The following is a 43,628-nucleotide window of genomic DNA, read 5'->3' as shown; positions in this document are numbered from 1 at the left end:
TTCCGGCCGTTGTTGTTGCCACCCTGATCGTTACGGCCGTTGTCGTTCCGGCCGTTGTTGTTGCCACCCTGATCGTTACGGCCGTTGTCATTGCGGCCGTTGTTGTTACCGCCCTGGTCCTGGCCGTTCCCGTTGTTGTTCCCGTTGCCGTTCTGGTCCTGACCGAAGCCGTTCGCGTTCGCGTTCCCGTTCCCGTTGACGTTCGCGTTCCCGTTCGCGTCGACCTCGTCCCCCGCCCGCTTGCCACTCGGGCCGTAGTACCCTCCGCGGTCGGCGCTGAGGTTGGCGGCGGGAAAGGCGTTGGACGACACCGTGCCACCGCGGTGGCAGCCGTCGACCAGGATGGTCAGGGTCGAGCCCTGGTGGACCTCGGACGGGGAGAGACGGACGTTGGCCGGACCGTTGCCGCCTCCGGTGGCGGTGGCGGCGACCACGGGAGAAGTGGCGCCCATGGCCGCACACGCGGTGATCGCCACCGCGACAGCGCGTGAAGCACGCATGGTTGAACCTCCATCGGAGGTGCGCCCCGGAACGGTGCTCCGGAGATTTCGACGAGAACGCCCTCCATGACGAAACCCTCACCGGCTTGCACATCCGTCGCATTTCGGGACTCGTCCACCCCGGTGATCGACACGCCGGGGCGAGCAGCCCGGATCTGACGGAGCCGCAGGTCACGGACCGTCAGAGAATTTGCCCGACTGTCTACTCGTATGGGTCACCCCGACCGGCCGTACCACCCGTTCGCCCCTCTCAGGTCGCGGCCTCTCCCTCATGTGCTTAGCGTGCGGGCAGACGATGAGATGGGAGAACCATGCGCCGGCAGGAGTTCACGGGGTCGGATTCGAGGAGACGCTCCCCTTGGGGCGTACTGGCCCTTGTCATGCTCACAGGACTCGCACTGGTGCGGAACGGCGTCGACGTCGGCATGGGGCCGCCCCAGCCCGCCGTGGCGGCTTCGCTGGACGACGTACGCGCCAACCAGGACTCCATTCCACTGCCAGGCACCGTCGAGCCGCTGCCGTACGCCCCGGCCTCGCGGATCGCCATCCGATCCGTCGGCGTCGACGCGCCCATCATCGACGTGGGGCTCGACACCAACGGCTGGATCGAAGCCCCGCCGGCACAGGACACCAACCTCGCCGGCTGGTACCAGAACGGCATCGCTCCCGGCCAGCAGGGCACCGCCGTGGTCGTCGGCCATGTCGACAACGCCGGCGGGCCCGCCGTGTTCTACGGGCTCGGTTCGATGCAGAAGGGCCAGCACGTCGAGGTGACCCGCTACGACGGCCGGGTCGCGGTCTTCGAGGTGTACGGCGTCGAGGTGTTCTCCAAGAACAACTTCCCGGGCGCCCGGGTCTACGGGGACACCGGCACCCCTGAACTGCGGGTGATCACCTGCGGCGGCGGCTACTCGCGAAGCACCGGATACGACGGGAACGTCGTCGTCTTCGCCCGTATGGTCACCACGCGCTGAGGCCGCTCCCCCGCCGGACGGCCGCCCGTGGGCGGTCCGTCCGGCGGGGGAGCACGGTCCGGGCGGCAGCGGCGACGCGGCCCCGGCGACGGCAGGGCGGCGCGACCGCGCGTCCTCCGTTCAGTGCCTGCGCACCAGGGGGAACGGCAGCGTCTCGCGGATGGTCAGCCCCGTCAGGAACATCACCAGCCGGTCCACACCGATGCCGAGCCCTCCGGTCGGGGGCATCGCGTACTCCAGGGCGTCGAGGAAGTCCTCGTCGAGCTCCATGGCCTCGGGGTCGCCGCCGGCCGCGAGCAGCGACTGGGCGGTGAGGCGCCGCCGCTGCTCGACCGGGTCGGTCAGCTCCGAGTACGCCGTGCCGAGTTCGGTGCCGAAGGCGACCAGGTCCCACCGTTCCGCGAGACGTGGGTCACGACGATGCTGACGGGTCAGCGGGGACACGTCGGTCGGGAAGTCCTTGTAGAAGGTGGGCAGCTGGGTCTTCTCCTCGACCAGCCGCTCGTACATCTCCAGGACGACGTCGCCGCGCGTGTCCTCGGGGCCCTGCGGCACTCCCGCGAGGTCACAGAGCCGTCGCAGCCGCTCCTCGTCGGTGTCGGCGTCCACCTGTTCGCCGAGCGCCTCGGACACTGCTCCGTACAGGGTCTTGACGGGCCAGTCGCCGGAGATGTCGTGGACGACGAGCTTGCCGTCGGGGCCCCTCTTGTGGGCGACCGGAGCGCCGAACGCGGCGGTGGCGGCGCCCTGGATGAGCTCGCGGGTCAGGTCGAGCATCACGTCGTAGTCGGCGAACGCCTCGTACGCCTCCAGCATCGTGAACTCGGGGTTGTGCTTGTACGAGACGCCCTCGTTGCGGAAGGTGCGGCCCATCTCGAAGACCTTCTCCATGCCGCCCACACACAGCCTCTTGAGGAACAGCTCGGGGGCGATCCGCAGGTACAGGTCCATGTCGTAGGCGTTGATGTGGGTGGTGAACGGGCGGGCGTTGGCGCCGCCGTGGATCTGCTGGAGCATCGGGGTCTCGACCTCGAGGTAGCCGCGGTCGAGCAACCCCTGCCGCAGAGCCTGCACCGCCGTGGAGCGGGCCCGGACGACGCTGCGGGCGTCGGGGCTGGTGAAAAGGTCGAGATAGCGGCGGCGTACCCGTGCCTCCGGATCGGCCAGTCCCCGGCGTTTGTCGGGCAGCGGACGCAGGCACTTGGCGGTGAGCTGCCAGGTGTCGGCGAAGACGGTGAGCTCGCCGCCGTCGCTGGCACCGACCTCGCCGGTGGCCGTGACGTGGTCGCCGAGGTCGACGTCGGCGGAGAAGGCGGCGAGCACACCGGGACCTGAACCGTCGCGGGTCAGGGCGATCTGGAGGTCGCCGGACCAGTCGCGCAGCACGGCGAAGAGAACTCCGCCGAAGTCGCGTACGGCCATGACCCGCCCGGCGACCGTGGCCCGTTCCCTGGTACGGGCCCCGGGCGGCACGTCAGGATGGGCTGCGCGTACGGCGGCGAGCGGGTCGGTCCGTGCGGCGACCCCCACGGGGTACGGGTCGACGCCCCGCTCGCGCAGCCGTTCGAGCTTGCGGTGGCGGATGCGTACCTGTTCGGGCAGCCGGCGCTCCCCCATGGGCCGTACGGTGTCGGGTCCGGCGAGTTCCAGCGCGTCGAGCGGCGGGAGGTCCCTGGTGCCGGCGACCGGCCCGGCGACGACGCCGCGCGGCCGCCCGTTGCCCCAGCGCTTGCGCAGCCGGGGCACGGAGACGAAGCCCTCGGCGATCGCCGAGGCGAGGCCGATACGGGCGAGGGCCCCGGCATCCCCGTAGCAGAGGAAGCGCGGGTACCAGGCCGGCTGGTACTTGACGTTGGAACGGTACAGCGCCTCCAGCTGCCACCACCTGGAGAAGAACAGCAGCAGCCTGCGCCAGAGCCGGAGGACGGGTCCCGCGCCGATCCTGGCGCCTTCCTCGAAGACGGAGCGGAAGACGGCGAAGTTGAGGGAGATCCGGCGCACACCGAGCTGCGGGGCCTCCGCGCACAGCTCGGCGACCATGAACTCCATGATCCCGTTGGGTGCGTGGTCGCGGTCCCGTCGCATCACGTCGAGGGAGATCCCGTCGCGTCCCCAGGGGACGAAGGAGAGCAGGGCGATGAGGTCCCCGTCGGCGTCGAGTGCCTCGACGAGCAGGCAGTCGCCGTCCTCGGGGTCGCCAAGCCGGTCGAGGGCCATGGAGAAGCCGCGCTCGGTCTCGGTGTCGCGCCAGGCGTCGGCGCGGTCGATGATCTGCTTCATCTCGTCGGCGCCGAGGGCGGAGTGCCGGCGGATGCGGGTGGTGGCCCCGAGTCTGCGGACCCGGCCGACGGCCTGCCGGGTGACGCGCATGTCCCGGCCGTTCAGGTCGAAGCGGTCGACGTGCAGGATCGCCTCGTCCCCGAGCTGGATGGCGCCGAGCCCCGAGCGGGCGTAGGCACGCGCGCCGTCCTCGGACGCCCCCATCACGGCCGGCGCCCAGGCGTAGCGGCGGGCGACGTCGAGCCAGGCCTCGACGGCGGGGGTCCATGCCTCCGTGTCGCCGACGGGGTCCCCGCTGGCGAGGGCCACGCCGGCCTCGACGCGGTAGGTGACGGCGGCTTTGCCGTTGGGCGCGAAGACGACGGCCTTGTCCCGGCGGGTGGCGAAGTAGCCGAGCGAGTCCTGGGAGCCGTAGGCGCCCAGCAGGGCGCGGATACGGGGTTCCTCGTCGCCGTGCAGCGCGGCCTCCATCCGCTGGGAGCGGAACAGGGTGCGGGCGGAGTTGAGCAGCGCGAGCGCGCCGAAGAGGCCGAGGAGGAAGAACAGGGCGCGGGGCGGAGTGCCGTCGAACTGGGCGTTGGAGACGAGCCCGCCGAGCACCCGGTTGGCGGCCCACGGCAGCCGCTGCGCCTGCGGGAGGTCGTTGGGGAAGAGCTCCACGAGCCCCCAGCCGACGAGCACGGCCAGCACGAGCCCGAGGACGAGCACGAGAAGGGCGTGCCGCAGGGCCCCGCGGCGGGTCAGGGCGTAGAACTCGCCGCGCGCGGCGAACAGCACGCCGAGGGCGATCAGGCACAGGACCAGATTGGGGATCCACGACCAGCCCCGCAGCAGGGCCAGGGTGAGGACGTCGGTGAGGACGAGCAGGGCGAGATAGGCGACGACGAGCCACCAGGCGGCCTTCTTGCGGGCGCCGATGGCCGCCGCCAGCAGGAGCAGGAAGACGGCGTAGGCCAGGTTGGCGCTGACGGGTACGGCCACCAGGTCGAGGAACGCGGAGACCGGGCTCAGCAGCCTGCGCAGCGGGGCGATCAGCGCGATCACCGCGCAGTACACGCCGAGCAGGGCGAAGAACATCGCGAAGGCGCCCGGCACCCTGGCCGTCAGGCCGCTCCGGGCGGCGGTCGCACGCTCCGCCACGCTGATGCTCATGTTCCGCACTCTAGGGAGACGGCCGCCGGGCCGCCTGTCGGGCGGGCGGGGAGTCCCCCCGCGGGGACGCGCCCTGCAGGATCCGCGGGGCACCGTCCAGCCTCGTTGCCGTGAGTGGGCAGCCCCGGGTTTTCGAGCGCGGTACGGACGGTCCGAAGGTGATCGTCGCGGGTGTGGACGGTTCGGAGTCGTCGCTGCGGGCGGCGCCGTACGCCGGCGGTCTGGCGCGGCGGCAGAACGCGCTCCTCGCGCTCGTGTACGTGCAGCCGCTGATGAGGCGGGCGCCGCCCTCGGCGCGCGGACACCACCGGGGAGATGGCGGAGGGGCTGGTCGCGGAGATCCGCGAGGCGGCCGAGCGGGTGCGGGGCATCTGGGACGTGCGCTGGGAGTTCCACACCTTCCGCGGCGATCCGTACAACGGGCTGGTGGCGGCCGCCGACGAGCTCAAGGCGGACGCCGTGGTGGTGGGCGCGTCGGAGTCGGCGGGACACCGGATCGTCGGCTCGGTGGCCGTACGGCTGGTGAAGGCCGGGCGCTGGCCCGTGACGGTGGTTCCGTAGCCTCCCGGAACCCTCGCCTCGGCGCGACCGCATGTCGTCTTCCACCACTGCCCCGCCTCGGCCATCATGAGCCGCCATCGGCCGACTGCAGTCCGCGAAGAGGTGTCTCATGGCAGGGCTCCGCGTGGGGCAGGGCGTATTGCGCCGCAAGCCCATCGCACAGATCCGGGAGGGCGCTCCGAGCGAGCAGCTGACCAGAACGCTCGGCCTCTGGCAGCTCACCGCGATCGGCGTCGGCGGCATCATCGGCGCCGGCATCTTCGCCCTGGCGGGAGCGGTGGCCCACGACAGGGCCGGACCCGCGGTGGTGGTGTCGTTCCTGATCGCCGGTGTGGCGAGTGCCGCCGCGGCCTTTTCGTACGCGGAGTTCGCCGGCCTGATCCCGAAGGCGGGTTCGGCTTACACGTACGGGTACGCGGTGCTCGGCGAGTTGGCGGGCTGGTTCATCGGCTGGGACCTGCTGCTGGAGTACACGGCGATCGTCGCGGTGGTCGCCATCGGGATCTCCGGCTACTTCGGGTTCCTCCTGGCCCAGCTGGGGCTCGATCTGCCCGCGTGGATGCTGGGCGCGCCGGGCACGGGTCCCGGGCACAAGGTCGACCTCTTCGCGATGGTCCTGTGTCTGTTCATCGCCTATCTGCTGACGCTGGGCATCAAGAACGCGGCCCGTTTCGAGACGGTCGTGGTGGTGCTGAAGGTACTGGTCGTGCTGCTGGTGATCGCGGTCGGCTTCTTCCACATCGACACGGCGAACTACGACCCCTTCTTCCCGTTCGGGGTCGGCGGGGCCGTCACGGGGGCGGCGACCGTCTTCTTCGCGGTGTTCGGCTACGACGCCATGTCCACGGCCGCCGAGGAGTCCAAGGACGCACAGCGGCACATGCCCAGGGCGATCATCTACTCGCTGGCGATCTCGATGGTGCTCTATGTGCTGGCCTGTCTGGTGCTGACGGGTATGCAGAACTACAAGGAGATCGATCCGGAGAGCGGCTTCTCGACGGCCTTCAAGGCGGTGGGATTGGAGAGCCTGGCCAACGTCATCGCGATCGGCGCCATCATCGGGATCCTCACCGTGATGTTCACGTTCATGCTGGGCGTGACGCGCGTGTGGTTCTCGATGAGCCGCGACGGACTGCTGCCGCGCTGGTTCGCGAAGACGCACCCCACGCGGCACGTGCCCCTGCGGGTGACGTGGATCGTCGGTGCCGGCTCCGCGCTGATCGCCGGCTTCCTGCCGATCGGCGAGGCCGCCCAGCTGACGAACATCGGCATCCTGCTGGCCTTCGTGGTGGTGTGCGTCGCGGTGATCGTGCTGCGCTACCGGCAGCCTGAGCTGCCGCGGACGTTCCGCTGCCCGGGCATGCCGTTCGTTCCGGCGATCGGCGTGGTGTTCTCCCTCTGGCTGATCACGTTCCTGGACCGGCAGACCTGGGTCCGGTTCGTGGTGTGGCTCGTGGTCGGGCTGATCATCTACTTCGCCTACTCGTACCGGCACTCGAACCTCGCGAGGGAGGAATCCGCCGGGCCGGCGGAACCGGACGGGTGACCGTGGACTGTCGCGCGGCCTGACGTACTCGCGACGGCCCCGCCCCGTCCGGCGCCGTCCCACCGGATGCGCGGCCGTCGCGAGTGCGTCCGGCCGACCGTTCGGCGCACCACTCGCCGCACTGTGCGACCGCTCGTCGCACACCCGTGCTCGGCGCCTGTCCCTCCGCTCGCCGATGCGCTCGTATACGCCACGAAGCACACGTAGCACCGAACCCCCGGAAGATCCTGCGGAAAGGGAGCCGACGATGACGACGGCGACGGCGACGGCCGACGAGCGGGCCCTGGCGAAGCTGCAGCGCGAACACGGTCCCGCCCTGCTGAGCTTTCTCGTCGGCCTGACGTACGGCGACCGGCAGCGTGCGGAGGACCTGCTGCAGGAGACCCTGCTCAGGGCCTGGCAGCACCCCGAGGCGTTCGACGCGCCCTACGAGTCGATGCGGCCGTGGCTCTTCACCGTCGGACGGCGCCTCGCGATCGACGCGCGCCGCTCGCGGCTCGCGCGGCCGGCGGAGATCGGGGACGGCGTTCTGGCCGCGACGCCGGACCCCTCCGACGTGACGGACCGGGCGGTCGCCGCGCTCGACGTGCGGGCCGCGGTCAGGTCGCTGAGTCCCGAGCACCGTGCCGTGCTGGTGCAGATCTACTTCCGGGGCCGCAGCGTGGCCGAGGCCGCCCGGGCGCTCGGCATCCCGCAGGGCACGGTCAAGTCCCGTTCGCACCACGCGTTGCGCGCCATGGCCCGCGGTCTGCCGGGCTACAACAGGCGGTCGCTCTCCTCGGCGGCGTGAGCCGGCCGCCCTCCGTGCGCCCAAGGGACGGCGCCGCCGGCGGCCGCCCGTCCCCGGGGAGCGCGGAACGACCGCCCGCCCGTTCGTCGCGGGCCGCTCCGGGTGCGGCACGCGCCGGTGCGAGCACCACCGGACAAGGGCCGGTCACTTCCGACCCCGGATTCCCACGGGGCACCTGCTCTCCCTGGTGCCACGGTCACAGGCGACCGGATTCGAAACCACCCGCTCGAGTTGAGTAAAGAGGAACCGTGACACGTGTCTTCAGGTGGAGGCTCGTCGTCGAGACCCGTGCCCGAACACGTCCCGGGAGAAGGTGGAGAGAGTGCGGCCCGAGAGTACGAACGGCACCAGCGGAGGCGGTCTGGCAGTCCCCATGGCATGGCTGTGCGCCGAGTACCTCGCCGACGAGGTGCTGCGCACCGGCGGTCTGGTGGAGCCGGGTTCGCTGGAGTACAGAGCCGGCCGGGCGACGCTGGCGCTGACGGTCCACCTGTGCGGCGCCGAGGACGGCCCGGCCGGAGTCCCCACCGCGTCACGGCTGGACGAATGGCTGTCCGTCACGGCCTACGGCCAACCGTGGCAGGAGTGGGTGCGCGACCGCATGGCCGAACGGGAGTCGTTCGACCGGGGCGTCCCCGGCACGGACCCCGATCTCGCCCTGGCCCGCGACACCTGGGGATGGCTGGAGCGGACCGAGCTCCTCGCCGCCGATCTGGGCGACACCGACCCGTGGCACCCGGCCCTTCCGGTGGACCCGGCAGCCGGCGAGAACGCCCAGGTCTGGACGCCGGCCTGGCGTATCGGTCTCCCGCTGGGCCATCTGGCCGTCCATCTGTACTGAGCTCGTCGAGGTACTGAGCTCGTCCTTGAGGTACCGACGCCGTCCTTGAGCGCGTCCGCCGTCGGCCTCCGCCCTCACCTCTGCCGCTCCCCCGGTGCGGCCGGGCCCGCACCGCACCGCACCGCACCGCACCGGCTCAGGCTGCGCCCGCGTTCTTGTGCACGCCCGCGCGGTACTTGGGGACACGCACGGTGATCTTCGTTCCCGCCCCGACCCCCGTCTCGATGACCAGTCCGTGGGCGTCCCCGTACACCTGACGCAGCCGCTGGTCGACGTTGGAGAGACCGATGCCGGAGGGACGGTCGGCCTCCCGTGCGAGGATCCGGCGCAGTTCGGCCGGGTCCATTCCGATGCCGTCGTCCTCGATCGTCACCACCGCCTCCGAGCCCGCGTCCTGGGCGGAGAGGGAGATCCGGCAGGTCCGACCGGTGTCCTCGAGACCGTGCTTCACCGCGTTCTCGACGAGTGGCTGGAGGCAGAGGAACGGCAGTGCTACCGGGAGGACTTCGGGCGCGATCTGGAGTGTCACCTTCAGCCGGTCGCCGAAGCGGGCCCCGGCGAGGGCGAGGTACTGCTCGATGCAGCGCAACTCGTCGGCGAGATGGGTGAAGTCGCCGTGCCGGCGGAAGGAGTAGCGGGTGAAGTCGGCGAACTCGAGCAGGAGTTCCCGCGCCCGTTCCGGGTCGGTGCGGACGAAGGAGGCGATGGCAGCGAGCGAGTTGAAGATGAAGTGCGGGGAGATCTGGGCGCGCAGGGCACGGATCTCGGCCTCGATGAGCCGGGTGCGGGAGCGGTCGAGCTCGGCCAGTTCCAACTGGACGGAGACCCAGCGGGCGACCTCGGTGGCGGCCCGTACGAGGACCGCCGACTCCCCCGTGCCGTAGGCGACGAGCGTGCCGAGCACGCCCTCCTCCCCGGTCAGCGGGGCGATCACGGCCCAGCGGAGCGGGCATTCCACGTCGTCGCAGCGGGTACGGACGCTCTGGCTGCGACCGGATTCGAGGACGTCGCCGACGCGGTGCATCACGCGCTCCCGGTGATGGTCCGCGCCGATTCCGTCCCAGGCGAGGACGGTCTCCCGGTCGGTGAGGCACAGCGCCTGCGTGCCGAGCAGTGAGCGCAGCCGGCGGGCGGCCCTGCGCGCGGTGTCCTCGGTGAGCCCGGCACGCAGCGGCGGCGCGGCGAGGGAGGCGGTGTGCAGGGTGTGGAAGGTGGCCCGCTCGACCGGCGTACCGAGGTCGGGCCCGTTGCCGGCCCCGCGGCGGGCCGTGACCCGGCCGAGGGCGAAACCGGCGGCGAGCAGTACGGCCGCGGCCGCGCCGAGTGCCGCCAGCGCCGTCCCGGTCATCGCTGTGCTCCTTCGTGCTGCGGTCGGCCGACGAGGTCCTCCGGCAGATGGAGGCGGGTGAGGATGGCGGCGGCGCCGGGAGGTACGTGGCGGGGCGTCGCCAGCGACACCAGGATCATGGTGAGGAAGCCGAGCGGCACGGACCAGACGGCCGGCCAGGCCATGAGTGTGTGCGGCCACCCCTCGGGGGCGAGTCCGGCCCGGGTGGCCATCACGGCGGTCAGTGCGGCTCCGCCGCCGGTGACCAGTCCGGCCGCGGCGCCCGGCGGGGTCAGTCCGCGCCACCAGATGCCGAGGACGAGCAGCGGGCAGAAGGACGACGCGGAGACGGCGAAGGCCAGCCCGACGGCGTCGGCGACCGGCACGTTGGTGGCGACGACGCTGACGGCGAGCGGCACCGCCATGGCGAGGACGGTCGCGAGCCGGAAGTGGCGTACGCCGCGCGAGGGCAGGACGTCCTGGCTGAGGACCCCGGCGACGGACATGGTGAGCCCGGACGCGGTGGACAGGAAGGCGGCGAACGCGCCGGCCGCGAGGAGGGCGCCGAGCAGATCGCCCGCGAGTCCGCCGACCATCCGTTCCGGCAGGACGAGCACGGCGGCGTCGGCGTCGCCGGTCAGGGCGAGTTCCGGGGCATAGATCCGGCCGAGGGCCCCGTACACGGGAGGCAGCAGGTAGAAGGCACCGATCAGGCCCAGGACCACGAGGGTGGTGCGGCGCGCCGCGCGGCCGTTGGGGCTCGTGTAGAAGCGGACGGCGACGTGCGGCAGGCCCATGGTGCCGAGGAAGGTGGCGAGTATCAGGCCGTACGTGGCGTACAGCTGGTAGCCGTCGCGCCCGCCCGCGAGGGGCTGGGACCAGCCGGCGGGGTCGGCGCCGGTGGACGCCCGTTCGGGTATGTCCGCCCCCGGGGGGAAGGTGAGCGTGGTGCCCGACTCCACATGGTGGGTGCCCTCGTCGAGGATGGTCCGGCCCCCCTCGTGGCGGGTGCCGTCGATCGTGCCGGTCACCCCGACGGACAGCGGTGCTTCCAGTTCGATCCGTACGGTGGCGTCGAGCCGGACCTCGGTGTGCTCGCGCAGGACGGCGGGCGCGTCGAAGCGTGCCCGGGGCGCGTCGTCCCCGGCCCAGGCGGCGACGAGGAACAGGGCGGGCACCAGCAGCGCCGTGAGCTTCAGCCAGTACTGGAACGCCTGTACGAAGGTGATGGAGCGCATGCCGCCCGCGGCGACGGCGCCCGTGACGACGACGGCGACGAGGAGCCCGCCGAACCAGTCGGGGGCGCCGGTGAGGATCTCCAGGGTCAGTCCCGCGCCCTGGAGCTGCGGCAGCAGATAGAGCCAGGCGATACCGACGACGAACAGGCTGGCGAGGCGCCGCACCGCAGGCGACTCGAGCCGCGCCTCGGCGAAGTCGGAGAGCGTGTACGCGCCCGAGCGCCGCAGCGGAGCGGCGACGAGGACGAGTAGCACGAGGTAGCCCGCCGTGTAGCCGACCGGGTACCAGAGCATGTCGGGGCCCTGGAGGAGCACCAGTCCGGCGATGCCGAGGAAGGAGGCGGCGGACAGGTACTCGCCGCTGATGGCGGCGGCGTTCAGCCCGGGGTTGACGGTGCGTGAGGCGACGTAGAAGTCGGAGGTCGTCCGGGAGATGCGCAGGCCGAGGGCGCCGATGAGGACGGTCGCCAGCACCACCAAGGTCACGGCCGTCACCGCGTAGGTCTGGTTCACCGGTCGTCCCCCACTGGCGGTCTCAGCGGCCTTCGACGAGCCCGGTGAAGTCCTCTTCGTTGCGCTCGGCGCGGCGGACGTACCAGCGGGCGGTCAGCCACATCAGCGGGTAGACGCCGACCCCGAGCACCACCCACACGAAGGGCTCGGGCGAGGAGAAGGAGCCGAGGACGGCGGCGGGGAAGGCGAAGAGCAGTGGGAGCGTGCCGACGAGGACGGCGAGCGTGCCCAGCGCGTACAGGGCGGCACGCAGCTGGCTGCGCATCAGGGAGCGGACGTAGACCGTGCCGATCGTGGTCTGCTCGCTGATCTCCGAGCGGGCGGGGGCGTGTCCGGGGCGGCGGCGGGTGCCGCGGGGCACGCCCGTGACGACTTCACGGCGGGGTGGCTGTGCTGCAGACATCGGCGTCCGCTCCCGGCGTTCTCTCGGCGGCTCGTACGGGACGGCCGCTCACTGCGACGGGCGGCCTGCCCGCAGGGGTCGTTGGAGTCTACGCAGGTGGGGCGAGGGAGGGATAGGCGCCGGAGGGTCTCGGCGCGATCTCAGCGGGGCGCCGGTCCGGGGTACGGCTCGGCCGGCGGGGCAGGCTCTCCCGTCGCTCACGACTGCGGGAGTGCCGCACCACCGGCCTCCCCGGCGCGAGGCGGCCGGCAGCGGCTCTCCGGGCCCGGCTCGCCGCCACGCGGCGGACTCGCACTTCCCGAGCGCGACCGGAGTCCGCGGTGGAACCGGGTCATGTCCACTATGCGACGTCGGTGCGCGTCCTGGGGAGACTCGCATCGTCGGCGCAGCGGTTCCCCACCGGCGGCACGCGGCACGTCCTCGGCGGCCGCCGCCGCGGGGCCACAGAGGTCAGCCCCGGGCGTGGCGCATCAGCAGATCCCGCAGCTGACGGGCGTGGCGGCGGCTCACGGCGAGCTCCGCCGCGCCCACGCGGACGGTCGTGGCACCCGCGTCCAGTCGGAGTTCGTCGATCCGTCCGAGGGCCACGAGGTGGCTGCGGTGTATCCGGACGAAGCCGCGGGACGCCCACCGCTCCTCCAGCGTGGAGAGGGGGATCCGGACGAGATGGCTGCCGTCGGCCGTGTGCAGACGCGCGTAGTCGCCCTGGGCCTCGACGTAAGCGATCTCGTCGATGGGGACGAACCTGGTCACGCCACCGAGTTCGACGGGGATCTGCTCGGGCGCGGTGCCCGGTGCGGTCGACCCGGTGACCAGGGGACCGGTGGCGGCGGAACCCGCCCGGTCCGGGCCCGGCCCGCCCACCGCGCCCGCGTCCGCTCCGGTCACCGGCGGGGACTGCCGCGCACCGCGCGCCGCGGCGGTCAGATCGCTGACCCGGCGGACGGCTTCGGCGAGCCGTTCCCTGCGCACCGGCTTGAGGACGTAGTCGACGGCCTTGAGGTCGAACGCCTGCACGGCGAAGCCCTCATGGGCCGTGACGAACACGATCAGCGGCGGCCTGGCGAACTCCGAGAGCAGCCGGGCGACGTCGAGCCCGGTGAGCCCCGCCATGTGGATGTCGAGGAAGACGACGTCGATGCCGTCGTCGCCGTCCGGTCCCGCGTCCAGCGCCCGGCTGATGCGGCGCAGCGCCTCCGTGGCGTCGGTGGCACCGTCCGCGCTGCGCACCCGTGGGTCGGAGCGCAGCAGGTACAGCAGTTCCCCCAGCGCCGGCTTCTCGTCGTCGACGGCAAGTACGCGCAGCATGCTGCGGATTTTAGGCAAGGGTCGCCCGTGCGACCACGGGCGTGTCGGTCACCTCGTCCACCGGGCGTGCCCGCCGGCCCCTCCCGACCCGGCGGCTCCGTCGCTCCCGCCGGCCCCGGTGCCGAAGGCGTCGTCCGCGCACGACGCCCGCAACTCCTGGGCGTCGGCCATGCCGAGGTACGTGGCACGGCACCGGCGGCAGTGGGTGAGGTGCCCCGCCACCCGGGCCTCCTCGTGGGGGACGAGCACACCGAGGACATACGCGCCGAGCAGCGGCTCCACATGAGGACTGCCGGAAGGCCGCCCGGTCATACGGACGCCCGAATCTCCACCGTTCACCCACCCATTCTGCCGGTCCTCTCCACAACTCCGCGCCACAGTCGCAGCACTGCTCGACCCGGTCGCACTTTCCCCTTCCGCCGCTGAGCACGGCACTGCTCCGCTGCGTATTCCAGGTCGACACCCACGGTGCATACGCCTCGTATGGACCGTTCGTAGCCGACGAGCCGAAGGATTGGTCCATGAATCTGCGGGAGCAGCACCGGGATGTGGCCGCCTACGCGCTCGGTGTCCTCGACCCCGCGGACGCCTTCCGCTTCGAGGAGCATCTGGCGGACTGCGGCCTCTGCGCCCTGTGGCTCTCCGACTTCGCCCCGGTCGCGTCGGCGCTGGGCGATCTCGCCGGTCCCGGCCGGGCCGACGAACCGCCGGCGCAGCGGCTGCTGGAGCGCTTGCTCCACGAGGTCGCGGTCCGGCGCCGGCGCGCTTCGCGCCGCAGGCTGCGGCTCGTGGCCGCGGCGGCCGCGTTGGTCGTGGCGCTGCCCGCGGCTGCGGTGAGCCTGTCGCGCGGGCCGGACGGCCCGGTCACGGGAGGCCCCGACGAGCGGATCACGGCCACGGACGGCGCCACCGGTGTCTACGGCGCGGTGGACCTGCGCTCCAAGGGCTGGGGCACGGCCGTGGCCCTGCGCATGGCGAAGCTGCCCGGTCCGCGGACCTGCCGGCTGGTCGCGGTCGCCAAGGACGGCAGGGAGTACGCCGTCACCAGTTGGTCGGTGCCCCCTGCCGGTTACGGGACGGACGCCCCGGGGGCGGAGGAGGAGATGGACATGGAGGCGGGGACGGCGCTGCAGCGCGAGGAGATCGGCCGCTTCGAGGTCCGCACGGACAGCGGCGAGCACCTGGTGTCCCTGGACCGCTGACGTCGGCCCGGGGGCCCGCCCCCGGCGCCCGTGCGCCGTCATCTGAGCAGCCGTGACAGCCTCCGGTCCGCCAGCGGCTTGCCGCCCGTCTGGCAGGTGGGGCAGTACTGCAGCGACGAGTCGTGGAACGACACCTCGCGGATGGTGTCGCCGCACACGGGGCAGGACTCGCCGGTGCGGCCGTGCACCCTCAGACCGCTCTTCTTTTCGGCCTTCAGCCGGCCGGCGGCCAGGCCCCTCGAACGCTCGACGGCGTCCGTGAGCGTCGTGCGCACCGCCTCGTAGAGACCGGTGATCTCGTCCTCTCCGAGTCTCGAGGTGAGCTTGTACGGCGACATCCTCGCGGCGTGCAGGATCTCGTCGCTGTACGCGTTGCCGATTCCGGCGACGAGGCTCTGGTCGCGCAGCGCGCCCTTGATCTGCCGGCGCTCCCCCGCGAGGAGCGCGGCGAACGCCTCGCGGTCGAAGTCGTCCGCGAGCGGGTCCGGTCCGAGGCGGGCGACGCCGGGCACCTCGGCCGGGTCGTGCACGAGGTGCACGGCAAGCCGTTTGGTCGTGCCCGCCTCGGTCAGGTCGAAGCCGTCCCCGCCGGTGAGCGCGGCGCGCAGGGCCAGCGGACCCTTGCCCGGGCGAGGCATGCCCGACGGGAGGACGTCCTTCCACTGAAGCCAGCCGGCGCGGGCGAGGTGGAAGACGAGGTGCAGTTCGCCGGCGGTCCCGATGTCCAGGAACTTGCCGTGCCGGCGCACGGAGGCGACCTCGCTGCCTTCGAGGGCGGTGAGCGGCGGGTCGTACGTCTTCAGCACACTGATCGCCACGGGCATCATCCGGGCGATCTCCTTGCCGAGCAGGTTCTCGTCGAGGAAGCCCCTGAGCGCTTCGACTTCGGGCAGTTCCGGCATGCCTCCAGCCTGCCGTACCGGGTCCGCTCGCGCAGGCCGCCCCGGGCACCGGTCCGGTGCCCGGGGCGGGTTTCGAGAGTCCCGTCCGGCCGGGAACGCCCGGCACGCGCCCCAACGGGCTCGCTCAAGCCCTCAAGGGCTGTCCCCGCCTTCCCCGGCGGGCGCGCGACGACAGCCACGGCGCCCCGCCGCGTTGTCGAATCATCCGAATACGCCCGGCATGAGGACGACTCCCCGCCTTGCGGCGCACCGCATCCGACGCCGCGCGCCGGTCCCCCGGGGATGGCGGGGCAGCCCTCAACGGACCAGCTCCAGCAGCGCGGCCATCTCCTCCTCGACCGCGCGGGCCAGCCGGTCCACGTCGGGCAGGGCCTTCCCGTCCGCGACCAGGCCGAAGTACACCCGGCCGCCGTACGTGGACATAGCCACGGCGAGGGACTGGCCGCGGGCGAGCGGGGCCATCGGGTAGATCTCGCGCAGCGGGCAGCCGCCGAGCGACAGTGCGGAGCGGGGCAGCGGCACGCTGGTCGCGAGGAGGTCGAACAGCATCCGGGCGGCGTTGCCGGCGATCGGCGCTCCGAACCGGTGGGCGAGCGGCGGTAGTTGGTCGGCGAGCACGGCGACGGCTCCGGCGCCGCGCAGCGGCCCCGCCGCCTTGTTGCGGTCCATGCCGTCGCGGACCGCGTAGAGCCGGGCCCAGGGGTCGGGCTCGGTGACGGGGAGGTCGAGCAGATACGCGGACAGCTTGTTGCCGGAGCCGGGCGGGCCGCCGGGACGGCGCCTGGACACCGGGACGAGGGCACTGGGGTCGGTGGGCGGCAGGGCGTCACCCCGCTCGGCCATCCAGCGGCGCAGCGCCCCGGCGACGGCGGCGAGGAGCACGTCGTTCGCGGTGCCGCCGGCGACCCTGCGGACCTCGTGGACCTCGTCGAGGTCGAGTACGGAGGTGGCGAGCCTGCGGGTGCCGCTGGAGCTGGCGCTGAGCGCCGCGGCGCCGCGGGGGTCGAGCCGGCCGGCCCGGGCGAGCGACGCGCCCAGGAGGGAGGCGCCGACTCCGAAGGCCCGGCCCAGCTCCTCGATGCGGCCGCGGGCCATCCCGGCGACCTGCCAGGGACCGGGCAGCCAGGACCGGGGCGGCACGGCGGCCGGGCCCCGGCCGGACCTGCGGCCGTGCCGGCGGGCGCGCGCCGCGAGCGGCCCGGCGATCTCGTCGAAGATGCCCGCCCCGATGGCGACGGCCCGCATGCCGTCGGCGAGGGCGTGGTGCAGTTTGACCAGGACGGCGAACGGATCCCCGGGGCCTCCGGTGAGCAGGTACATCTCCCAGGGCGGCAGCCCCCGTTCGAGCGGGCGCTCCATCAGCTCTCCGGCGAGCGTGGCCGCGGACGCCGCGAAGTCGCCCGCCGGCAGCCGGATCTGACGCAAGTGCCGCCGTACGTCGAAGTCCTTGTCGGCCGTCCAGGCGGCGCCGCCCACGGGCAGCAGGACGTCGGTGACGCGCATGCGCAGGCGGGGGATCGCGGAGGCACGGGCGGCGAGCAGCGCGAGGATCTCCTCGCTGCCGGCCGCGGTCGTGGCGGCGTCCACGGACGCGGGCGGGGTGAAGTGGGCGAGCGCGCCGAGGTGCATCGGGTGGTCGGCGGACTCGAGGTGCCAGAAGGCCAGATCCAGGGGTGCCAGCAGCTCGGTGCTCAAGGGTGTCCTCATGTCCTAGGAGGCCGGAACACAGGAATCAGCAGTCAATCGCCTGCGGTCGGTTACGGTCAAGCGCAATCACGTTACATAGGGTTACCGTCGGGTAGTCTTCAGGTTGCGAGCCGGACCGGGACGGCGAACTCGCACCACACGCATTTGCCGGTGCCGCGCGACTCCACACCCCAGACGTCCGCCAGCCGGTCCACCAGCATCAGCCCCCGGCCCGAGACGCCGGCGTCCCCCGCCTCCCGGCGCCGGGGCAGGGCGCTGGAGGAGTCCTCGACCTCGGCCCGCAGCCGCCGTTCGGACCCCGTCAGCACGCGCACGGTCACGATCGCCCCGCCGTCGGTGTGCATCAGGGCATTGGTGATCAGTTCGTCCGCCGCCAGCTCGATCTCGTCCGAGCGGTCCGCCGCACCCCAGGCCCGTACGGCGGCCCGGATCATGTGCCGGGCCGAGCTGAGCGCCTCGGGGTCGTTCTGGGCGACGTGCTGCTGGAGCCGCCCACCGGTGTGCGGGGCGTACGCGCCGCGGCGCTGGAGCAGCAGCAGCGCGACGTCGTCGTCGCCGCCCCGTTCGTCGACCTCCTCGCAGAGCTGGTCCGCGAGCATCTGGAGGTTCTTGGAGCCGCCCCGGATCGCGGTCGTGAGCTGCCGCATCCCGTCGTCGAGGTCGGCACCCGGCTGTTCGACGAGCCCGTCGGTGTAGAGCAACAGGGTCTGCCCGGGGTCGAGTTCCACGGTGGCGACGGGGTACTCGAGCCGGCCGAACTCGGCGGACAGGCCCAGGGGCAGCCCGCCCTCCACCGGGATCCGGTGGCCCTCCCCGTCGGAGTCGAGGAGCAGCGGGTCGACATGGCCGGCGCGCACCATCTGCACGACGCCCGTGCTGAGGTCGGCCTCCGCGTAGATGCAGGTGGCGAAGCGGTCGGTGTCGAGCTCGTGGAGGAAGACCGAGGCGCGGGCCATCACGGTCGCGGGAGTGTGCCCCTCGGCCGCGTACGCGCGCAGCACGATGCGCAGTTGGCCCATGACCGCCGCGGCGTGGGTGTCATGCCCCTGGACGTCGCCGATGATCGCGCCGACCCGGCCGCCGGGCAGGGGGATGACGTCGTACCAGTCGCCGCCGATGTCGCGGCCGAGGCGTGCCGAGCGGTAGCGCACCGCGATCCGGGCCCCGGGCACGGAGGGGATGCGGCGGGGCAGCATCGCCTGCTGGAGCCCTTCGGCCAGGTCGTGCTCCTGCTCGAAGAGCATGGCCCGCTGCAGGCTCTGCGCGATGCTGCTGCTCAGTGCCACCAGCAGATTGCGCTCCTCGGTGGTGAAGCCGGTCTTCTCCCGGTACAGCAGGCCGAGCGCACCGATCGGCCTGCCCTGGGCGATCAGCGGCATGTAGGCCGCGGAGGTGATGCCGAGTCCGCTGATGTGCGGCCAGAGTCGCGGGTACGAGCCGGCGAAGTCCTCCTTGGACTCGATGAACCGGGGCACCAGCGTGCGGATGACCTCGCTCATCGGGTACTGCTCGTCGACCCGGGTGAAGCGGGTACCCGGGACGAAGGAGCCCTCCGGACCCTCCGCGACGAGATGGATGCGTCCGGACTCCAGCAGCCCCATAACCAGGCTGGTGGCGCCGAGGTGCTCCAGCCCGTGCGAGTCCTTGAGCACGTCGATGACGTCCTTGACGGTCCTGGCGTCGGCGAGGGCGGCCGTGGTGCTCTCCACCACACTGGTCTGACGTCGGCGTTCCGCGTCGAGTTCGAGCCGGGCGGAGGATTCGGCGAGCTCCTGGGTGGCATCGCGGACGATGCCGATGATGCGATGGGGGCGGCCCTCGGCATCACGGAGCACCGATCCCTGGGTGTGCGTCCAGCGCAGGGTGCCGCTGCGGCAGCGGATGCGGAAGTACGCACCGTAGTGGGAGCTGCCGTTCTTCAGCGCCTGCGAGACCAGCTCGTCCAGCCGGGCCGCCTCGCCTCGCGGGAAGCGCCGGGCCAGGGTCTCCGGGCGGCCGTCGTACTGGTCGGCGGGCGTGTCGAACACGTCGAGAGCGGGCTGATCCAGGTGCATCAGCCCGCTGTCGAGGTCCCAGTCGAAGCTGCCCATGCGGTTCAGGGCCAGGCTCAGATCCGGGTTGGCGGGCCAGTCGTCGGGAAGCGACAGGGCCCCCGCTGCCCGATCAACCATGGTGACACTCTGCCATTGTTTGTCCGATTTATCGAGCGAGCGGGGCGCTGCGGCCTCAGCCCTGGACACTCCCGCCGGCGGCGGGCAGGCCGGCGCCGGTGCCGGCACCGGCGGGAAGCGGCGCGTCCGGGAGGATGACGCCGGGTCCGCCCTGGGGCTCGCCCACACCACCGACGGCACCCGAGCCCTGGTCCACGCCACCGACGGCGCCCGAACCCTGGCCGGCGCCGCCGCCGGAGTCCGGCGAGATCAGGATGTCGCTGTCACTCAGACCGGCACCGCCCTGGTCGAACCCGCCCTGGCCTCCGGCGTCCTGCCCGCCGGTGCCCTGGCCCGCCCCGTCGGGCAGCGGCGCGTCCGGAAGGATCGGCGGCGGGCCGTCGGGGCCACGGGTCGGCGAGCTCGGTACACCGGGACGGACCGCGCTCGGAGACGCCGGCTGCGGACCGGAGGCGTCGGGACTCGGTGGCGGCGGTTCGCTCGGCGACCCGAGCCCGGCCGGCTGGGGCCCCTGGGGTGCGTCGGCGACATGGAGCCCCGGGTCGTACGCGGGCGGCACCTGCGGATTCTGGTCCGCCTCGCCGTCGGAGCCGCTCCTGCGCTCCATCCAGGTGTTGGCGGCGATATCGACGATCACCAGAGCGTCGATCACGTGTGCGGCCCGAGTGATCACGACCACGCGGTCACGGTCGTACCCCTGCCAGGGCTTGCCCTGCTCGTTCACCGCCCCGGCGGTCACCACGGGCGAGGCGAGAGGGCTCCCGGACCCACAGCGGACCCGTGGTGAGCCGTGCTCGTCGACCAGCACGGCGGTCCCGGCCTGGAGGACGCCCTGCCGGCGCTGGGCGACACCGTCGCGGTAGCCGTGGTTGGTGACCCGGGCGTCGGCCCGCAGCACCACGGGCGTGAGGCCCCGCAGGAACCCCGGCAGGTCCTCCTGGCCGACGCCGACGCCCTCGGCGAACGCCTGCGCCTTGCCCTGGTCGGCGACCAGGAACCGGATCTGCTGCTCCACGTCACAGCTCGCGACGGACCGGGTGCCGCCGTACAGTCCGGGCGTGGAGCCCAGCACGGTGCGGATGGACCGCACATCGGGGTCCTGCCGCGCGGAGCTGGACACGCGTGGCGCCGGCAGCTGGCGGGGCACCGCCGTCACGGTGGCCGTGGAGGGCGTGAACGGATCGGGGCCGGGCTCCGCGGCCGGCTGCAGACGGACCTCCTGAGAGGGGGTCGAGCCCGACTGCCCCTGATCCGTGAGACTGCTGCAGCCAGTGACCAGCAGTGCGGCCGACAAGCCGGCCGACATCGCGGCCAGCCCGGCGTGCCGGCGATACATCGGTGAGCGCACGAACATACCCCGCCATCTCCCGCCTGTTGTGAGGGTGTACCCGGAGTGATCACTCCCTGTCTTGCACCACACCCTCCGGAGCCGCGACTTGAACACGTTCAAGAATCACCCTAGGCTCGAGCGCGGGACTGAACGCGTTCAAGACAGGGGGTGGCGCGATGACCGCGCTGGTCAACGCGATCGTGATGCTCGGGATGCTGGTGATCGTTCCGCTGGGACTGCGACTGCTGCCGGGCCCGGACCCGGGCGCCGTCCGGCGGCTCTGGCCCTTGCTCGCCCTGCCCGGCGCCGTCAGCCTGTGGTTGCCCCGGGGCGCCCTCGCCACGGCCCTGGCCTCGGTCTACGCCCTCGCCACCACCGCCCTCGCCCTGCACGCCCCGGCCCGGCTGCGGCGCACCCGCTCGCTCGCGCCGGCGGAGATCGCCGTCCTCACGGCCCTGGCCGCGCCGGCCGTGGCAGGAGTGGCCCTGGTGGCCGAACGCTCCGGCCACGAGCTGCTGGGGTTCGACCTGGAGATCCTGGCCCTGACCGTGCCGCACTTCCACTTCGCGGGCTTCGCCGCGGCGCTGGTCGCGGGCCTGGTCTGCCGTTCCGCCGAGGGTTCCGCCGGCCGGTTCGCGGCGGTCAGCGTGCCTGCGGGGACCCTGCTGGTACTCGCCGGCTACTTCACGGGCGACCGGGTCGAACTGGCCGGGGCGGTGGTGCTGACCGCCGGGATGTGGGCCGTTGCACTGCTGACCTGGCGCGATGTGCGCACAGGCAGGGCCGAACGGCTGATTCGCACACTTCTCGGGGTATCGGCGGCCGTTCTGGTGGCGACGATGCTCCTCGCCCTGAGCTGGGCACTCGGCGAGGCCACCGGCCTGCCACACCCCGGCCTCACCTGGATGGCCGCGACCCACGGCCTCGGCAACGCCCTGGGCTTCGCCCTCTGCTCGCTGCTGGCCCGGCTGCGGCTGGAGGAGACCACCGCACAGAAGGCCGACGGCCGGCGGACCACCGCACGAGCCGGATCGACAGGACCGGAAAGGACCGCCGCGTGACCCTCGCCGACGGACTCAACTACGCCGAGACCGGCGCCACCCGCCGCACCCCCCTGCCCGAGGGCTACCACCACCTCCACGTCCGCGTACACGTGGGCCAGGGCCCCGCGGCCCTGGAGACCGCGGGCGCCGCCATCACCGGCTGGGCGATGCACCGCGCGTCCGGAGCGCGGGTGACCGCCTCCAGCGCCCGCGCCGAACCGGGCACCTCGGTCGAGATCTCGCTCGGCGTGGGACCGCTGCGCTTCCGTGCCCCCTGCCGGGTGATCTGGACCGCGTACGGACCGGACCGCATCGGATTCGCCTACGGCACGCTGACCGGCCACCCCGAGTGCGGCGAGGAGAGCTTCCTCGCGGAGGCGGCGGAGGACGGCTCCGTGTGGTTCAGCGTGACGGCGTTCAGCAGACCCGCCCGCTGGTACACCCGGCTCGCCGGGCCGCTCGTACCGGTGGCGCAGCGGATGTACGCGCGACGGCTCGGCGCCGGCCTGCGGCGGCTTGTCGCCGAGGCGGATACTGGAGGTACGGGAGGTCCGCGATGGAGTGGTTCTCGGCACCCGACTACTGGTTGAGCAGACTCGTCTTCCAGCGGGCGCTGGCCGCGCTGTACCTGGCGGCCTTCGTCGGGGCGGCCCTCCAGTTCCGCGCCCTCATCGGTGAGCGCGGCATGCTCCCGGTACCCGAGTACCTGCGGTACGCCCCGATGCGGCGGGCGCCGAGCATCTTCCAACTGCACTACTCGGACCGGTTCTTCGCCTGCTGCGCCTGGACGGGTGCGGTACTCTCGGCCGCGCTGCTCGGGGGCGCGGCCGACCACCTGCCGCTGTGGACGGCGATGCTGTGGTGGGCGGTGCTGTGGGCGCTGTACCTGTCGATCGTCAACGTCGGGCAGACCTGGTACGCCTTCGGCTGGGAGTCGCTGCTGCTGGAGACCGGGTTCCTCGCGGTCTTCCTCGGGAACGAGCGGGCCGCGCCCCCGGTACTGGTGCTGTGGCTGCTGCGCTGGCTGCTCTTCCGGGTGGAGTTCGGCGCCGGGCTGATCAAGGTCCGCGGAGACGAGTGCTGGCGCCGGCTGACGTGCCTGTACTACCACCATGAGACCCAGCCGATGCCCGGCCCGCTCAGCTGGTTCTTCCACCGTCTGCCGGGGCCGCTGCACCGGGTCGAGGCCGCCGCCAACCATGTGACCCAACTGCTGGTGCCGGTATTGCTGTTCACCCCGCAGCCCGTCGCCTCCGCGGCGGCAGGGCTGGTCGTCGTCACCCAGCTGTGGCTCGTCCTGTCCGGCAACTTCGCCTGGCTCAACTGGCTGACGATCGCCCTCGCGCTCTCCGCCGTCGACCTCTCCGCGTTCACCGGGCCGCACCCCCTGCCCGCCCCGCCGCTGTGGTACGAGGTCCTGGTGATCGCGGCGACCGGCCTCGTCCTCGCTCTGAGCTACCGCCCCGTGCGCAACCTGATCTCCCGGCGGCAGGCGATGAACCGGTCCTTCGACCCGCTCCACCTGGTGAACACCTACGGCGCGTTCGGAACCGTCGGGAGGGTCCGGTACGAGGTCGTGATCGAGGGCACGGACGAGCCGGCGCTCCGCGCGGGCACCGTGTGGAGGGAGTACGAGTTCAAGGGGAAGCCGGGCGACCCCCGCCGGCTGCCCCGGCAGTACGCCCCCTACCATCTGCGCCTCGACTGGCTGATGTGGTTCGCCGCCCTCTCCCCCGCCTACGCCCGGTCCTGGTTCGGCGGCTTCGTGGAGCGGCTGTTGGAGAACGACCGGGACACGCTGAAGCTGCTGCGCGGCAATCCCTTCCCGGACGCACCGCCGTCGTACGTCAGGGCCCGGCTGTACCACTACACGTTCACGGACTGGCGGCGGCTGCGCTCCACGGGCGCGTGGTGGGAGCGGCGCTATCTGCGCGAGTACCTGCCGCCGACCCGGCTGAGCAGGACGGACGTCCCGGCGGGACGTGTCTGACCCGTCCGCCGGGCCCCATCCGGCCCGCCCTGCGGAACGGCGACGGGGTGATCCGTCCCGTCGCGCCGCCCGGGTCCGGCGTCCCGTGTGCCGCCGGGGGCGGGATGCAGGGACCCCCGGTCCGGAACGGACCGGGGGTGGTGACAGCCATGGGGCGCGAGATCAGTCGATGCCCTGCAGGATGTGCGGCTCGGCGAGGTCGTCCTCGTAGCCGGCCAGTCTGATCGGCGCGGAACGGGCCCAGACCTCGAGGCTTCCGAGTTCGTCCGGCCGCCCCGGTCGTTCGCCGGGTTCCGCCGAGGGCTTGGTCTTCTTCGTTTCAGTCGTCACCGCGCACTCCTTAGTGTCGCGTCACAGGGACAAGGGCGGTCCGGTCGCGGTGGCGCCGTTCTTCGGGCGGGATCGCGGCCGAGGTTGCGGACCTGTCCCGGGGCGGTCTCGGGAGGTTTCGTGACCCCTTGCCGACCGTCCGTTGGATCCAGAGTAACCAAATGAGCGCGGCTGCGCTCGATGGATTACGTCACATTGGGCGTTTCTTTACGGGAAACCGCCCCAAGGTGACGGCCCATTGGGTACAGGAAACCCCCGGGGAGTCTTGCTCGCCCGGGGGAATCCGCCGTTCGGGTTACCTCGCGACTCACCAGTTCGCGCGGTCGTAGTCCTTCAGGAAGCAGCCGAAGAGGTCCTCGCCGGCCTCGCCGCGCACGATCGGGTCGTACACCCGGGCCGCGCCGTCGACCAGGTCCAGCGGAGCGTGGAAGCCCTCGGCGGCGAGGCGCACCTTGTCCGGGTGCGGACGCTCGTCGGTGATCCAGCCGGTGTCGACGGCGGTCATCAGAATGCCGTCGGCCTCGAACATCTCCTGGGCGCTGGTGCGCGTCAGCATGTTCAGGGCGGCCTTGGCCATGTTGGTGTGCGGGTGGCCGGCACCCTTGTAGCCGCGGCTGAAGACACCCTCCATGGCGGAGACGTTCACGACGTACTTGCGCCGGGCCGAGGACGCGGCCATCGCCGCGCGGAGCCGGCTGATCAGGATGAAGGGCGCCGTCGAGTTGCACAGCTGCACTTCGAGGAGCTCGACCGGGTCGACCTCGGAGACGGTCTGGATCCAGCTGTTGGTGTCGTGCAGATCGGGCACGAGCCCGCCGGCGTCGATCGCGGTGCCGGCCTCGATCCGCGCGAGGGACGCCGACCCGGAGACGAGGGCGAGGCCGGTGACGTCCTGGGCGCTCAGCCCTTCCGAGCGGGGCCCGGGCAGTGCCGCGACCCGGTCCACCCCACCGCTGCCGAAGGTGCCGATCACCTCGGCGGCGGGCAGTTCGCCCGCGGGCAGCGGGGCCCCCTCGGCCGCGACGAGCTCGCTGTACGCCTGCGGGGAACGGCGCACGGTCTGCGCCGCGTTGTTGATCAGGATGTCCAGCGGCCCCTCGGCCGCGACCGAGTCGGCGAGCGCCACGACCTGCGCCGGGTCACGGAGGTCGATACCGACGACCTTGAGTCGGTGGATCCACTCGTCGCTGTCCGGCATCGCCTTGAAGCGGCGGACCGCGTCGTTGGGGAAGCGGGTGGTGATGGTGGTGTGGGCGCCGTCGCGGAGCAACCGCAGCGCGATGTACATGCCGATCTTGGCCCGGCCACCGGTGAGGAGCGCCCGCCGGCCGGTCAGATCGGTGCGGGCGTCGCGGCGGGCCCGGTTCTCGGCCGCACACTTCTGGCACAACTGGTGGTAGAAGGCGTCGACCTCGACGTAGCGGGTCTTGCAGATGTAGCAGGACCTGGGGCGCTGGAGTATGCCCGCGATCTCGCCCGTCACCGACGAGGACGGCAGCAGCCCCTGGGTCTCGTCGTCGATGCGGTCCGCGGAGCCGGTCGCGGTGGCCTCGGTGACGGCCTTGTCGTGGGCGGTCTTGGCGGCGCGGCGCTCCTGGCGGCGGCGCTGCTTCACGGTGCGGTAGATCCCCGCGGTGGCCCGGCGGACCGCGACCGCGTCGGGGTGGTCGACCTCCAGGCGGTCGAGCTCCTCGAGAACGCCCAGGCAGACGGCCAGTCGCTCGGGGTCGATGCCGGGGCCGAAGCCCAGGCTGTCGTCTGTCACCGTCATCGCCGCTGCCGTTCCCTGTGTTCTTCGCATGCCGCTTGGGGGTTTCCAAAAGCGGAACTTTACTTCAGAGGCGGGCGTGCGGGCCAAACGTTGCAGGGCGAGACCGGCAGGTGACGTTCCGCATCCGGTCGCGCACGGTACGGAACGGCGACGGGTGCCACAGCACCCGCCACCCCGTGCCCAAGGCGATCACCCCGGGCTTCGAGAAGGTGTACGGCTCCCGTTCCCGTTCCGGACCGACGCCGAGCGTGGCTCCCGGCGGCACGTCGACGGTGTCGTCGAGCACCGCTCCGCGCACGACCGCCACGTACGCTGCCGACTCCCACGGGTCTCACGGCCGCCCGTCCCGGTGGGTGACCGACGCCCCCGTGCGCTACGGCCGTTGCCGACCGGGCGGACGGTCGAAGACGCAGTCGCCGCACAGTCCGCCGCCCGGGCAGCGGTAGTAGAGGCAGCAGCTGGTGCGGCGCAGCGCCGGCCCCCGCACGGTGCCGGAGAGGTCCGGGTGGTCCAGCAGTCCCGCGGTGAGTGCGGTGGCGCGCTCGGCCACGTCGGGGCGGTCTCGTTCCCGCGCCCAGCGCCGGATCTCGCGCAGAGCGCCGGCGAGCGCGGAGCCGGCGTTGCCCCACAGCAGCCGGTGCGAGATGCGGACGTCGCTCCGCAGCGCATCGGCGAGCGGGACGAGGTGGCCGTACTGGACCGCCTCCCGGATGGCGTCGACGGTGCCGGGGAGCGTCCCGGCCCGCGTCCAGCAGAGGTCGTCGGGCGAGCCGAGTTCCGGGTCCCAGTACAGCGCTCCGGCGGCCGGGTCGGGGAACTCACCGTGGAGCGCGGCCGGGCCGAGCGCCGTGGACCAGAGCCGGGCGGCGAGCCCGAGGTGGGCGATGGAGGCGGCGACGCGGCGTTCGGGGGTGCGCAGCCGGGCCGCAACCCGGTCGACGCGGGCGGTCAGGGGCGCGAGTTCGCCGGCGTGGAGCCTGGACAGCGGCAGATGGCCGGGGCCGGGCTCCGCGGTCCGGGTCGCGAAGAAGCCACCGATCGACTCGACCTCCGCCTCCGTTCGCTTCACGCGCCCCGCCCGGTTTCGTCCGTCGTCCCGCCGCCCGGCCGGGACCCGAGGTCCGCGGGCGGGCCAGGTTCCTGCCTCGTGTGCAGCATACGGCGGCGGCGACGGGACTCGTCCCCGATTCCGGCACGGGGCTCGCGGTCCCCCCGTGCCGCCGCCGGAACGCCGTCAGATGCTGACACCACCCGCACGGAGGTACCGGAGCGGATCGATGTCGGACCCGTATCCCGGCCCCGTACGCACCTCGAAGTGCAGGTGCGGTCCGGTGCTGTTGCCGGTGGACCCTGAACGGGCGATCCGCTGACCGCTGTTGACCCGCTGCCCCTCGCGCACGGTGAGCGCGGACAGATGGGCGTACTGACTGTACTTCCCGTCGTCGTGCCGGATGACGATCTGGTAGCCGTACGCGCCCGCCCAGCCGGCCGAGACCACCCGGCCCCGGGCCACGGCCTTCACCGAGGTGCCCGTCGGCACGGGGAAGTCCACGCCCGTGTGATAGCCGCTGGACCAGGACGAACCGGCCCTGCCGTACGGGGTGCCGGTACCGGCGGCGACGGGTGCGCTCAGGCCGGCGCCGCGCTGGGCGCGATCGGGGCGCTCCTGCTGCCGTGGCTTCGGCTCGGTCTTCGCCTGCTGCTTCTGCTGCGGCGGGGCCGCGGGCGGAGCTGCGGCCTTCGGCGGCTGCGTCTTCGGAGCGGGCTTCGGCGGGGTCGCCGACCGGGACCGGGGAACGCTCTCCGGCGGCGCGGGGGCCGAGCCGCCGAGGACCAGCCGCTGGCCGGGGTGGATGAGGTCGGGGTCGGCGCCGACGACCTTCCGGTTGGCCTCGTAGAGCGCCTGCCAGCCGCCCCTGACCCGTTCGGAGGCGGCGATCCCGGAGAGGGAGTCGCCAGGCGTGACCGTGTAGCTCTCGCGCAGGGCGGGGACCGTGGTCGGGGTCGCCTGCTGGACGGCCGGCCGGGATAACGCGGCCTGCGCCCGGAGCTGCCGTTCGGGTGAGACGTCCGGTGTGTCGTCTCGGGTCAGTCCCGCGCGCGCGGAGCAGACCGGCCAGGCGCGGGGCCCCTGACCGTCCAGCACCTTCTCCGCGACGGCGATCTGCTGCTCGCGGGTGGCGAGGTCGGCGCGCGCGGCGTAGGCCCTTCCGCCGTACTCCTCCCAGGTGGACTGGCTGAACTGGAGCCCGCCGAAGTACCCGTTGCCGGTGTTGATGTGCCAGTTTCCGGTGGACTCGCAGGACGCGACCTTCTCCCACACGTCCACGGGCGCCGCGGCTGCCGTTCCCGCCCCGATCAGCGGCAGCGCCATGCCCGCGCCACCGACGGTGACGGTGAGCGAGGCCCGGTTGATTCGGCTCGGCTGGTACCGGCGGTGTCGTCCACGAACGGCCATGAGTCCCCCTCGAACGCCTCGGCAGCCGCCAAAGCTATTGGCTCGCCACAAGGCATGACAAGGGGGTGCGTGCGGGCGCCCCGGCGCAGGACGCACAGGCGTCCGGGGGAATACGGTGGACGGTGCGCCCCTCGTGCGACTCGTCGTCCCATGAACGCCGCACTCCGGTGACGCGTATTCATACTGGCCACGGGGAGGCGCACTTCCGCATGACCGCACGCAGTCGACGGATTCCAGGAGCACACGTATGAGTGGTACCGCCCAGATCGGCGTCACCGGGCTCGCGGTGATGGGCCGCAATCTCGCCCGCAATTTCGCGCGCAACGGCTACACGGTCGCCCTGCACAACCGGACCACCGCCCGCACCCGCGAGCTCGTCGAGTCGTTCGGCGACGAAGGGGCCTTCGTCCCCACCGAGTCCGCCGAGGAGTTCGTCGCCGCGCTGGAGCGCCCCCGCCGCCTCATGATCATGGTCAAGGCCGGTGCCCCGACGGACGCGGTGATCGAGGAGTTCGCCCCGCTGCTGGAGCCCGGCGACCAGATCATCGACGGCGGCAACGCGCATTTCGAGGACACCCGCAGGCGTGAGCGCGAACTGCGCGAGCGCGGAATCCACTTCGTGGGCGTGGGCGTATCGGGCGGTGAGGAGGGCGCGTTGCACGGCCCGAGCATCATGCCGGGCGGCTCCCGCGAGTCGTACGACACGCTCGGCCCGATGCTGCAGAGGATCGCCGCGAAGGCGCCGGACGGCACTCCCTGCACCACGCACATCGGCGCCGACGGCGCGGGCCACTTCGTGAAGATGGTGCACAACGGCATCGAGTACGCCGACATGCAGCTGATCGCCGAGGCGTACCACCTGTTGCGCTCGGTCGCCGGGTACTCGCCGCAGAAGATCGCCGAGACCTTCCGCGAGTGGAACACGGGCCGACTCGACTCGTACCTGATCGAGATCACCGCCGAGGTGCTGGCCCACACGGACCCGGTGACCGGGAAACCGTTCGTCGACGTGGTCGCCGACCGGGCGGAGCAGAAGGGCACCGGCCGCTGGACCGTGCAGATCGCCCTCGACCTGGGCGTGCCGGTGTCGGGCATCGCGGAGGCCGTCTTCGCCCGTTCGCTGTCCGGGCACGTCGATCTGCGCGAGGCCTCGCAGTCGCTGCCGGGGCCGACGCCCCGGCCGCTGGACGAGGCGGACGCCGCCCGCTTCGCGGCGCAGGTCGAGCAGGCGCTCTACGCATCCAAGATCGTGTCGTACACGCAGGGCTTCCACCAGATCCGGGCCGGCAGCGACACCTACGACTGGGACATCGACCTCGGCTCGGTGGCGGCGATCTGGCGGGCGGGGTGCATCATCCGCGCGGCCTTCCTGGACCGGATCCGGACGGCGTTCGACACGCGGTCCGATCTGCCCAGCCTGCTGTCGGACAAGCAGTTCGCCGAGGAGATCGGCGCGGCCCAGGACGACTGGCGCGCGGTGGTGGCCACCGCGGCGCGCCAGGGTGTGCCGACGCCGGGCTTCTCCACGGCGCTCGCGTACTACGACGCACTGCGCGCACGCCGGCTCCCGGCGGCGCTCACCCAGGCCCAGCGGGACTTCTTCGGCGCGCACACCTACCGGCGCACCGACCGCGACGGGTCGTTCCACACCCTCTGGGGCGGCGACCGGTCGGAGGTGGGCACCGGCTGAACCGTGGGCCGGGCGCATCCGGGCCGCGTGGTGGCGCGCCGGCGCGACGGATCACCGCACGTCGTGATCCGTCGCGTCCGCGGCGCGGCGCCGGCCCGTACGGCGTCAGCTCAGCGGGCCGGGCTGGGGGTCCGGTCCGGGCACCGGATCCGGTCCCGGCGGTTTGGGAATCGGGTCCGGCGCGGGACCGGGCGGCGGCTGCGGCGGGGGTACGGGCCCGGGCGGAGGCCCCGGCGCAGGCCCCGGACCGGGCTCCGGCGGCGGCGTGGGAGCCGGGGGCACGGGGTCGGGGGGCGGCGTCGGTGGCACGGGGTCCGGCGGTACGGGGTCGGGGGGCGGCGCAGGGGGTGCCGGGTCGGGCGGGGGCTGTGTCATGACGGTCTCCCCGGGGATTCGGTCGGCCGGGCGTCGGCTCGGCCGGACGCGCGTTTCGGGTTCCATGCATGCGGCTTCCCACACGCGTCCGGTCCAGTCATCGGCACGTGCGCGGGAAGGGTTGAGCCCGTCCGCATGCGCCGGCCAGCGGGCCGATCGGCATCGGCACCACCGCGAAGGTGTGAGTGGCCTCTCTGCCGGAGGCGGACCCGTCGGTGGAGCCCGGGGGACGCGAGGTCCGTGCCCACCACCGGCGCGCCCTCGCGTCGGCCGGGAGTGCCGGCTGCTTGCGCGGGCCGCCGGTCCGCTTGGGTCGAGGTGCCGGCGGGCCCGCGCAGGCCGGGGGTGCTCACCCGTGTGCGGAGTGCTCACCCATGTGCGCCGGTCGATGGTGCTCGGAACCGCAGGGGCCCCCGGCCTCACGGCTCGCGGCGGGCCGCCGGCTCCGGTGCCGCAGACGGGGCCGCCGACGGCGCCTCGCCCTCGACCGCCCCCGCCACCACCGCCCGTACCGCTGCCGCGAGGCCGGGGCGGGGGCTGGAGAGCACGGGGATGGAGGTGTTCACACGGGCGGCCGCGGCCGCCATGGACGCCTGGGCCAGGACGATCACATCGGCGTCGCGGACGGAGTCGACGGCGGCGGCGACCAGGTCCAGATAGCCGTCGTGGTCGCCGGACTCGAAGCGCTCCCAGGCTCCCCCGACGAGATGGGTGCGCACCGTTCCGGAGCCGTCCGGAACGGCGGCCTCCCTCATCCTCTCGCGGTCCGCAGGGTCCAGCGCTTCCCCCAGGGGTTCCGCGCGCACCGCGGCCCCTCGGCCCGCTTCCCCGCGAACCCGTTCCTCCCCGATCAGCGCGACCGTGGGCGCCAGGGTGGTCGCGACCGCCGCGACGACCGCGATCCGCCGGTGGGCGGCGGCGGCCGCGGCCATGGGCCGGTCGACCCGCAGAACGGGCACGCCGACGTCCGCCGCGCACCGCTCCGCCACCGCCCCGATGGTGGAGCAGGTACACAGGACCGCGTCCGCTCCCCCGGCGACGGCACCGGCCAGAGCCGAGCGAACGGCGTCGGCCACCGCTGCCGGACCGTGCGACCTGGCCCGGGCCAGCAGGGCATCGTCGACAGTGTGCCGCAGCCGCAGACCCGGGTGGTGGCGGCCCTGCAGGGCGTCGAAGACGGGCACATGAACCGGCGAGGTGTGCAGCAGGGCCAGCACGGGCCCCGCTGCCCCCGGCGGGCCGGCCTCGGGCGAACGCTCCGCCGGCGGGCCGACCCTGTGCGAGCGGTCGGCCCACGGCGGCAGGTCCGTCACAGCCCCGGGTGCTCCTTCGCCTGCCGCTCGGCCTCCGTGACCAGCTCGGCGGACGGCACGGGAGCCTCGTCCGGGTGCCGCTGCGCCCACTTCGCGGCGTACGGGCAGAGCGGCACGACCGGCACGCCCTCACGGGCGGCCATCGCGTAGAACTCTCGCACCAGGGTGCTGCCGATGCCTTTGCCCTCGTGCGCGGGCTCGACGATCGTGTGCACGGGAACCAGCGCGGCGGGGTGGAAGTCCAGCGTGAAGTACGCGATGTGGCCGACGAACTCGCCGTCGTCGTACGCCTCCAGCCGCCCCTTCTCACGATCGTCACGGAGTTCGGAGTCGGCCATCGTGCTCTCCTCGGTCAGCGGACGTGCCGTCGATCGGTTCAGTATCGGGCCACGGGAGCCGGCACGGCGTGCGGGCTGCTCTCCGTATCGCTCCCGGGGACCGGCCGGGACGGGTCCGAGCCCAGCTCGACGATACGGTTCCGCCCGTCGACATGGACGACGCGGGGCACCAGCGACCTCGCCTCGGCGTCCTCGACCTGTGCGTAGCTGATGAGGATGACCAGGTCACCGGGGTGCACGAGATGGGCGGCGGCACCGTTGATCCCGATGACGCCCGAGCCGCGCTCCCCTTCGATCACGTACGTCTCCAACCGGGCACCGTTGTCGATGTCGACGATGTGGACGAGCTCGCCGGGAAGCAGGTCGGCCGCTTCCATCAGCTCGGCATCGACGGTGACGGAGCCGACGTAGTGCAGGTCGGCCTGGGTCACGGTGGCCCGGTGGATCTTGGACTTGAACATGGTCCGAATCACGGAGAACTCCCGAGTTGTCTGCTCCCTGCCTGCTTTTTGCAGGTCAAGGGCGGTCTTCGGAGCGTACAACGATTCGCATGTCCGGTCAGCGGACCTCCGTCAACATGTTCACGATGTCGCCAGGTTGAGGGAAGCGGGGGCACGCCCAGTCCTGGCCTACGGCAGCCCGCCCCTGTCGCTCCCCGTCCCGGTCGGTCAGGTCGGGTCAGGGGAGCCGGGCGGCGACGTACTCCGTCAGGTCGAGCAGGCGGTTGGTGTAGCCCCACTCGTTGTCGTACCAGCCGAAGACCTTGACCAGCTCACCGCTGGCCTGGGTCAGCGGGGCGTCCAGGACGCAGGAGGCAGGGTCGCCGACGACGTCGCGGGAGACGATCGGGGCGTCCGAGACCCGCAGGACGCCCTTCAGCTGCCCGTCGGCGGCCTCCCGGAACGCGGTGTTGACCTCGTCGGCGGTCACCGGCCGCTCGAGGACGAGGCTCAGGTCGGTCAGCGAGCCGTCCTCGACAGGGACGCGTACGGCGATGCCGTCCAGGGCGCCGGCCAGCTCGGGCAGGACCAGACCGACCGCGCGGGCGGCGCCGGTGGATGTGGGGATGATGTTCACCGCGGCGCTGCGGCCCCGGCGCAGGTCCTTGTGCGGGCCGTCGAGGACCACCTGGTCGTTGGTGTAGCCGTGGATGGTGGTCATCAGCCCCTTGACGATGCCGAAGTGCTCGTCCAGCACCTTCACCATCGGGGCCACGCAGTTGGTGGTGCAGGAGGCGTTGGAGATGACGTGGTCCCGCTCCGGGTCGTACGTGCCCTCGTTGATGCCCATGACGACGGTGGCGTCGACGCCCTTGCCGGGCACGGACAGCAGCACCTTGCGGGCGCCGCCCTTCAGGTGCAGCCCGGCCTGCTCGCGGGTGCGGAAGTGGCCGGTGGACTCGATGACGATGTCGACCCCGAGACCGGCCCAGTCCAGGGCGGCCGGGTCGCGCTCGGCGGTCACGGCGATGCGCTGTCCGTCGACGGTGACCGAGGTGTCGTCGTGCTCGACGGTGCGGCCGAGACGGCCGTACGTCGAGTCGTACGCCAGCAGGTGCGCCAGCGCCGCCGGAGAGGTGAGGTCGTTGACCGCCACCACCTCGATGGCCGTGGCCGCCTCGGTTTCCGCACGCTGCAGCAGACAGCGCAGGTAGTTGCGTCCGATCCGGCCGAAGCCGTTGATGCCCACGCGCACGCTCATGTCCGTCGCCCTCCCGATCGACCAGGTCCGAACCGGGTCGCCGCGTCTCTGTGTGCTGCCAGCCTGGCGGTGGAGGGTGCGGTCGGGCACGGGCCGTACGGGGACAAGCCAGGGGACCTTCGGCCCGGGCTCGCCGCGCGGGTGTCAGTGACCTCCCTGCTTCAGCCTGTCCTGGGCCTGAGTGGCGATGACCGCGGCCTGGATGCGCCGTTCCACACCGAGCTTGGCCAGCAGCCGGGAGATGTGGTTCTTGACCGTCTTCTCGGCGAGGTAGAGCCGTTGGCCGATCTGGCGATTGGTCAGGCCCTCACCGATCAGGGCCAGGATCTCCCGCTCCCGGTCGGTCAGCCCCGGCAGGGCGCCGGGCTCGGGTTCCGGCGCCCGGGCCTGACGCAGCCGGGTCATCAACCTGGTGGTGGCGCTCGGGTCGAGCAGCGACTGGCCGGCGGCCACGGTACGGACGGCCGAGACCAGGTCCGTGCCCTGGATCTGCTTCAGCACGTATCCGGAGGCGCCGGCCATGATCGAGTCGAGCAGGGCCTCCTCGTCGTCGAACGAGGTCAGTATCAGGCAGGACAGTTCCGGCATGCGTGAGCGCAGCTCGCGGCAGACGGTCACGCCGTCGCCGTCGGGCAGGCGCACATCGAGCACGGCCACCTGCGGGCGCAGCGCGGGAACCCGCATCAGGGCCTGCTCCGCCGTGCCCGCCTCGCCGACCACGGTGAAGTCCGGCTCGTCGTTCAGCAGGTCGCGCACACCGCGCCGTACCACCTCGTGGTCGTCCATGAGGAAGACCCGGATCGGATTGTCACTACCGGGTCGCTCGCTGTCCGCCGTCGACGGCTCCTGTCCTGTGTCGTCTGTCCCAGGAACCGGAAACCGCCGGTGGGGCGGGACCAGTCCTTCCCTGCCTCAGATCTTGTGCGATCCCTGGGCCGAACGGCCAGAGCCGACCGGCCCGTTTCGGTCTGACGTTCCCACATTCCCACGCGCACCGGTTCTGATCGCCCACCGGACGGCGACCGGTGCCGAACCGCCTGGGCGCTACGCCGGCAGTGCCGGTATGTACCGTCAGTCGTCTGCCGCGCCCCTCGTGGCCGGTCGCTCCCCCACGCTCTGCTTCGCGCGCGGGGAACCCCATCGCGTACGGAGCAGCATGCGATGCAGCCCAGCGTCTTTCCAGTGCACTGCCGAACCGCAGCGGCGTCGCCGAGGCCGCTCACGAGGCCGGCGGGCCTCCCCGTGGGGACCACACCGGCCGAGTCGGGACCATCGGCCCCTGGAACGGCGGCCACCCGGTCGTGAGGCTCGGAAGGAGGGCCGGCGCAGTCGTCCGGCCTGCTGGTCCCGAACCCGGAGGCTGCTTCCCATGATTCGCCCATCACCGTCGGGCTGGACGGCTCGCCCGAGAGCCTGGCCGCCGCCGACTGGGCCGCACCGCGCGCCGTGCACGCGCCGAGCCTGCCGCCGCTGCACGGACACGGCCCGTTGTGGGCCAACGGGCCGGCCAGGAAGGCGATATCACGGGACGGGCAGGGAAGGCGCTGACCGGCGCTGGGACCGTGACGGGAGAAGTACCCGCACGGGCCGGTCGTCCACCCGCTCGATCTCGCGAGACAGAGAGCAGTCAGAGAACCGAGGAGCTTCGAAATGAAGGCAGCAGTCGTCCGGTCCTTCGGCGAGCCGCTGGTGATCGAGGAGCGTCCGGATCCGGAGCCCGGTCCCGGCCAGGTCCGCATCCGGCTGGAGGCGTCCGGACTGTGTCACACCGACATCCACGCCGCGCACGGTGACTGGCCGGTCAAGCCCATCCCACCGTTCGTCCCCGGCCACGAGGGCGTCGGCATCGTCGAGGCACTCGGCGACGGCGTGACCCACCTGGAGGTCGGGCAGCGGGTGGCGGTTCCGTGGCTGGGCTGGGCCTGCGGGCGGTGCGAGCACTGCCTGTCCGGCTGGGAGACCCTGTGCGAGCGGCAGCACAACACCGGTTACAGCGTGGACGGCGGCTATGCCGAGAAGATGCTCGCCCCGGCCGACTTCGCCGCCCCCGTTCCCGACGGCATCGACCCGCGTGACGCCGCCCCGCTGACCTGCGCCGGCGTCACCACGTACAAGGCGCTCAAGGTCGCAGACGTCCGCCCGGCGCAGCTGGTGGCGATCTCCGGCGTCGGCGGCCTCGGTCACCTGGCCGTGCAGTACGCGAAGATCGCCGGGGCCACGGTGGCCGCGATCGACGTCACCGACGACAAGCTCGACCTCGCCTGCGAGCTGGGGGCCGACATCCTCATCGACGCCCGCAAGGAGGACCCGGCCGAGGTGCTGAAGCAGCACGGCGGCGCGCACGCCGCCATCGCGCTGGCCGTCAACGAGCAGGCGTTCGCCTCCGTCTACGGCGGTCTGCGGCGCGGCGGCAAGCTGGTCATGGTCGCCCTGCCCGCCGGCGGAACCATCCAGGTGCCGATCTTCGACACCGTCCTGAACGGCACCTCCGTCATCGGCTCGATCGTCGGCACCCGCCAGGACCTCGCGGAGGTGTTCCAACTGCACGCAGCCGGACGCACCAAGGTGATCTACGAGAGCCGCCCGCTGGACACCGTCAACGACTCCATCACCGACGTCCTCGACGGTCGCATCAAAGCTCGCATCGTCTTCGAGATGTGACCCGACCGAACCTGTCCGCCGCGCGTCGTCCGCCGACCGGCCACGACGCCCGGCGGACACGACCGAGCCCCACAACCCTCCCTGGGAAAGCTGTATGAAAGGGCACACCGTCATGGCCCGTTACGTGTACGACTTCACCGCGGGCGGCCGTGACATGGCCGACCTGCTCGGCGGCAAGGGCGCCAACCTGGCCGAGATGACCCGGATGGGTCTGCCGGTGCCGCCCGGGTTCACCGTCACCACTGAAGCCTGCCGGGCCTTCCTCGCCACCGGCTCCGAACCGGACGGCCTGGTCCGCGAGATCTCCGAGCACCTGACCGCCCTGGAGCAGGCCGCCGGCCGGCGGCTGGGGCAGCCGGACGACCCTCTGCTGTTGTCGGTCCGCTCCGGGGCCCGCTTCTCGATGCCCGGCATGATGGAGACGATCCTGGACATCGGCCTGAACGACGAGTCCGTGCTGGGGCTGGCGAAGTCCTCCGGGAACGAACGCTTCGCCTGGGACTCCTACCGCCGCCTTGTGCAGATGTTCGGCGGCACCGTCATGGGCGTCGACAGCGCGCTGTTCGAGAACGTGATGGCCCGCCTCAGGGAAACCCGCGGCGCGGCCGACGACCTGGGCCTGGACGCGGTCGATCTGGCCGAGCTCGTCGAGGCGTACAAGGAACTGATCCGCCAGGAGACGGGCGAGTACTTCCCGCAGTCCCCCGCCGAGCAACTGCGCCGCGCCGTAATGGCCGTCTTCGAGTCCTGGAACGGCGAGCGCGCCCGCCTCTACCGCCGCCGCGAACACATCCCCGACGACCTGGGCACCGCCGTCAACGTCCAGACCATGGTCTACGGCAACCTCGGCACCGACTCCGGCAGCGGAGTCGCCTTCACCCGGGACCCGGCCACAGGGCGCCCCGGCCTGTACGGCGACTACCTGTCCAACGCGCAGGGGGAGGATGTCGTCGCGGGCATCCGCAACACCGCTGCCCTGGACGAACTGGGCCGCCTGAACCCCGAGGCGTTCGCCCGGCTCCGCGACCACATGCGAACGTTGGAGACCCACTACCGGGACCTGTGCGACGTCGAGTTCACCATCGAGGGCGGCCGGCTGTGGATGTTGCAGACCCGGGTCGGCAAGCGCACCGCCGAGGCCGCGTTCGCCATCGCCGCCGCGCTGACGGACGAGGAACTCATCAGCCCCGACGAGGCTCTGGCACGCCTCAGCGGCGACGGCCTCGCCCGCCTGATGTTCCCCCGCTTCGACACCTCCGCCGTCGGGGACGCCCTCGCACACGGCATTCCGGCCTCGCCGGGCGCCGCGGCCGGCGCCGCGGTCTTCGACTCCGCCGAAGCGGTACGGCGCGCCGCGGCCGGGGAGAAGGTCGTCCTCGTACGACAGGAGACCACCCCCGACGACCTGCCCGGCATGATCGCTGCCCAGGCCGTGCTGACCAGTCGCGGCGGCAAGACCAGCCACGCCGCCGTGGTCGCCCGCGGCATGGGCAAGGTCTGCGTGTGCGGCGCAGAGGAGATCTCCGTCGACCCGCAGGGCCGGCGCTTCAGTGCGGGCGGCAGCACCGTCGAGGAGGGCACGGTCATCTCCGTCGACGGCTCCGAGGGCGCCGTCTACCCGGGCGCGGTCCCGCTGGTGGACTCGGCGGTGATGCGGTACTTCGAAGCAGGTCTCGAGACGGGTGCCGAGAGGAGCGCCGATACGGGTGAGGGCTCGGCCGGGGTGGTCGACGCCGTCGCCCGCGCCATGCGACATGCCGATGGTGTGCGGCGATTGGGTGTGCGGGCCAACGCGGACACCCCCGAGGACGCCGCCCGTGCCCGCAGGTTCGGAGCCGAGGGCATCGGACTGTGCCGGACCGAACACATGTTCCTCGGCGACCGGCGGCAGCTGGTCGAGGCGATGATCCTGGCCCGCGACGACGCCGAACGCGAGCGGGCGCTGGACGCACTGCTGCCGCTGCAACGGCAGGACTTCGTCGGCATCCTGGAGGCGATGGACGGCCTGCCGGTCACCATCCGGCTCCTGGACCCGCCGTTGCACGAATTCCTGCCGGACCGCACCGAACTCGCCGTCCGCGTCGCTGCGGCCGAGGCACACGGCACCCCGCCGAGCGCGCACGACGCCGAGCTGCTTCGAGCCGTGAACCGGATGCACGAGGAGAACCCGATGCTCGGCCTGCGCGGCGTACGCCTGGGGCTGGTGGCACCGGGACTGGTCGCCATGCAGGTGCGGGCGATCGCCGAGGCGGTCATCGAGCGCAAGCGGGCGGGCGGTGATCCGCGTGCGGAGATCATGGTTCCACTGATCGACACGGTCGAGGAACTGCGGCTCGTACGCGAGGAGGTGGAACAGGTGATGGCCGAGGTCAGCAGGGCCACCGGCGTCCCCGTCGAGTGCCCCGTCGGCACGATGATCGAGCTGCCGAGGGCGGCTCTGACCGCGGGCCGGATCGCCGAGGAGGCGGAGTTCTTCTCCTTCGGCACGAACGACCTGACCCAGACCACCTGGGGGTTCTCCCGCGACGACGTGGAGGCGGCGTTCTTCTCCGCCTACCTTGACAAGGGCATCTTCAAGGTGTCCCCGTTCGAGACCGTCGACCGCGATGGTGTCGGCCGCCTGGTCGAGATCGCGGTCGTGGAGGGCCGCGCGGCCCGGCCCGGGCTGAAGATCGGGGTCTGCGGCGAGCACGGCGGAGACCCGGACTCCGTGCACTTCTTCCACGGCGCGGGACTGGACTACGTCTCCTGCTCACCGTTCCGCGTCCCGGTCGCCCGCCTGGAGGCCGGACGCGCCGCGCTTCCCGGGGCGCGGACCAGCGACAGCTGCTGACGCACCCGGAAGGGCCGAAGCCGGACGCGAAAGAACCGGCTCCGGCCCTTCCGGCTGTCGGCTGGCGACTGCATGTGAGATGACACCAGCCGTACCCAGGCCTGGGGCCTTCGCAAGGAGCCCGAGGAGATCGATCGGCACCTCGTACTGCCCCGCGATGATCTCGGCCGTGTCGGCCGCCGGCACCTTCGCCTCTTCGGCGAGCTTGGCTCTGCCGTCTCCAGCCGGGAGTTGAGGACCAACCCGACCTTGGTGGCCGAATCGGTCACACAGCGGGCGAATCCCTTCGCCCGGGTCTTCCACTCCGCCACACCTGCTCCCTCCCAGCACCGGAAGGACAGGATGCCGCCCCACCCGGTTCCGGTGGAGCGCGCCTCACGCGGACTGCCGGCACGGCCCAGGGTCGGTGGTCAGGGCGGCGACCAGAAGGGCCGGCCGGTGGCGGCCTCGAGGAACGGCCGCATGCCCGACCCCCGTTCGTCCCGCCCCGCGACGGCGGCGGCCACGGCACAGAGCCAGGTCCTGGTGCCGGTTCACCTGCCGGTGTCCGGCATCAGGACCTCGGCGCGGGCTCCCCTGAGGCTGCCGGTCGTCGGCAGCTGCTCGGAGAGGTGTTCTCCGGGCCCGGCCGTCAGTGCCCGTGGGTCGCGTCCACCGGGCGGCCGAGCCGTGTCCGGCCGGCGCGCCAGACGTGCTCGGTCAGCAGCACGGTGGAGGCCGTGGCGAGGCAGATCGCCCACTGGGCGGGGCTGAGCGGCACGGTGTCGAAGACACCCTGGGCCACGGGCACTTGCACGGCGATGACCTGGAGGACCAGAACGGTGGCCAGGCAGATCCACAAGGTGCGGTTGTGCAGCTGGTGACGGCCGAGGACGGGGCCGTCCTCGCCACGTGCGGCCAGGGCGTTGCACAGTTGGAAGAGGACGAACGTGGTGAAGGCCATGGTGGCGGCGGTCTCGGTGTCGGTGAGGTGCCGGGCGCCGGCGAAGACGGCCAGGGTGCCTGCGGCCATGACCGCGCCTGAGCGGGCGATGGCAGCCAGGCGGCGGGCGTTCAGGATGCGCTCGCCGGGCGGGCGGGGCGGACGCCGCATCACGTTGTCCTGCGGCGGGTCGATGCCCAGAGCCATGGCGGGCGGTCCGTCCATGATGATGTTGACCCACAGCAGCTGGATCGCGGACATGGGCGCGGGCAGTCCGGCCAGCACGGTGGCGAGCAGGGTGAGGATGGCGCCGATGTTGGTGGACAGCTGGAAGCGGACGAACGTGACGATGTTGTCGTAGACGCAGCGGCCCTCGCGGACCGCGCGGACGATGGTGGAGAAGTCGTCGTCCGTCAGGACCATGTCGGCGGCCTCTTTGGCCACGTCGGTGCCGGTAATGCCCATCGCGACGCCGATGTGGGCGGCGCGCAGGGCGGCGGCGTCGTTGACGCCGTCTCCGGTCATGGCCACGATGTGGCCCTTCTCGGAGAGCGCGCGGACGACGGTCACCTTGTGTTCGGGGGCGACGCGGGCGAAGACACCGACGTCCTCCACGCGGTCCGCGAGTTCCCGTTCGCTCATCCTGGCCAGTTCTGTACCTGAGACGACGTCGCCGGTGATGCCGAGTTCGCGGGCGATGGCGGCGGCGGTGTCGGCATGATCCCCGGTGATCATCTTGACGGTGACGCCGGCGGCCTGCGCCAGGGCGACGGCGTCGCGGGCCTGAGGACGCGGAGGGTCGGCTATCCCCGCGATCGCGGTCAGGGTCAGTCCCGTCACCTCCCGGGGGTCCGACCGGTCCGTGGTGCCGGTGGCTGCCCCGAGGACCCGCAGGCCCTGACCGCCCATCCGCCGGGCGGCGTCGGTGACCTCACGGCGGCGCTCGGCGTCGAGGGGGACGCGGCACTGTTCGGTCAGGACGTGGGTGCAGCGCTCCAGCAGGACGTCGACGGCTCCCTTGGCGTGGACACGGACGCGACCGTCCTCCGCGTCGGTGTGGAAGGTGGCCATGTACTTGGCGGCCGGGTCGAAGGGGATCTCACCGGTACGCGGCATGCGGTCGCGGAGTCCGGCGTCGACACCGGCCTTGGCGGCGAGTACGGCCAGGGCGGCCTCGGTGGGGTCTCCCATGACGCCGTCCGGGGTGACGCGGGCGTCGTTGCACAGGGCGAACGGCAGCACCGCGTCGCACAGGGCGGGCGGGGGCGCGTCATGCGGGGTCACATCGCGCTTGGCCCCGTCGTGCAGGGGCGCATCGTGCGGGTCCCGGCCGTGCCGCTCGTCCACGGGGCGGACGGTGCCCGCGGTGTCGTATCCCTCCCCGGTCACCTCGTAGGCGCGCCCGGCGGCCCACAGGGCGCGGGTGGTCATCTCGTTCAGGGTCAGGGTGCCGGTCTTGTCGCTGCACACCACGGTCGCGGAACCGAGTGCCTCGACGGAGGCCAGGAGTTTGACGATGGCGCCGTGGCGGGCCATGCGGTGGACGCCCAGGGCCAGGGTGAGCGCGAGAACGGCCGGCAGACCCTCGGGAATCGCGGCGACGGCCAGGGCCACCGCGCGCAGCGCGAGGTCGGCGAGCTCCTCACCGCGCAGGAGGGCCACGAGCGCGTAGGCGGCCACGGCGATGCCGCTCACCAGGGCCAGGCGTCGGCCCAGGCTGTCCATCTGGACCTGGAGCGGGCTGGGCGGTTCCGCGCCGGTGCGCAACGCCTCGGCGATCGCGCCGACCTCGGTGCGCATGCCGGTGGCCGTGACGATCATCTCGGCGCGGCCGCGGGTCAGGGCGGTGTTCATGAAGAGCATTCCGGTGCGCTCGGCAACGGGTACGGGCTCGGCACCGTCGGCCCCGGTGGGCGCGGTCGTCTTGGCGACGGGCTGGGACTCGCCGGTCAGCGCGGCCTCGCCCGCCTCGACCGACTCGGCGACCACCAGGCGCCCGTCGGCCGGGACACGGTCGCCGGCTTCCAGCAGGACGACGTCGCCGGGCACCAGGGTGCGGGCCGGGATCTCCTTCACCTGGCCGTCGCGTCGCACGCGTGCGGTGGGGACCAGCATCTGGCGCAGGGCCTCCAGGCTGCGCTCGGCGCGGCGTTCCTGCAGGTAGCCGATGGTGGCGTTGATGAACAGGACGACCGTGATGACGAGGGCGTCCTTGATCTGGCCGATGATTCCGGCGACGACGGCTGCGGCGAGCAGGATGCCGATCAGCCAGCTGCGGAACTGGTCCAGCAGGCGCAGCCACTGCGGTCGGCGCACCGGTTCGGCCAGTGCGTTGGCGCCCCAGGCGGCGGCCCGCTGCTCGGCGTCCGCCGTGGTCAGGCCCGTGGCCGGGAGTACGGCCAGTAAGTCCGCCACTTCGGCGGCGTCGCGCCGGTAGGCGTCCGGCTGCGGGGGCGTCGGTACCGGCAGGGCGTGGTCTGCGGCCGTGGTCTGCTCGGGCAGGGTGTCATTCCCTGCCGTGGACTGCTGCTCGGGCAAGGTCACTCCTTGCCGCGGACGACGGTGACGGGGCAGTGGGCGTGGTGCAGCAGGGCCTGGCTGACGGAGCCGAGCAGCAGGCCGGTGAAGCCGCCCCGGCCCCGGGCTCCGGTCACCACCAGCTGGGCGCCGCGACTGGCGTCGATCAGAGCCGGGCGGATCCGGGAACGCACCAGGCGCCGCTCGACCACGACCTGGGGATGGACCTTCTGCCAGGAGGCCACCGTCCCGTCCAGCAGGTGCTGCTCGGCCTCGCGGATACGGTCGGCGTCTGCCACCACGGCGGTGAGGGGGTCGCCGGGACCTTCGTAGGCGTGCTCGCTCAAGGTGTTCCACACATGGAGGGCGACCAGCGGCGCCTTGCGCAGTGCCGCCTCGGCGAACGCGAACTCCACTGCCGCCTCGCCGGCCGCGGAGCCGTCCACGGCCAGGATCACCGCACCGGCCGGATCGGGGCGGCCCCGCACCACCGTCAGCGGGCATTGGCCGTGGGCGGCCAGATGTACCGCCGTCGAGCCCAGCAGCAGCCCGGAGAAGCTGCCCAGGCCCCGGCTGCCGACCACCGCCAGCGACGCCGACCGTGACTCGATCTCCAGCACCTCAAGCGCCTCCCCGGCCACCACCGACCGGGTGATCTCGATGTCCGGCGCGATCGTGTGCGCCCGTTCCTCTGCGCGGGCCAGTGCACCCCGCACCATCGGCTCCAGACCGTGGTCGGCGGCGTTCCACGGCGGCGCGCCGGCCGGCCGGTGTCCGGACGCCCGCCCGAAGGCGTGCACGATCCGCAGCCCCACCCCGCGCAGATGCGCCTCACGGGCGGCGACCTCGACCGCGCCGGTGCTGGAGGCGGAACCGTCCACGCCCACGATCACGGGATCACTCACCGGGTCGCGGTCACGCACCGGGTAACTCACCGGGTA

At 72.5% G+C, this 43,628-nt stretch carries 33 protein-coding genes and 2 pseudogenes; 12 read left to right on the top strand and 23 right to left on the bottom strand.

The features are described from left to right. Positions 1 to 500, bottom strand: a 500-nt coding sequence (locus QMZ92_RS02995; RefSeq protein ID WP_283295649.1) for a hypothetical protein, incomplete at its 3' end; no start/stop codon positions are given. 311 nt (positions 501 to 811) lie between these two features. Between QMZ92_RS02995 and QMZ92_RS02990 the strand changes: the two genes are divergently transcribed. Continuing rightward, positions 812 to 1,474 (top strand): class F sortase, encoded by a 663-nt coding sequence (locus QMZ92_RS02990; RefSeq protein ID WP_283295648.1) that lies wholly within the window; start codon positions 812 to 814, stop codon positions 1,472 to 1,474. A 120-nt stretch (positions 1,475 to 1,594) separates the two neighbouring features. On the opposite strand, the gene lysX is transcribed toward QMZ92_RS02990, so the two are convergent. Continuing rightward, positions 1,595 to 4,906, bottom strand: a complete 3,312-nt coding sequence (gene lysX, locus QMZ92_RS02985; protein WP_283295647.1) for a bifunctional lysylphosphatidylglycerol synthetase/lysine--tRNA ligase LysX — start codon at positions 4,904 to 4,906, stop codon at positions 1,595 to 1,597. Positions 4,907 to 5,064: 158 nt separating this feature from the next. Here lysX and QMZ92_RS02980 point away from each other — a divergent pair. The 4 genes and pseudogenes from QMZ92_RS02980 to QMZ92_RS02965 all read left to right on the top strand — a co-directional run bounded on the left by QMZ92_RS02980 (position 5,065) and on the right by QMZ92_RS02965 (position 8,644). Next, positions 5,065 to 5,467: pseudogene (locus tag QMZ92_RS02980) on the top strand (universal stress protein). A 109-nt stretch (positions 5,468 to 5,576) separates the two neighbouring features. Then, complete coding sequence (locus QMZ92_RS02975; protein ID WP_283295646.1) at positions 5,577 to 7,013, top strand: amino acid permease; 1,437 nt, start codon at positions 5,577 to 5,579, stop codon at positions 7,011 to 7,013. Between the two features lie 247 nt (positions 7,014 to 7,260). Then, on the top strand, positions 7,261 to 7,803 hold the full coding sequence (locus tag QMZ92_RS02970) for a sigma-70 family RNA polymerase sigma factor (protein WP_283295645.1): 543 nt from the start codon (positions 7,261 to 7,263) through the stop codon (positions 7,801 to 7,803). A 322-nt stretch (positions 7,804 to 8,125) separates the two neighbouring features. Continuing rightward, a complete protein-coding gene (locus tag QMZ92_RS02965) occupies positions 8,126 to 8,644 on the top strand; it encodes a hypothetical protein (protein ID WP_283295644.1) in 519 nt (172 codons plus the stop codon). A gap of 136 nt (positions 8,645 to 8,780) precedes the next feature. On the opposite strand, the gene QMZ92_RS02960 is transcribed toward QMZ92_RS02965, so the two are convergent. The 5 genes from QMZ92_RS02960 to QMZ92_RS02940 form a co-directional block, all read right to left on the bottom strand. After that, positions 8,781 to 9,992, bottom strand: coding sequence for a sensor histidine kinase (locus QMZ92_RS02960; protein WP_283295643.1), 1,212 nt, complete (start codon positions 9,990 to 9,992; stop codon positions 8,781 to 8,783). Next, positions 9,989 to 11,722, bottom strand: a complete 1,734-nt coding sequence (locus tag QMZ92_RS02955) for a sodium/solute symporter (RefSeq protein ID WP_283295642.1) — start codon at positions 11,720 to 11,722, stop codon at positions 9,989 to 9,991. The genes QMZ92_RS02960 and QMZ92_RS02955 overlap by 4 nt, the downstream gene beginning before the upstream one ends. 22 nt (positions 11,723 to 11,744) lie before the next feature. Then, entirely contained in the window at positions 11,745 to 12,125 is a 381-nt protein-coding gene (locus QMZ92_RS02950; protein ID WP_283295641.1) for a DUF485 domain-containing protein, read from the bottom strand. Between the two features lie 450 nt (positions 12,126 to 12,575). Next, positions 12,576 to 13,433, bottom strand: a complete 858-nt coding sequence (locus QMZ92_RS02945; protein WP_283295640.1) for a LytR/AlgR family response regulator transcription factor — start codon at positions 13,431 to 13,433, stop codon at positions 12,576 to 12,578. Positions 13,434 to 13,481: 48 nt separating this feature from the next. Further along, a complete protein-coding gene (locus tag QMZ92_RS02940; RefSeq protein ID WP_283295639.1) occupies positions 13,482 to 13,772 on the bottom strand; it encodes a zf-HC2 domain-containing protein in 291 nt (96 codons plus the stop codon). 182 nt (positions 13,773 to 13,954) lie between these two features. Here QMZ92_RS02940 and QMZ92_RS02935 point away from each other — a divergent pair, with 182 nt between their 5' ends. After that, the gene (locus QMZ92_RS02935) at positions 13,955 to 14,635 is read left to right on the top strand and encodes a zf-HC2 domain-containing protein (protein ID WP_283295638.1); all 681 of its coding nucleotides are present in this window, start codon (positions 13,955 to 13,957) and stop codon (positions 14,633 to 14,635) included. 38 nt (positions 14,636 to 14,673) lie between these two features. Here QMZ92_RS02935 and QMZ92_RS02930 read toward each other — a convergent pair whose 3' ends face one another. The 4 genes from QMZ92_RS02930 to QMZ92_RS02915 form a co-directional block, all read right to left on the bottom strand. Beyond that, positions 14,674 to 15,537: an Fpg/Nei family DNA glycosylase gene (locus tag QMZ92_RS02930; RefSeq protein WP_283295637.1), complete on the bottom strand. Its 864-nt coding sequence runs from the start codon at positions 15,535 to 15,537 to the stop codon at positions 14,674 to 14,676. A gap of 297 nt (positions 15,538 to 15,834) precedes the next feature. Further along, entirely contained in the window at positions 15,835 to 17,232 is a 1,398-nt protein-coding gene (locus QMZ92_RS02925; RefSeq protein ID WP_283295636.1) for a wax ester/triacylglycerol synthase family O-acyltransferase, read from the bottom strand. Between the two features lie 110 nt (positions 17,233 to 17,342). Continuing rightward, complete coding sequence (locus tag QMZ92_RS02920) at positions 17,343 to 19,415, bottom strand: SpoIIE family protein phosphatase (protein ID WP_283295635.1); 2,073 nt, start codon at positions 19,413 to 19,415, stop codon at positions 17,343 to 17,345. 55 nt (positions 19,416 to 19,470) lie between these two features. Then, positions 19,471 to 20,535 (bottom strand): DUF6777 domain-containing protein, encoded by a 1,065-nt coding sequence (locus QMZ92_RS02915; RefSeq protein ID WP_283295634.1) that lies wholly within the window; start codon positions 20,533 to 20,535, stop codon positions 19,471 to 19,473. Between the two features lie 386 nt (positions 20,536 to 20,921). Between QMZ92_RS02915 and QMZ92_RS02910 the strand changes: the two genes are divergently transcribed. Genes QMZ92_RS02910 through QMZ92_RS02900 form a run of 3 tightly spaced genes read left to right on the top strand, consistent with a single transcriptional unit; the run spans position 20,922 to position 23,778 of the window. Then, positions 20,922 to 21,806 (top strand): YndJ family protein, encoded by an 885-nt coding sequence (locus QMZ92_RS02910; protein ID WP_283295633.1) that lies wholly within the window; start codon positions 20,922 to 20,924, stop codon positions 21,804 to 21,806. Beyond that, positions 21,803 to 22,378 carry a DUF1990 domain-containing protein gene (locus QMZ92_RS02905; protein WP_283295632.1) on the top strand — a complete coding sequence of 192 codons (576 nt, stop codon included), beginning with the start codon at positions 21,803 to 21,805 and terminating at the stop codon, positions 22,376 to 22,378. The genes QMZ92_RS02910 and QMZ92_RS02905 overlap by 4 nt, the downstream gene beginning before the upstream one ends. Next, positions 22,345 to 23,778, top strand: coding sequence for a lipase maturation factor family protein (locus tag QMZ92_RS02900; protein WP_283295631.1), 1,434 nt, complete (start codon positions 22,345 to 22,347; stop codon positions 23,776 to 23,778). Before QMZ92_RS02905 ends, QMZ92_RS02900 begins: the two co-directional genes overlap by 34 nt. A gap of 162 nt (positions 23,779 to 23,940) precedes the next feature. Here QMZ92_RS02900 and QMZ92_RS02895 read toward each other — a convergent pair whose 3' ends face one another. From QMZ92_RS02895 to QMZ92_RS02875, 5 genes and pseudogenes are all read right to left on the bottom strand, one after another. Then, positions 23,941 to 24,108 carry a hypothetical protein gene (locus QMZ92_RS02895; protein ID WP_167746145.1) on the bottom strand — a complete coding sequence of 56 codons (168 nt, stop codon included), beginning with the start codon at positions 24,106 to 24,108 and terminating at the stop codon, positions 23,941 to 23,943. Between the two features lie 307 nt (positions 24,109 to 24,415). Continuing rightward, positions 24,416 to 25,879, bottom strand: coding sequence for an SDR family NAD(P)-dependent oxidoreductase (locus QMZ92_RS02890; RefSeq protein WP_283295630.1), 1,464 nt, complete (start codon positions 25,877 to 25,879; stop codon positions 24,416 to 24,418). 163 nt (positions 25,880 to 26,042) lie between these two features. Beyond that, positions 26,043 to 26,183: pseudogene (locus QMZ92_RS02885) on the bottom strand (GlgC family sugar phosphate nucleotidyltransferase); the annotation flags it as partial. Between the two features lie 69 nt (positions 26,184 to 26,252). Beyond that, positions 26,253 to 26,948 (bottom strand): (2Fe-2S)-binding protein, encoded by a 696-nt coding sequence (locus QMZ92_RS02880; RefSeq protein WP_283295629.1) that lies wholly within the window; start codon positions 26,946 to 26,948, stop codon positions 26,253 to 26,255. A gap of 165 nt (positions 26,949 to 27,113) precedes the next feature. Then, a complete protein-coding gene (locus QMZ92_RS02875; protein WP_283295628.1) occupies positions 27,114 to 28,337 on the bottom strand; it encodes a transglycosylase family protein in 1,224 nt (407 codons plus the stop codon). Between the two features lie 247 nt (positions 28,338 to 28,584). Here QMZ92_RS02875 and gnd point away from each other — a divergent pair, with 247 nt between their 5' ends. Further along, positions 28,585 to 30,027 carry an NADP-dependent phosphogluconate dehydrogenase gene (gene gnd / locus QMZ92_RS02870; protein WP_283295627.1) on the top strand — a complete coding sequence of 481 codons (1,443 nt, stop codon included), beginning with the start codon at positions 28,585 to 28,587 and terminating at the stop codon, positions 30,025 to 30,027. Positions 30,028 to 30,821: 794 nt separating this feature from the next. Here the strand turns inward: gnd and QMZ92_RS02865 are convergent. The 5 genes from QMZ92_RS02865 to QMZ92_RS02845 form a co-directional block, all read right to left on the bottom strand. Further along, entirely contained in the window at positions 30,822 to 31,619 is a 798-nt protein-coding gene (locus tag QMZ92_RS02865; RefSeq protein WP_283295713.1) for a hypothetical protein, read from the bottom strand. A gap of 92 nt (positions 31,620 to 31,711) precedes the next feature. Then, a complete protein-coding gene (locus tag QMZ92_RS02860) occupies positions 31,712 to 32,053 on the bottom strand; it encodes a GNAT family N-acetyltransferase (protein ID WP_283295626.1) in 342 nt (113 codons plus the stop codon). 38 nt (positions 32,054 to 32,091) lie between these two features. Next, positions 32,092 to 32,526, bottom strand: a complete 435-nt coding sequence (panD, locus tag QMZ92_RS02855) for an aspartate 1-decarboxylase (RefSeq protein WP_283295625.1) — start codon at positions 32,524 to 32,526, stop codon at positions 32,092 to 32,094. A 205-nt stretch (positions 32,527 to 32,731) separates the two neighbouring features. After that, positions 32,732 to 33,754 carry a type I glyceraldehyde-3-phosphate dehydrogenase gene (gap, locus tag QMZ92_RS02850; protein ID WP_283295624.1) on the bottom strand — a complete coding sequence of 341 codons (1,023 nt, stop codon included), beginning with the start codon at positions 33,752 to 33,754 and terminating at the stop codon, positions 32,732 to 32,734. Positions 33,755 to 33,898: 144 nt separating this feature from the next. Continuing rightward, on the bottom strand, positions 33,899 to 34,540 hold the full coding sequence (locus QMZ92_RS02845) for a response regulator (protein ID WP_283295623.1): 642 nt from the start codon (positions 34,538 to 34,540) through the stop codon (positions 33,899 to 33,901). Between the two features lie 864 nt (positions 34,541 to 35,404). On the opposite strand from QMZ92_RS02845, the gene adhP reads away from it, so the two are divergent. Continuing rightward, positions 35,405 to 36,415 carry an alcohol dehydrogenase AdhP gene (gene adhP / locus QMZ92_RS02840; protein WP_283295622.1) on the top strand — a complete coding sequence of 337 codons (1,011 nt, stop codon included), beginning with the start codon at positions 35,405 to 35,407 and terminating at the stop codon, positions 36,413 to 36,415. 112 nt (positions 36,416 to 36,527) lie between these two features. Beyond that, complete coding sequence (ppdK, locus tag QMZ92_RS02835; protein ID WP_283295712.1) at positions 36,528 to 39,248, top strand: pyruvate, phosphate dikinase; 2,721 nt, start codon at positions 36,528 to 36,530, stop codon at positions 39,246 to 39,248. Between the two features lie 631 nt (positions 39,249 to 39,879). Here the strand turns inward: ppdK and QMZ92_RS02830 are convergent. Beyond that, on the bottom strand, positions 39,880 to 42,639 hold the full coding sequence (locus tag QMZ92_RS02830) for a cation-translocating P-type ATPase (protein WP_502961983.1): 2,760 nt from the start codon (positions 42,637 to 42,639) through the stop codon (positions 39,880 to 39,882). A 71-nt stretch (positions 42,640 to 42,710) separates the two neighbouring features. Continuing rightward, entirely contained in the window at positions 42,711 to 43,580 is an 870-nt protein-coding gene (locus QMZ92_RS02825; RefSeq protein ID WP_283295711.1) for a universal stress protein, read from the bottom strand. Between the last annotated feature and the right edge of the window lie 48 nt (positions 43,581 to 43,628).

It is taken from the genome of Streptomyces sp. HNM0645, assembly GCF_030056615.1.
In the GTDB taxonomy this organism is placed as follows: Bacteria; Actinomycetota; Actinomycetes; order Streptomycetales; family Streptomycetaceae; genus Streptomyces; species Streptomyces marianii.
The sequence above is the reverse complement of the archived record's forward strand: the minus strand, read 5'-3'. Positions and strand labels throughout refer to the sequence as shown.

What these genes read in the sequence shown, in the direction of transcription:
- gnd (WP_283295627.1), top strand. Translation starts at nt 28,585, where the DNA reads ATGAGTGGTACCGCCCAGATCGGCGTCACCGGGCTCGCGGTGATGGGC.
- QMZ92_RS02945 (WP_283295640.1), bottom strand. Translation starts at nt 13,433, where the DNA reads ATGCTGCGCGTACTTGCCGTCGACGACGAGAAGCCGGCGCTGGGGGAA.
- QMZ92_RS02860 (WP_283295626.1), bottom strand. Translation starts at nt 32,053, where the DNA reads ATGGCCGACTCCGAACTCCGTGACGATCGTGAGAAGGGGCGGCTGGAG.
- QMZ92_RS02920 (WP_283295635.1), bottom strand. Translation starts at nt 19,415, where the DNA reads ATGGTTGATCGGGCAGCGGGGGCCCTGTCGCTTCCCGACGACTGGCCC.
- QMZ92_RS02845 (WP_283295623.1), bottom strand. Translation starts at nt 34,540, where the DNA reads ATGGACGACCACGAGGTGGTACGGCGCGGTGTGCGCGACCTGCTGAAC.
- lysX (WP_283295647.1), bottom strand. Translation starts at nt 4,906, where the DNA reads ATGAGCATCAGCGTGGCGGAGCGTGCGACCGCCGCCCGGAGCGGCCTG.
- QMZ92_RS02935 (WP_283295638.1), top strand. Translation starts at nt 13,955, where the DNA reads ATGAATCTGCGGGAGCAGCACCGGGATGTGGCCGCCTACGCGCTCGGT.
- ppdK (WP_283295712.1), top strand. Translation starts at nt 36,528, where the DNA reads ATGGCCCGTTACGTGTACGACTTCACCGCGGGCGGCCGTGACATGGCC.
- QMZ92_RS02950 (WP_283295641.1), bottom strand. Translation starts at nt 12,125, where the DNA reads ATGTCTGCAGCACAGCCACCCCGCCGTGAAGTCGTCACGGGCGTGCCC.
- QMZ92_RS02890 (WP_283295630.1), bottom strand. Translation starts at nt 25,879, where the DNA reads ATGACGGTGACAGACGACAGCCTGGGCTTCGGCCCCGGCATCGACCCC.
- QMZ92_RS02875 (WP_283295628.1), bottom strand. Translation starts at nt 28,337, where the DNA reads ATGGCCGTTCGTGGACGACACCGCCGGTACCAGCCGAGCCGAATCAAC.
- QMZ92_RS02960 (WP_283295643.1), bottom strand. Translation starts at nt 9,992, where the DNA reads ATGACCGGGACGGCGCTGGCGGCACTCGGCGCGGCCGCGGCCGTACTG.
- QMZ92_RS02900 (WP_283295631.1), top strand. Translation starts at nt 22,345, where the DNA reads ATGGAGTGGTTCTCGGCACCCGACTACTGGTTGAGCAGACTCGTCTTC.
- gap (WP_283295624.1), bottom strand. Translation starts at nt 33,754, where the DNA reads ATGAGCGTGCGCGTGGGCATCAACGGCTTCGGCCGGATCGGACGCAAC.
- QMZ92_RS02990 (WP_283295648.1), top strand. Translation starts at nt 812, where the DNA reads ATGCGCCGGCAGGAGTTCACGGGGTCGGATTCGAGGAGACGCTCCCCT.
- QMZ92_RS02975 (WP_283295646.1), top strand. Translation starts at nt 5,577, where the DNA reads ATGGCAGGGCTCCGCGTGGGGCAGGGCGTATTGCGCCGCAAGCCCATC.
- QMZ92_RS02930 (WP_283295637.1), bottom strand. Translation starts at nt 15,537, where the DNA reads ATGCCGGAACTGCCCGAAGTCGAAGCGCTCAGGGGCTTCCTCGACGAG.
- QMZ92_RS02910 (WP_283295633.1), top strand. Translation starts at nt 20,922, where the DNA reads ATGACCGCGCTGGTCAACGCGATCGTGATGCTCGGGATGCTGGTGATC.
- adhP (WP_283295622.1), top strand. Translation starts at nt 35,405, where the DNA reads ATGAAGGCAGCAGTCGTCCGGTCCTTCGGCGAGCCGCTGGTGATCGAG.
- QMZ92_RS02970 (WP_283295645.1), top strand. Translation starts at nt 7,261, where the DNA reads ATGACGACGGCGACGGCGACGGCCGACGAGCGGGCCCTGGCGAAGCTG.